Genomic DNA, 54157 nt, shown 5'->3' with positions numbered 1-54157 from the left:
CAGCCCGGCTGCCGTAACGTGCGACGGCCGGCAGCCTGGGCTGCCGGCCGGGTCAGGCATCCATGCCCGAAAGGCGCGTCTTACAGATCGGACGTCTGCAGCTGGGCGCGATCGGCGACCTTCTCACGGGTCTGCTCGCGCTCGGCCTCCGGCAGCGGGATCAGGCCGATGTCCGCCAGGTAGCCCCCCTCGCCGATCATGGTCTCGGAGACGAACATGTCGACGTACTCATACAGCGGCGGCACGTCCTCGGCGTGCTGGTTCTTGACGTAGAAGAACAGCGAGCGGGCGATCGGGTAGTCGCCGGCGCTGATGGCCTCGGCTTCGGGCTCGACGCCGCCGATGCTGGAGGCGACCAACGAATCCGGATTTTCCACCAGGAAAGAGTAGCCGAAGATGCCGAAGGCGTCGGTGTCCTCGGTGAGGCGCTGGACGATCAGGTTGTCGTTCTCGCCGGCGTCGATGTAGGCGCCGTCGGCACGGATCTCGGTATAGGCCTCGCCGTAGGCGTCCAGCTCCTCGGAGGCGCTTTCCATCACCAGCTCCTCGAAGGCGTCACGGGTGCCGGAGGTGCTGGGCGGGCCGTAGATGGAGATCTCGCGATCCGGCAGCGCGGAATCGATGTCGCTCCAGTTGGTGTAGGGGTTGTCGACCAGCTCGCCGTCCACCGGCACCTGGGCGGCCACGGCCAGGAACAGCTGCTCGAGGGTCAGGTCCAGGGCCTCGTTCTGGCTGGACTGGGCGAAGACGATGCCGTCGGAGCCGATCTTGACCTCGGTGACGTCGGTCACGCCGTTCTCTTCGCAGCGCTCCAGTTCGGAGGCCTTGATGCGACGCGAGGCGTTGGAGATGTCGGGCGTGCCCTCACCCACGCCGTTGCAGAACAGGCGGATGCCGCCGCCGGAACCGGTGGACTCGATGACCGGGGTCGGGTACTCGGTCACCGCACCGAACTCCTCGGTCACGTAGCTGGCGAACGGATAGACGGTGCTGGAACCCACGATGCGGATCTGGTCGCGCGCCTGGGCAACGCCGGCGACGCCCATCACGGCGGCGGCGATCACGGTGGTCTTGAAAGCGCGGCTCTTGAGGATGCGATTCATGGAGCGATCTCCTGTTGAGGACAGTGTGCAACCTTCGCGAGTCACACCTTGCCCCAGGGAGATGACAGCTTCGTGACAACCATGACGCCCGAGCGCATCGGCGTCTCAGGCCGGCGCCACCCGGCCCGCCAGCACGCGGATGCCCAGGTTGGCCAGCAGCGAGGCACCGAGCATGGTGCCAACCATGGGCCAGGCGCTGTCCACCTCGAAGGCCCCCACCAGCACCCCGGCCAGCGCCCCACAGGAGAACTGCACGCTGCCCTGCAGCGCCGCGGCGGTGGCGCTCATGTGATGGAAGCGGTCGAGCAGCGAGGTGATGGCGTTGGGGGCGATCAGCCCGATGGTGCCGGCGAAGGCCATGATCAGCGGCACCATGGTGGCGAGCGATTCCAGCCCGGTGACCACCATCAGCCCCAGGCCCACCGCCGCGGCCAGCTGGATGGCCAGTCCCAGACGCAGGTTCTGCTGGGGGCTGCGCCATCTCAGCAGGCGGATGTTGAGGCGGTTGGAGGCCACCATGGTCAGGACGTTGACCCCGAACACCAGCGGATACAGCGACGGGGTCAGGCCGAAGTGCTCCAGGTAGAGAAACGGCGAGGCGGTGACGAAGGCGAACAGGCCGGCGAAGGACATGGCGGCGGCCGAGACGTAACCCATGGCCTGGCGGTCGCCCAGCACGGAGGCGTAGTTCGCCAATACCTGGCGCAGCGTGGTCGCCGACTCGCCGGGTGCCCGGGTCTCCGGCAAGCGGGTGCCCATCAGCCAGATCAGGAAGGCGGCATAGGTGGCCAGGAAGACGAAGATCAGCCACCAGTCGGCCAGGTAGAGCAATCCACTGCCCACCACCGGCGCTACCAGCGGCGCCATCAGCATGATGATTGCCATGGTCGACATCACCCTGGCCGCCTCACGCCCGTGGAAGCAGTCGCGCACGATGGCCGCCGAGTTGACCACCGTGGCGCCGCCGCCCAGCGCCTGGACGAAGCGCCAGCCCAGCAGTTCGGGAAGCGAGTCCACGCCGGTGATCACCAGGCTGGCCAGCAGGAAGACCACCAGGCCGCCGAGCAGCACCGGCTTGCGCCCCACCCGGTCGGAGACCGGGCCGAACACCAGCTGGCCCAGGGCGAAGCCGGCCAGGAAGCTGGAGAGCGACAGCTCGGTGTGGTGAATGCTGGCGCCGACGGCATCCGCCAGGGCGGCCATGGCCGGCAGGTAGGCGTCGATGGCGAAGGGGGCCAGGGCGGTGTTGGCGGCGACCAGCAGGGCCAGGCGACGGGCGTCGAGAGTCAAGGCGGCTCCCCGGTTGAGGTGGATGACGAATTGAATAGGACGCTAATTATACCCCAGGATCGCCGCGCCTGCCGGCGCCTGTTCGCTATCGGGCAGGCTTGCTAGAGTGGAGGGCTCGATACACGAGGAGCCCAGATCCATGCCCGACGACCTGCTTTCGCAACTCAAGGCGATGACCACGGTGGTCGCCGATACCGGCGACATCGAGGCGATCCGCCGCTTCCAGCCCACCGACGCCACCACCAATCCCTCGCTGATCCTGCAGGCCGCCCAGCAGGAGGCGCGGCGCGACCGCCTGGCCGAACTCGCCCGTCGGGCCATCGACATGGACGACGCCCTGGATGCCGTGGCGGTGGAGATCGGCAGCGAGATCAGCGAACTGGTGCCTGGCTACGTCTCCACCGAGGTCAGCGCCCGGCTCTCCTTCGACACCGAGGCCACCCTGGCCCGCGCCCGCTCGCTGATCGAGCGCTACGGTCGGCACGGCGTCGGCCCCGAGCGCATCCTGATCAAGGTGGCCTCCACCTGGGAAGGCATTTGCGCCGCCCGCCAGCTGGAACGCGAAGGCATCCATACCAACCTCACCCTGCTGTTCAGCTTCGCCCAGGCCCAGGCCTGCGCCGACGCCGGCGTCACCCTGGTCTCGCCCTTCGTGGGCCGCATCCTCGACTGGCACAAGGCCCAGGAACCCGACGCCGACTTCGACGGCGATCGCGACCCGGGCGTGCAGTCGGTGAAGCGGATCTACGACCACTACAAGGGGCATGGCTACCACACCGTGGTGATGGGCGCCAGCTTCCGCAACAGCGGCGAGATCCTCTCCCTGGCCGGCTGCGACCGGCTGACCATCTCGCCGAAGCTGCTCGAGGAACTGGCCGAGACCCGGGGCAGCCTGACGCCTCGCCTCACCCCCCAGGACGCCGAAACCCACCCGCCGGAGCCGCTGGACGAGGCGGAGTTCCGCTGGGCGCTCAACGAGGACGCCATGGCCACCGAGAAGCTGGCCGAGGGGATCCGGAAGTTCATGGCCGACCAGCGCAAGCTGGAAAGCCTGCTGGCCGAGCTGAGGAAGGGCTGAGCCAAGAGATCAGGTTCTTGGCGCTTTGGCGTGGTACCGCCCGGTAGGAGGCCAATTCATTGGGCGATGGAGGCCGAAGGCCTCCCCGGCGGTAGCCACCCCAACGATACCGACACCACCGGGGCGCCTGACGGCGCCAGTCGCGATGCATAGCCGGAACGCCGGACCGTTCCCTCCTACAGGCATGTATCAGGCCAACGCGCGATAGCCCTTTCCATCCGGCGGCTCAGTGATGGTGCGAGGTGGCCTCCTGGGCCTCGAGCATCTCCACCAGGGGCTGGAACTCCTCGCGGTTGTGCTCGTTCATGCGCATCAGGATGCGGTGTGCCTCGAGGATCCGCTGGCGGGTCTCCTCAACGTCGCAGGGGACCTCGGGCAGCTCATGGAGCTCACGGGTCTCGGTGATGGGGGCATCCATCAAGGTGAAGTAGCCGGAGAAGCCCATGACATCCAGCATGCGCCGGATATCGGGATTGTCGGCGACGATGGTGGGACGTTCGGCGAGGCGCCCCTGCACCGCCATGGCCACCTTGGCCAGGAAACCCAGCGCGGTGGAGTCGATGTTGGTGGCGTCTCGCAGGTCGACGATCAACGTCTCCAGCCCAGGCGTCTCGGCGAGTTGCCGGGCCTGACGGTCCAGGGTGGCACACAGGGTCAGGCGAACATCGCCACAGAGCTTCAGCACGAAGACTCCGGCGTCGAATGCCGCCTTGATGCGTCCTTCATGAGTCAACATTGGCCAAATCCGCTCAACATCATGATCGTCAGGTCATCGGGCAGCGCTTCGTGCTCCTCGTCGCCATCGGCGGCATCGCCGTCCGGCAAGCCGAGGGCCAGGCTACCCCGCAGGTCCTCCAGTGTGGCGCTGGCCAGGACCCGCCGCTCAAGCTCCCTGAGCCGCATGTCGAGCGTATCGCCCGGCAGGCACTCCAATACTCCATCCGAACACAGGCATAAGCGGAAGTTCTCCGGTAGCTCGTAGCCGAGCACCGGGTAATCCGCCCCGGGAAACAGCCCCACCGGCATGCCCTCGCCGGCCAGCGGATGGACTTCGCCGTCGGCCACCAGCAGCGGCATGGGGAGCTGTGCGCCCAGCGAATAGTGAAGATAGCGACGCTCCAGGTCAATGATACCGACGAACAAAGTGGCGTGCTTGCCGATGCCGGTATCCAGCAGTTCGCGGTTGAGGTCGGCCAGCCAGCGCGGTGGCACGCCCTCGGGATTCGTCCCATCCCATTCCGCCTGCCAGCGATTGGCCAGGTACTTGAGCAGCACGGTGACGAAGGCCGAGGAGGCGCCGTGGCCGGAGACGTCGGCGAAGTAGAACAGCAGGTGACGCTCGTCGAGGCGCTGGAAGTCGAGGAAGTCGCCGGAGAGGTAGAGCGAGGGAGCGAACCAATAATCGCAGGTGACGCCGCCCAGCGTCTGGGGGCGGGCCGGCAGCATCTTGCGCTGGATCTGCCCTCCCGCCTGCTGGTCGAGGCGCAGCATGGCCAGGTGGGTTTCCAGCGTCTCGTTGAGCTCCTCCAGTTGGGCCTGGTCGCGGCGCCGGGCATCCTCCAGGTCGCGCAGCTCGATCACCTTGCGGATCATGCGGCGCAGCAGCTGGCCGTGTCGCCGAGGCTCGACGATGTAGTCCACCAGGCCGGCATCCACGGCGGTGAGCAGTTCCGGGGCCTGTCGGCTGTCGCTGACCACCAGGGTGGGCAACCGTTCGCTCAAGGCAGACCAGGCGGCGGGCGGTACCGCCCGGACATGGGCTACCACCAGCGACACCTCGGGTGGCAGTTCCTCGGGGCTGTCCACGGCCATCACCGCCAGGCCGTCGCGGGCGATGGTCTCGGCGAGGTCGTCCCGGGCCTGGCCCGGGAAGTCGATCACGCCGATCAGCTGCTTAAGACGATCCATGCCAGGGCCTCAGTCGGAAAAGGCGTCATCGAAATCGGCGTCGTCGAACTCGAACTCGTCGCTGGCGAAGGGGTCGTCGCCGAGTTCGCCGTCGCTGACCTCATAGCGGCGCTGCTGCAGCCAGGCGTCGCGGATGAAGCTGTAGCGATCGCCGCGAATCAGTTCCTCCCGGTCCAGCAGGCCGGCCCGGATATCCACCACCCGCAGCGCCGTGAGGCCGAGGCGCACGGCGTCGTCTTCCACGTAGGTGGTGGGATAGGTGTACCCGTCCACCGGCAGGCCGCCGGTGTCGCGCACCGTACTCGGCCCCAGCAACGGCAGCACCAGGTAGGGCCCTTCGCCGACCCCCCAGGCCCCCAGGGTCTGGCCGAAGTCCTCCTCGCGACCGGTGATCTCCATGTGGGTGGCGAAGTCCCACAGGCCGCCGATGCCCACCGTGGTGTTGATCAGGAAGCGCGCCGTGGCGACGCCGGCGTTGCCCGGCTTGCCCTGCAACAGGCTGTTAAGCGCGGTGCGCGGCTCGCCCAGATTGGCGAAGAAGTTTCCCACCCCAGTCTGCACCGGATCCGGGGTGACGAAGCGATAGCCGCGTGCCACCGGCTTGAGGGCGTAACGATCGACCACCTCGTTGAAGGCGAACACCTTGCGGTTGAAGTCCTCCCAGGGATCGTCGGGGTGGCGCTCCTCCGGCGTGCCGGTGCTGGCACAGCCGCCCAGCAGCACCACCGCCATCAACGCCACCATGACTACGCCGGCGCGCCCGCCGTCCCTGTCTCCTTGCCTCATGCCTGCCTCCCTGTGGTTGTCCATGTCATCCCGCCGCACCGACCCGTGCACGCCGCACCACCACGCTGCCGGCGCTGTAGCCGGCGCCGAAGGAGCAGATGACGCCGAGCTCGCCGTCCTCGAGGTCGGCGTGATGCAGGTGGAAGGCAATGATCGAGCCCGCCGAGCTGGTGTTGGCGTAGCGGTCGAGGATCACCGGTGCCTCGCGCTCCTCGGGGTCGCGACCCAGCACCCGGCGGGCGATCAGGTCGTTCATGTGGCAGTTGGCCTGGTGCAGCCAGAGCCGCGCCAGGTCGCCGCCCGACAGCGACAGGCTCGCCAGGTGCTCGCCGATCAGCGCCGCCACCAGGGGGCACACCTCCTTGAAGACACGACGCCCCTCCTGGACGAACAGCTTGTCCAGGGCCTGGGGGTCGCTGTCGGTGACCCGATTGAGGAAGCCGGCGTTGTTGCGGATGGCGTTGGAGAAGCGGGTGACGAGCCGGGTGCCGAGGACCTCGAAGCGCACCTCGGCGACGGCCAGGTCGTCGCGCTCCAGCACGATGGCGGTGCAGGCGTCGCCGAAGATGAAGTGGCTGTCGCGGTCTCGAAAGTTGAGGTGCGCCGAGCAGATCTCGGGGTTGACCACCAGGGCGCGTCCGGCGCTGCCGGCGCGGATGGCGTTGGCCGCGGTCTCGATGGCGAAGGTGGCCGAGCTGCAGGCCACGTTCATGTCGAAGGCGTAGCCGCCGGCGCCGAGGGCGGCCTGGAGTTCCACGGCCACCGCCGGGTAGGGCCGCTCCAGGTTGGAGCAACCGACGATCACCAGGTCGATATCGGCGGCTGCCACCCCCGCCCCGTCGAGGGCCTCGCGCGCCGCGGAGAGTCCCATCTCGCACTGGATGGAGGGCTCGTCGTCGCTGCGCTCGCGCAGGCGCGGGCGCATGCGCCCGGGATCGAGGATGCCCTCGGCGTCCAGCACGTAGCGGCTATGGATGCCCGAGGCCTTGACGATGAAATCGCTGCTGGAAGGCTCCAGGCGTTCCTCGACGCCCGCCTCGGCTCGCCGCGCATTCTCGGCATCCACCCAGGCATTGAAGGTGGCCACCAGGGCGTCGTTGTCGATGGCGTGCGCCGGCGTGAAGAGTCCCGTACCGGTGATCACCACTTGGGTCATGCTGTTCTCCCTTGCTGCGGCCCCTGGGCCGCGCCTCAGCCGCGTCCGGTGATCTCCGCCCAGCGCTTCTCGAGGCGCTTCGCGGAGACCGGGAATCGGGTGCCCAGCTGCTGGGCGAAGAGCGACACGCGCAACTCCTCGATCCACCAGCCGAACTCGACGAGTGCCGGGTCCTCGACCCCGCCGCGCCGTTCGCTCTCGCGTCGGGCGGCCAGCCGGGACTCGAACTCCTGCACTTCCTGCATATGCATCTGGTCACGCATGCGCTCCCTGGGTGCCTTCTCCAGGCGGATCCGGGCGGCCTCCATGTAGCGAGGATATTCCGCCAGCCATTGCCCCGCCTCGGCGACGAATCCCGGATGCACCAACCGCGCCATCTGGGCCTTGAGGTCACTGTAGACCAGCGCCAGGGCCAGATTGAGGTTGCCTTTCAGCGCCTTGGTCACGGCCAGGTGACCCTCCAGGGCGTTCTTCAGGGTGGCCACCAGGTTCTCGGCATGGGGCACCAGGTCGGCCCGGGTCACGGCGAGCCGCGCCTCCAGCTCGGCCGCCGAACGTGGCAGCGGGTCCACGGCAATCACTTGCTGGAAGACCGCCGTCACCACGTCGTCGACCAGTTGTCGCTTGCTGCCCACCTTGGCGAACAGCAGCGCACAGGTGTCGAGTCCCTCGAGCCGTTCGATCGCACGCACCGGGTCGGGCAGGCGCCTCCTGGCCAGGCGTACCACGCCGTCGCGATGGGCCTCACGCGCCTTGTCGACGTGATCGAAGAGCTCCACCCGGAAGGCCTCGCCGTCGGCGACCAGGGCCGGATAGGCCTCGACCCGGATACCGGCCTGGGTGGTCACCCGCGACTCGGGCAGCGCCTGCTCGGGCAGCCCCTCCACCGGGGCCTCGAGGCTGGCCTCGGCGGTCAGGGCGCGGGCCCCCTGCCCCGCCGCCTCCTCGAAGCGCCGCTCCAGCTCGCGGGCGTCACGCCCCTGCCCCAGCACCCGGCCGTCGTGGTCGACCACGCGCAGGTTCATCACCAGGTGGGGCTCCAACTGGTCGAGATGCCAGTCGTCGGGATGGACGCGTACCCCGGTCTTGCGGCGCAGGAACTCGCCCAGCGCCTCGCTGAGCGGCACGTCGTCCGGCGCCATGGCCTCCAGGGCGGCATCCACCCAGTCGGGAATCGGCACCACCTGGCGGCGGATCGCCTTGGGCAGCGACTTCATCAGGGCGATGCACTTCTCGCGCAGCAGCCCCGGCACCAGCCACTCCAGGCGCGCCAGGGGGAGCTGCGGCAGCATGGCCGCCGGCACGGTCAGGGTCACGCCGTCGTCGGGCGCCCCGGGTTCGAAATGATAGGCGAGCGGATAGCGCACCCCGTTCAGCACGAGCTCGTCCGGGTAGTCCGCCTGGGTGACCTCGCTGGCCTCGCGGGCCAGCAGCGCTGAGCGGTCGAACTTGAGGATGTCGGGATCGTCGGCCTCGGCCTTCCGGCGCCACGCCTCGAAGCCCTTGCCGTTGACGATATCCGCGGGAATGCGCTCGTCGTAGAAGGCGAACAGCGTCTCCTCGTCCACCAGGATGTCACGCTTGCGGGCGCGGTCCTCCAGGTCCTCGACCTCCTCGACCAGCGCCCGGTTGTGGGCGAAGAACTCGCCGCGGGTCCTGAACTCGCCTTCCACCAGGGCGCGACGGATGAACAGCTCCCGGGACTCCTGTGGGGCAATGGGGCCATAGTGCACCTTGCGGCCGCTGACGATGGGCAGGCCGAACAGGGTCACCTGCTCCTTCGCCACCACCTGGGCGCGCTTCATCTCCCAGTGGGGTTCCGCGTAGCTGCGCTTGACCAGGTGCCCGGCCAGCGGCTCGATCCACTGCGGATCGATCTTCGCCACGGTGCGCGCGAAGAGCCGCGAGGTCTCCACCAGCTCGAAGGCCATCAGCCACTTGGGCGACTTCTTCGCCAGCCCCGAACCGGGGTGGATGACGAACTTGCGGTTACGGGCACCGAGGTACTCGCGGTTCTCGTTGAGCAGGCCCAGGTGCGAGAGCAGCCCGGGCAGCAGCGCCTGGTGCAGGGCCACGGCGGCGCGGCGGCGTGCCTGGGCGCGGACCTCGTCGCGCTCCTCTCTTCCTGCTGGGGGTTCGGGCAGCGGCGCGGGCGGCGGCACCTCGATCTCCATGTCGCGCAGCAGCTGGCGCAGCTGGCGGAAGGTGTCGTGCCACTCGCGCATCCGCAGGTAGTTGATGTAGTGCTCCTTGCACCAGCGCCGCAGCTGGTTGCCGGAGAGCGCCTCGCGGGCCGCCTCGAAACCGTGCCAGAGGTTGAGCAGGGCCACGAAGTCGGAGTCCGGGTCCTGCCAGCGGCGGTGGGCCTGGTCGGCGGCCTCGCGCTTCTCCGCCGGGCGGTCGCGGGGGTCCTGCACGGCCAGGCCGGCGACCACGATCAGCACCTCGCGCAGGCAGCCCTGCTCGGCCCCGGCCAGCACCATGCGCGCCAGGCGCGGGTCGATGGGCAGCCGGGCCAGCTTGCGCCCGATGGGCGACAGACGCTTGGCGTCGTCCACCGCGCCCAGCTCGAAGAGCAGCCGGAAGCCGTCGTTGACGAAGCGCGAGTCGGGCGGGTCGACGAAGGGGAAGGCCTCGATGTCATCGGGTTTCAATGACAGCAGCGACAGCATCGACAGGATCACCGAGGCCAGGTTGGTGCGGCGGATCTCGGGGTCGGTGAACTCGGGCCGGGAGAGGAAGTCCTCTTCGTCGTAGAGGCGGATGCACACGCCTTCGGCGATCCGGCCACAGCGCCCCTTGCGCTGGTCGGCGCTGGCCTGGCTGACCGGTTCCACCGGCAGGCGCTGAATCTTGGCGCGATAGCTGTAGCGACTGATGCGGACCAGCCCCGGGTCGATGACGTAGCGGATGCCCGGCACGGTGAGCGAGGTTTCCGCCACGTTGGTGGCCAGCACGATGCGCCGCCCGGCGTGGGGCGCGAAGACGCGGTTCTGCTCGGCGTTGGAGAGCCGCGCATAGAGCGGCAGGATCTCGGTGCCGCGCAGGTCGGCGCGGCGCAGGGTATCGGCGGTCTCGCGGATCTCGCGCTCGCCGGGCAGGAACACCAGGATGTCGCGGGGGCCGTGGAACCAGCGCTTGTCGCGCTCGATCCCCTCGATCTCCTCCACGGCCTGCAGGATGCCCTCCTGCAGGGTGCGATCGGCCTCGTCGTCGGCCTCGCGCACCAGCGGACGGTAGCGCACCTCCACCGGATAGGTGCGTCCGGAGACCTCCACCACCGGGGCCGGGCGCCCCGGCTCGCCGAAGTGCTCGGCGAAGCGCTCCACGTCGATGGTCGCCGAGGTGATGATCACCTTGAGGTCGGGGCGCCGGGCGGTGAGCCGCTTGAGGTAGCCGAGCAGGAAGTCGATGTTGAGGCTGCGTTCGTGGGCCTCGTCGATGATGATCGCCTCGTAGCGGCGCAGGTCGGGGTCGTGGCGGGTCTCGGCCAGCAGGATGCCGTCGGTCATCAGCTTGACCTGGGTGTCGTCGCCGCTCTGGTCGGTGAAGCGCACCTGATAGCCCACCTGCTCGCCCAGCGGGGTCTCGAGCTCCTCGGCCAGGCGCGCCGCCACCGAGCGGGCGGCCAGGCGCCGCGGCTGGGTGTGGCCGACCAGGCCGCGCCGCCCCAGCCCCAGTTCCAGGCACAGCTTGGGCAGCTGGGTGGTCTTGCCGGAACCGGTCTCGCCGGCCACCACCACCACCTGGTGGTCGGAAAGCGCACGGAGGATCTCCTCACGGCGCTCGGCCACCGGCAGTGCGGGGGGATAGTTCAGGGTCACCGGCCGTGCGCTGCGCCGCGCCACCCGCGCCCGGGACGCCTCGACCGCCTCGGCTACCCGGGGCAGGCCGCGATCCACCGGCTTGCCCTCCTCGAGCCGGCGCGCCAGGCCGCCCAGGCGCTTCTCCAGGGCCGGCCGGTCGCGCAGCATGACGTCGTCCAGCCGACGGCGCAGGTCACGCAGCCGGTCGGCGTCCGAGATGGCGTCTGAAGGGGGAGAAACGGCGGTGGTCACGTCGGACACGGCGACTCCGGTGGCAGGCTGACGGGAAACCGCCCGCAGCGGCAAAGCGCTACGGGCGATTCATTGTAACGCCGCGAGCCTGGCGGCGCCTAATCGCGACCATTGCCGCTGTCTATCGCGGCCCAAGGGCCCGGCTATCGATCGGGGTGGGGCTATTCGCCGGCCTGGGTCTTGCCTTGCTCCTCGTCGCGTAGCTGGCGGCGCAGGACCTTGCCCACGTTGGTTTTCGGCAGCTCGTCGCGCAGTTCGATGGTCTTGGGCACCTTGTAGGCGGTCAGCTCCTTCTTGCACCAGGCGCGCAACTCCTCGGGGTCGAGGCCGTCGCCGCGGGGCACCACGAACAGCTTGATCGCCTCGCCGCTGGCCTCGTCCGGCACCCCCACGGCGGCGGACTCCAGCACGTCGGGATGGGTGGCGACCACGTCCTCCACCTCGTTGGGATAGACGTTGAAGCCGGAGACCAGGATCATGTCCTTCTTGCGGTCGACGATACGAATGTAGCCGTCCTCCTGGAGCACGGCGATGTCGCCGGTGTGGAACCAGCCGCCGGCATCGATCGCCCCGGCGGTCTCGTCGTCACGGTTCCAGTAGCCCTTCATCACCTGGGGCCCCTGCACGCAGAGTTCGCCGGGCTCGCCGAACGGCAGGTCGTTGCCGTCGGCATCCACCACCTTGACCCGGGTGCCGGCCACCGGCTTGCCGATGGTGCCGAGCTGGATGGCGTCCACCGGGTTGAAGCTGACCACCGGGGAGGTCTCGGTGAGCCCGTAGCCCTCGGCGATGTCGCAGCCGGTCACCGCCTTCCAGCGCTCGGCCACGGCGCGGGTCAGCGCCATGCCGCCCGAGATGGTCAGGTGCAGCCCCGAGAAGTCCAGCGCACGGAAGTCCTCGCGGTTGCACAGGGCGTTGAACAGGGTGTTGAGGCCGATGAAGGCGGTGAAGCGCCGCTTCTGCAGTTCCTTGACGAAGGCCGGCAGGTCGCGGGGATTGGTGATCAGCACGGAGTGGTTGCCGGTCTCCATCAGGAACAGGCAGTTCACCGTGAAGGTGTAGATGTGGTAGACCGGCAGCGGCGCGATCACCTCCTCCTCGCCATTGTGCAGTCCCGGGCCGATGGCCTGCCCGGCCTGGAGCATGTTGGCCACCAGGTTGCGATGGGTGAGCATGGTGCCCTTGGCCAGGCCGGTGGTGCCGCCGGTGTACTGCAGCGCCGCGATGTCGTCGAGCTCCCGCTGGACCTCGCGGTGCTCCCGCGAGGCGCCCTGCTTCAGGGCCTGCCGGAAGGCCACGGCACCGGGCAGCGAGTACCTCGGCACCAGCTTCTTGACGTGCCTGACCACGGCGTTGATCAGCTGCCGCCTGGGGAAGCCGTGGAGGTCGGCCAGCTCGGTGACCACCACGTGCCGGATATCGGTGCGCTCGAGGATCCGCTCCAGCTTGTCGGCCATGTTGGCCAGGATGACGATCGCCCTGGCGCCGGAATCCTTGAACTGGTGGGCCATCTCGCGCTCGGTGTAGAGCGGGTTGGTGTTGACCACCACCAGGCCGGCGCGCATGGCGCCGAACACCGTCACCGGGAACTGCAGCAGGTTGGGCAGCTGGATGGCGATGCGATCGCCCGGCTCCAGGTCGGTCTCATGCTGCAGCCAGGCGGCGAAGTCGCCGGACAGGCGCTCCAGCTCGGCAAAGCTCAGCGTCTGGCCCATGCAGGAGAAGGCCGGCTTGTCGGCGTAGTTGCCCACCGCGGCGTGGAAGACGTCGGTGACCGAGCGATAGTCATCCACCCCCTGGAGTTCGGGGCCGGTCAGGATGGGGGCGTTGGCATGCTCACTCATGGGCGTAGTCTCCGCGATATCGCCGATGACAGGGGCACATCGGCCTTGTTGTTTTCCCGGGGCCTACCTTATACCGGGCGGGATGCACTGTAAAACAGCCAATTGAAACAGTTGTTTCTATTCGTCGGGCCGTGTCGCCCGCGCCTCACCCACGGCATCCGAGGACGCAGGACGCCGGCCATAACTCGCCTGGATGATGCCGTCCCGCCACACCAGCAGCTCGCCGGGGGACATGCGCTCCCAGTCCTCGTTGTCGGTGAGCGGCTCGGTGGCGATCACCGAGACGATATCGTCCGGCGTGGTGTGCTCGGCGAAGTTCACGGCGAGTTCGGCATCCGAGAGGCTTGCCTTGCCGAAGGGCGCCCGGCGGGTGATATGGGCCAGCTTGGTGGAACAGAAGGTATAGAGGTAGTCGCCGTCGGCGAGCAGCAGGTTGAAGACGCCGAGGCCGCGCAGGCGCTCGCAGAGCTGGTGCAGCAGGCGCCACAGCTGCTCCCGTTCGGCCGGCGCCTCGGGCCGTTCGGGGAAGCGCCGGCGCAGCTCGCCCAGCAGCCAGCAGAAGGCGTGCTCGCTGTCGGTATCGCCCACCGGCCGATAGAAGGAGAGCGGCAGCGACGACCAGCCGGTGAGCTGGCCGTTGTGGGCATAGCACCAGGGCTGGCCCCACATCTCGCGAACGAAGGGATGGGTGTTGGCCAGCCGCACCTGCCCCACGTTGGCCTGGCGGATATGGCTGATGACGATGTTCGACTTGATGGGATAGTCGCAGATCAGCCGGGCGATGGGCGAGCGCACCGAGGGATGGGGGTCGCGGAAGTCGCGGTAGCCGCCCTCCTCGTAGAAGGCGATGCCCCAGCCGTCGCGGTGGGGCCCGGTGCCGCCGCCGCGATGCAGGAAGCCGGTGAAGCTGAAGCAGATGTCGGTGGGAACGTTGGCACTCATGCCCAGCAGCTCACACATGGGGCTCCTCCCGATGCGGGATGCGACGGTGGCGGCGGCGCCGGCGGCGCAGCGCCGCCAGCAGGACCAGGACGGCGAAGATGGCGAGGCCGGCCAGCGCCCAGGCACGCGGGTCTTCGCGGTAGGCCTCGAGACGCCGCCGCGTCTCGGGCCAGCTCGACCGCCAGAGTGTCACGCCACGCGCGACCAGGTCGTTGACGGCGGTAACGAAGCGCTCCACCGCCCCTTCCGGCGCCTCGCCACCCGGCCGGCCGGTGCTCAGGTCCTCGTGGAAGCGGTCGCCGGAGAGGCGTCCGCCCTCCCCGGCCAGGTCGAGGCCGGTGGCCGCCTGGTCGAAGAGCAGCAGGCGCGGCAGGCGCAGCTCGCGCTCCTCGCCGTCCAGGCGGACCCGTGCGCGGAGCAGCAGCGGCCGGCTGACGCTGTCGTCGAGTTCCGGCAGGGGGATCTGCCAGCGCCGCGCGTCGATGGCCTCGGCCTCGAGACGCTCGCCGCCCAGTTCCCCCCAGGGAAAGGCGTTGTCGCGATCCAGCTCGGGATGCACCGCCTCCAGCACCACGCGCTGGCGCTCCGGCTCGTGGCGTCCGCGGATGGCCGGCAGCACATTGACCGCCTGGAGTCGCTGGCGCACCAGACCCTCGGCCTCGGCGCGCACCCGCAATCGGGCGCTGCCGGCCAGCGCCGGTGCCGGCAGCTCGCCGCGGAAGCGTTCGCCATCGCGCTCGAGGCGCAGGGCGGCCTGGACCTCGTCGTCGGCGTCGAGCAGCTCGACCCGCACGCTCAGGCCCTCCAGTGCCTCCCCGTAGGGGCGGCCGTTGCGCTCCAGCCAGGCCTCCACCGGCACCGGGAAGCCCAGGTAGAGGGTGGCCGGCAGCTCGCCGGTGCGCAGCGACAGGGTCGAGGTCACCCCGATACGGCTGTCGTCCTCGATCTCCCCCTCCAGGCGCCACTCGCCGGGCATGGGATCGGGTACCCGGATAAGGTCGAAGCGCGGCTCCACCTGCCAGCGCCCCCCGGGCGGCGGCGATTCGGCACGATAGACGCTGCCGTCGGGGGCCACCAGGCCCAGGGGCTCGGCATCGGGGGCGTGGAAGAGCAGTGCCGAGAAGGCCTCGACGCCGGGCTCGATGGCGAAGCGCCCCTCGCGCAGGGGAATCTGGTCGGCGGGGAAGATGCGCTCGACGATGTCCAGAAAGGCGCCGAGCAGGCTCTCGGGGGACTCCACCAGGGCCGGCAGACCGCCGGTGCGCCGCGCCAGGCGCTCCACCAGCGCCATGTCGGCCTGATCGGAGAAGGCGATGGCATGCACCACCGTGCCCTGCTCGGCCAGGTGCGGGGCCAGTTCCTCGAGCAGTGCCCGTCGCGAGGCCTCGTCCACCGCCGGCTTGTCGCCGCGGGTCGGTGACAGGTCGATCACGCCGTCGGTGAGCAGCACCAGGTGGCGCGGACCATTGGCCTCGGCATCGGCCGCCCGGCGCACCGCGGCCTCGATGTCGGTGAAGGGCTGGACGCCTTCGAACTCGGGCCGGAGCTCGCGGGCCCGGGTCCGCCACTGTGCATCCACCTCGCTGAGCGGCAGGGGATTGTCGACCCGCTCGCCGAAGGTCCAGACCCCGGCGGAGGTGCCCTCGGGCAGCAGTGATACCAGCAGCTCCAGGGCGCTGGCGCTGAGCCGCTCCGGGTCGTTGTCGCGCATGCTGCCCGAGACGTCGATGATCACGCGCACGTCCGGGCGCCCCTCGACCGGCTGGGCCGACACGGTTGCCACACTCGGCCAGGCCAGGGCGATCAGCAGAAGGCCCCCGCCGATGCCGCGACATCCGGCCTTGACCACACGCCACCAGGCCATCCCGGGCTCCTTAGCCGATCATCGGCTCCCGACGCTGCGCACCGCCACGGCGTGGGGTGGCCGGCGTCTCATCCTCGTCGTCGTCCCTGTCGACGTAGTCGCCACGATGCCGGCCGCGCCACCACAGCAGCAGACCGAAGGCGGCACCCAGCGCCGCCCCCAGCACCGTCAGCACCAGGGCAAACGTCATCACCCCCGCGTTGCGCTCCAGGAAGGCCACCACGGCCACCACCACGGCCGGGGCGAAGCCGGTATAGAATTCCCCCTCCTCGAGCAACGGCAGCCGGAAGCGAGCCGGCATCCACATCACGCCGGCCACCAGCCAGGTGATCGGCAGCCGCAGCAGTCGCGGCAGGAAAGCCAGGCCCAGGTAGCCGGTCAGCAGCACCACCAGCGACAAGAGGCCATAGCTCAGCCATAGTAGGGTCATCGAATCGGTAATCGGCATTGCCACCTCGCTTTTTCACAATCCTGAGTATGGTACATCCCACGCCATGAAAGCACAGCCGCCCCATCATCCGGTGCCGGCCGACACGGCAGCGCCGGTCGTCCGTTTCCGTCGCCCCGCCGACCCCGCCTGGCACTGGCTCGAGAATCGCGACGACCCCGAGGTCACCGCCTTCCTGGAGGCGGCCAACGCCGAGTCCGACGCGTGGTTCGCGCCGTTCGAGGCACTCGTCGAGCGCCTCTACCATGGCCACCTGGCGCGCCGGGAGCTCGCCGTGCACGGCCTGCGCACCCCGCTGGACCACTATACCTACTGGAGCGAGACGGCCGCCGACGCCGACTACCCGGTGTGGTGGCGCCACCCCAACGGCAAGCCCGACCGCGCCGTGGCCTTCCTCGACCTGGAGGCCCGCGCCGCGTCCCACGACTTCCTGGAGCTCGGCGACATGGCGCTCTCCCCGGACGAGCGCTGGCTGGCCTGGACCGAGGACACGCGCGGCGACGAGATGTTCGACCTCTTCCTCATGTGCCTACCCGACGGCACGCCGGTGCGGCTGCTGGGGGGCATCGGCCCGGAGCTGACCTGGGCCGAGGACAACGCCACCCTGCTGTTCACCCGTTACGACGCCACCCAGCGCCCCGACAGCATCTGGCGCCTGCCGCTCGCCGAGGGGCAAGCCGGCGAGCCCGTGCTGGTGCTGCGCGAGGAGGACCCGGAGTTCTGGCTGGGCCTGGGCAAGACCCGCTCCCGGGAGTGGCTGGTGCTGGAGAGCGCCTCCAAGGACACCAGCGAGTGCCACCTGGTACCCGCCCGTGAGCCGGCAACGCCACCGCACCGCTTCCGCGAACGGGAGAGCGGCGTCGAGCTCGGCCTGGACCACCGCCCCGGCCACTTCTATCTGCTGCACAACCGCCAGGCACCCCACTTCCGGCTCGACACCCTCGACGAGGCGGACCTCGACCTTGGCACCGACGCCGCCCACTGGCGGCCGCTGCTCGATCACCGCGAGCACGCCACCCTGGAAGGCGTGGACGCCTTCGCCTGGGGCCTGGTGATCACCGAGCGCGACCATCAGGAGGCCCAGGTACACCTGCGAGTGATCGAGCTCGATGCGGCACACGCCATCACCCGCGACACGCGCCTGCCGCTGCCGGAGACGCCCTGCAGCCTGGCGCTGGGCGACGCGCCCCATTTCGACAGCCGCCGGCTGCGGCTGCGCGAGGAGTCCTTCGTGATGCCGGTGAGCTGGATCGAGCACGACCTGGACAGCGGGGCACGCGCCCTGCTCAAGCGCCAGCCGATCCATGGTGACCTGCCGCCCGAGGAACTCGCCTGCGAGCGGCTCTGGGCCACTGCCCACGACGGCGAGCGGATTCCCGTCTCGGTGGTGATGCGCGCCGACCTGGCGGGCCATCCACTGCCCACCCTGCTCTACGGCTACGGCGCCTACGGCGAGGTACTCGACCCCTGGTTCTCGGTGGCGCGCCTGGAACTGCTGGCCCGCGGAGTGGCCTTCGCCGTGGCCCACGTGCGCGGCGGCGGCGACCGCGGCGAGCCCTGGTACCTGGCCGGCAAGCTGGAGCACAAGGAGAACAGCTTCCGCGACTTCCTGGCCGCCCGAGACGCCCTGGTCACGCACGGCCTCTCCGACCCCGAACGCATCGCCGCCTATGGCGCCAGCGCCGGGGGACTGCTGGTGGGCGCCAGCCTCAACCTGGCCCCCGAGGCGTTCTGCGCGGCGGTGCTCGACGTGCCCTTCGTGGACGTGTTGCGCACCATGGAGAACCCGGACCTGCCACTGACCACCGCCGAATACACCGAATGGGGCAACCCCAACGAACCGGACGCCCGCAAACGCATCCGCGCCTACTCGCCGCTGGACAACCTGGCCTCCCAGCCCTGGCCCACGGTGTTCCTGCAGGGCAGCTGGCACGACACCCGGGTGCCCTACTGGGAGCCCGCCAAGCTCTATGCGCGGCTCACCGAGCTGGGTACCGCCCACGGTTCAGCGGAACGCCGGCCCGTCCTGCTGCGCACCGCCATGGCCGCCGGCCACGGCGGCGCCTCGGGGCGCTTCAAGGCATGGCACGACAACGCCCGCCAGGACGCCTTCATCCTCTGGGCGCTGGGGGTCGAGCCGCGCTCGACTTGACCCCGGACGCTGGACGTGATCGGTCCCGGTCAGGTCGAGCCTGGCCGGGACCGATCATCATACCCGGAACGTGACGGGGCAATCAGCTGCCGCCACCCGCTCCGCCCAGGGCACCACCCCCGGTGCCGCTGCCGGTACCCCCGTCGCCGCCGCTGCCGCCATTGCTGCCGCCATTGCCACCGGCACCGGAGCCACCGCCATCGTTACCGCCGCCGGAGCCGCCACTGCCACCGCCGCCATTGCCGCTGCCGGTGCCACCGTTGCCGCCACTACCGCCGCCGGAACCGCCGTTCCCTCCGCCGGTATTACCGCCACCGGGACCGTTACCGCCACCGTCGTCGCCGCCGCCGGAACCGCCGCCATTGTCGCCGCCGCCGGAACCGCCGCCATTGTCGCCGCCGCCGGAACCACCGCCATTGTCGCCGCCGCCGGAACCGCCGCCATTATCGCCGCCACCGGAACCACCGCCATTGTCGCCGCCGCCGGAACCGCCGCCATTGTCGCCACCGGAACCACCGTCATTGCCACCGTTGTCCCCGGAGCCGTCGTCACTACCGTTATCGGCACCGTCATCGCCCGAGCCGGGAGCGACGGTATCACCCAGGGCGACGCTGGCCAGGAAGCCGCCGCCGCAGCCCCCATCGTCGGGACCGCCACCGGGGCCACAGCCGCCGCCACTACCACCGCCGCTACCACCGGCGGCCGTCGGCGGCAGGACGTCCAGCAAGTCATCTTCCGACTCGTCGGTGATGACGTCATTCATGACCTCGGAAAGCTCCTCATCGGAGAGGTCGCTGCGCCAACTGCTGTCCTGGGCCCAGGCGGGCGTGGCCAACAGAGCCGTCACTGCCAGAGTCAACACCGTGTAACGTTTCATGATCCGTTCCCCCGAAACTCCCGATGGCCGATGGCGTATCCGCCCCCATAACGGATACAAATTGTTACCATGGGTTGAGCATCGCGGTTACGCGGGAATCATGCCATCGGTCAAAAGACCGAAACTGGCGTACTAGCTGGTTGATGCCATCTCGATCATTCAGAATGAGTATTCTCACCCCTATGGGAACGGCGGCAACTCAGTCGTCGATGGGAATGACCGCGATGATATGGTCCTCGTAGGCCTCCTCGGGCACGCCCCGGCTGGAGACGGCGAAGCCGCGCACGCTGACTCCCTTGCGGTGCATGCGTCGTGAATCGCCGGAGAGCAGCGGGTGCCAGCGAGCCAGCTTGCGACCCTCCGCCACCCGCCGGTAGGCGCAGGAGTAGGGCAGCCAGCGGAACTCGTCGACCCGTTCCGGGGTGAGCCGGGTGCAGTCCGGCACCCGGTCGAAGCGGTTGGCATAGTCGCTGCAGCGGCAGCTGCCGATGTCCAGCAGCTCGCAGGCCAGGTCGAGCACCGCCAGTTCGCCGCTGTCATCGTCCTGGAACTTGAGCAGGCAGCATTGGCCGCAGCCATCGCACAACGCCTCCCACTCCTCGGCGGTCAGCTCCGCCAACGGGAAGCGCTCCCAGAACCGCTCCCTCATCAATAACGCGCCTCGGTGGGGGCCCGATAGAGGTCGAGCAGGTACTCGTCCCTGGCCGGGGGCATCTGCAGGTAGAAGCCCTGGTCGCGGATGGCGGCCATGACGTCGGCGGCCTTCGTCCGGGCCAGGGGCTTGTCGGGGGTCAGCATCAGCATCAGGGCCGGCAGTGGCTTGCCGAAGCGCTCGAGCAGCGCCTCGGGCACCCGCTCGAGTCCCTCGCGCTTGTCCACGTAGAGGTACATCTCGTCCCGGCGCGGGCTCTTGAACACCTGGCACAGCAGGCGGTCCGCGGTCTTTCTCGCGTCACTCATCGGGGCAGCTCCTCCAGGGCCTTCGCCAGGCCCGCGTTCAGTCGCTCGCCGCGCCAGCCGCCGGGCAGTGGCAGCGCCTCGCCGTCCAGCTCGGCGGTCACCAGCGCCTCCAGGTCGCGGCGGCGCATCAGCACCTCCGGCGCCAGCCCCAGCGATTCGGCCTCGGCGTTGACCACCTTCTTCAGCGCCTTGAGACACCGCTTGAAATCGGGCGCCGTGGGTGGCGGCAGGACCGGTGGCAACGCCGCCTCGTCCTGGTGACGCGCCTCGGCCACCAGGGCCAGCAGGGTATCGCCCTCGCGCTTGACCAGCCCCGGCTTGACGCCGTCGATACGCGCCAGTTCGTAGCGGTTCGCGGGCATCGCCTCGGCGATGGCATACAGCACCCGGTCGTGCACCACCCAGCCCCGCGGCAGGTCGCGGGCCCGCGCCTCACCCTCGCGCCAGGTGGTGAGCCGCCGGTAGGCCTCGACCTGGCGCGGCGCCAACCGCCACAACTGGCGCTGGCGGAGGTACCACTGGCCATCGGCTTCCTCGCTGCGCCCCGCCTGGGCGAGCAGCTCGGTGCTGTCGTCCTGCAGCCAGTCCAGGCGTCCGTGACGCTCCAGCGCCTCGCGCTGCTGGCACCACACCTCCACCAGGTAGACGACATCCAGGGCCGCATACTGCACCTGGGTCTCGCTCAGGGGGCGCGCCAGCCAGTCCGAGCGGGTCTCGTCCTTGGGCAGGGTCTCCCCGGTCCAGTATTCGACCAGCTTCTGGTAGCCCATGGCCGGGTTCTCGCCCAGCAGGCCCTGGGCCACCTGGGTATCCACCAGGGGGGCGGGGGTGACGCCGGCCCAGCGGGCGAACACCTCCAGGTCCTCGCTGGCGGCGTGCAGCAGCTTGAGCGGGCCCTCCGCGAGCAGCCGGCGGAAGGCGGGGGTGCACTCGACGACCAGGGGGTCGACCAACCAGGCCGGCCCTCCGGCGGAGAACTGGATCAGCGCCGGCACCGGGAAGAAGGTGTTTTCGCGGAAGAACTCGGTATCCAGGGCGACGACATCGGCGTCGGCCACCTCGGCGCAGGCAGCGTCGAGGGCCTCGGGGGTGTCGATCCAGTGAATCGCGGGGGTCAGGGACATGCGGGATTCCGACAGGACAGGGGTGGGACGGGGCTCACTCGCCGCGGAACGGCAGGCGGCCGTTGAAGGCGCGGCTCAGGGTGCCACCGTCGACGTACTCGAGTTCGCCGCCCATGGGTACGCCGTAGGCCAGCCGCGACAGGCGCACGCCGTGGGCGTCCAGCTGGGCGGCGATGTAGTGGGCGGTGGCCTCTCCCTCCACGGTGGGATTGGTCGCCAGGATCACCTCCTCCACGGCGCCCTCGGCGATGCGCGCCTCGAGCCGGTCGAGGCCGATGTCCTCGGGCCCGATGCCATCCAGCGGCGAGAGATGACCGTGCAGCACGAAATAGCGGCCACGGTAGCCGCCCGCCTCCTCGATGGCCAGTTGGTCGGCAGGCGACTCCACCACGCAGAGCAGGGCATCGTCGCGCCGAGGGCTCTCGCACAGCGCACAGACCTCCTCCTCGGTGAGGGTGCGGCAGCGCCGACAGTAGCCGACCCGCTCGAGCGCCACGTCGAGCACCTCGGCCAGGCGCCGGCCACCGTCGCGGTCGCGCTCCAGCAGGTGCATGGCCATGCGCTGGGCGGTCTTGGGGCCGACGCCGGGCAGCACCCGTAGCGACTCCATCAACCGCTCCACCAGGGGAGAAAAGCTCATAGAGATTCAGGGTTCTCCGCAGATCGGCGTGAAACTGTTGCCGGTGGCATACTTCACGGCAAGGGGCGATGAACCGGATCTAGAACGGCATCTTGAAGCCGGGGGGCAGGTTCAGCCCCTCGGTGGCTTCCTCCATCCGGGCCTTGGAGTTGGCCTCCACCTTGCGCACGGCATCGTTCACCGCGGCGGCCAGCAGATCCTCCAGGAGCTCCTTGTCTTCCTCCATGACGCTCGGGTCGATGTCGACCTTGCTGACGTCGTGGCGGCCGTTCATGGTGACCCTGACCATGCCCGCGCCCGCTTCGCCCAGCACCTCGGCCTTGGCGATCTCCTCCTGGACGCGCTGCATCTTCTCCTGCATCTCCTGGGCCTGCTTCATGATGTTGCCCATTCCACCCTTCATCATGGGGATTCCTCTCTGTCTGAACACTAGGGTTGTGACCGGGATGGCGTCCCGCCGTTCAGCCGCGCGCCGCGGCGTCGACGGGCTTCACCGTGGATTCTATCAGCCGGGCGCCGAAGGCCTGCTGCAGCTTCTGTATATGGGGGTCGCGGCTGAGCGCCTCCACCGCCTCGGCATGGCGCTGGGCCGCCAGGCGTTCGGCCTGCTGGCGCGGCGTCTCGACGCCCTCGGGCAGCGGCCCCTCCTCCACCACCAGGCGGCGGGGGACGCCATGCTCGGCCAGCGCCTGCTGCATGCGCTGCACATGGACCTCGGCCTGCATGGCCGAGAGCGACGGGTCGAGGCGTAGCCGCAGGCACTCACCGTCGTCGGCCTCGACCACGCAGTTGGCGGCCAGGTTACGGGTCAGCCCGCCCAGCCCCAGGGATTCGAAGCCGGCCAGCCAGTCGGCGTGACCGAAGCGGTCGCGCCCGCCCGCGCCCTCGGCCGGGGCAAGCTGCGACGCCTCCCGCGGTGCCGGCTCGGTATCGGCGGCGGGCGGTTCCGGAGCGGGCGGCGGTGCGTCGGCCGCGCCCGGCACGGGGGGAGCGCTGGTGCTCGCGGTACCGGTCGTGGCGCTTGGCGCCGCCTCCTGCGTTGCCACGGGCTCGGGGGCCTCGACCCAGGGCGGCGGTGGAGCCGGCGCTGGCTCGGGCTCGGCAGGAGCCTCGCTGGCCGAGACCGCCTCGGGAGCCGGCACCTCCTGGGCCTCGCTGGCAGGCCGCTGCGGGGCGGAGGGAGCCTCGGCCAGCGTCGGGCCGCCGGACGCCGCCGGCGCGGCGTCCGCCTGGCTCGCGACGGCCCCGCCGCTCGGCCCCTCGGCGCCGTCGTCCGGCGTCTGGCCGCGCAACGGCAGCGGCGTCTTCGCCGGCCTGGGTACCCCCTGGGGGCGGAAGGCGAGCATGCGCAGCAGGGTCATCTCCAGCGCCATGCGCAGGTCCGGGGCATGCTCCATGTCGCCACGCCCCTGGATGCCGATCTGGTAGTAGAGTTGCACGTCCTCGGCGGTGAAGCGCGAGGCCAGCTGCAACAGCGCCTCGCGGTCGCCCTGGCCGTTGTCCAGGGCCTCGGGCACCATCTGGGCGATGGCCAGGCGGTGCAGCAGCCCGGTGAGCTCGTCGAGCACGCCGGCGAAGTCCGGGCCGCGCTCGGCCAGCGCCGCCACCTCGGCGAGCAGCCGAGCGGCATCCACCTCGGCCAGGGCCTCGACCAGCGTCAGCACGTGGCGTTGATCCAGGGTACCCAGCATGGCGGCCACGTCGGCATGCTCGACGCGTCCCTGGCCGAAGGCGATGGCCTGGTCGGTGAGGCTCATGGCGTCGCGCATGGAGCCCTCGGCGGCACGGCCCAACAGCCACAGGGCGCTTGCCTCGAAGGGCACCGCCTCGGCCTCGAGCACCCGGCCGAGGTGCTCGACGATGCGCTCCGGCGGCATGTGCTTGAGGGTGAACTGCAGGCAGCGCGACAGCACCGTGGCGGGCAGCTTCTGCGGATCGGTGGTAGCGAGCAGGAACTTCACGTGGGGCGGCGGCTCTTCCAGGGTCTTGAGCAGCGCATTGAAGCTGCTGGTGGAGAGCATGTGCACCTCGTCGATCAGGTACACCTTGTAGCGCCCCTGGGTCGGCGCGTACTGGACGTTGTCGAGCAGCTCGCGGGTGTCCTCGACCTTGGTGCGCGAGGCGGCGTCCACCTCGATGAGGTCGACGAAGCGCCCCTCGTCGATGGCGTGGCAGCTGTCGCACTCCCCGCAGGGGGTCGAGGTGATGCCCTCGTCGCCGCGGCCGCCGGCGGTGCAGTTCAGGCACTTGGCCAGGATCCGCGCCAGGGTCGTCTTGCCCACCCCGCGGGTGCCGGTGAACAGGTAGGCGTGGTGCAGCCGGCCCTGGTCCAGGGCATTGACCAGCGCGCGCTGGACGTGCTCCTGGCCGACCAGTTCATGGAAGGTACGCGGTCGCCACTTGCGGGCCAGAACCTGATAGCTCATGCAGCGCGGTGTCCTTGCGTGGAAGCGGGGGCCGGGCGAGCCGGCATGAATCGTTCATTCTAGCGTCCGGGGCCAGCCGCGGAAAGCGACGCCGCCGAGCGGGACGCTCGGCCTCAGCCCCGGCAGACGCGGTTGCGCCCCGCCGCCTTGGCCCGGTACAGGGCGCGGTCGGCCCGCGCCCAGAGGTGATGAAGGCGCTCGTCGGTCTCGATCGCCTCGGTTACCCCGGCGCTCAGGGTCACCCGGAAGGGCCCCTTCTCCTCGCTGCAGAACGGCTCGTCGACCATCACCGCACAGAGGTCCTCGGCGATCCGTTCGCCTCCCGACGCCTCGGTCCCCGGCAGCAACAGCAGGAACTCCTCGCCGCCGGTGCGGCCGGCGATATCGGTCTCACGCAGGCGTTCCTCCAGGATGGCGGCGAGACGTTTCAGTACCGCGTCGCCGGCGGCATGACCATGCCGGTCGTTGATTCTCTTGAAGTTATCGAGGTCGAACATCACCACCGAGAAGGGCGTGCCGTAACGGCGGAAGCGCGACATCTCCTCCTCCATGCAGGCCAGCAGGTGACGACGGTTGTAGAGCCCGGTGAGGGCGTCGGTCACCGAGAGGTGACGCAGCCGCGCCTCGAGTTCCTTGCGCTGGTCGATCAGGAAGATCAGGCCGTGCCAGATGGTACTGCCATCCGGCTGGCGCTCGGGGCTCGACCGTCCCTCCACCCAGTGCCAGTCTTCACCGGCCCGGGCCCGGTACTCGCACTGCCAGTCCTCCAGGGTGCGGGCCGAGAGTTCGATGCTCTCCATGACCCGCGACAGGTCCTCGGGATGGATGGCGTCGAAGACCAGGGAGGGGTCGCGCTGCACCTGCTCGGGTGTCACGCCATAGAAGTCCTTGACCCGATCGCTGGTGTAGGGAAAGGAGGGACGCCCCTCGGCATCGAGCACGAAGGTGTAGATCACGCCGGGTATGCTGCGCGCCAGACGCACCCAGCGCCGCCGTTCCTCCTGGCGTTGGGTGACGTCCTCCAGCACTCCGACCAGGCGGACGGGACGGCCCCCGGCATCGTGATAGAACACGCCGCTGCGATCGTGGACCCAGATCCAGTGGCCGTCCCCACGGCGCAAACGGTAGACGGCGTCGAAACCGGCGCCCCGCTCCGCCCTGGCGGCCTCGGCATCGAAACGCGGCCGATCCTCGTCATGCACGCGCTCCGCCCAGCGCTCGATGGAGAGCCGCCGCCACTCCGCGTCGGGCAGCGCCAGTATCGCCTCCAGACGCGCATCGCCACCTATCCAGCCATCGATGAGGTCCCACTCCCAGAGCCCCACACCGGTCAGCGCCAGCACCGACTCGAGGGTCCGGTGGGCCTGTTCCCGGGTGGCCAGTCGCATCCTGTCCATCCGCTCACTCCCCGCCTGGGGACATGGTTTCCGGATAGTGTGGCCCGTCGGCGACCGGGCTCCAAGGAAACCGCTTTCCACGCAAGGCGAGCGGCCGGGCCCGGTCGCCGGCCGACCGGATCAGGTGGCGCACGCGCGCTCGAAACCGCTCAGGACATTGGCCACGTTGACGCCGATCTCCTCCACGGCGTAGCCGCCCTCCATGAGGAAGACGGCCGGCAGGCCCACCCCGGCCAGGCGCTCGCCTACCTCGAGGAAGTCCTCGCTGGCCAGGCGGAAGGCGCTGATCGGATCGCCCGCGAAGGTGTCCACACCCAGCGAGACGATGAGCAGCTCGCAGTCCGTCTCGGCGATGCGCGCCTTGGCGGCCTCCAGCACGTTCAGCCACACCTCCGGCCCCGTCCCCGGCGGCAGCGGGTAGTTGACGTTGTAGCCGGCCCCGTCGCCCTCGCCCACCTCATCGGCATGGCCCAGGAAGTACGGGAAACACTCCAGGGGATCGCCGTGGATCGACAGGAAGAGCACGTCGTCGCAGGAGTAGAAGATCTGCTGGGTGCCGTTGCCGTGATGGAAGTCGATATCGAGGATCGCCACCCGCCGCTTGCCGGCCTCCAGCGCACGCCGGGCGGCGATGGCGGCGTTATTGAAGAAGCAGTAGCCGCCGAACTGGTCGACCGCGGCGTGATGGCCCGGCGGCCGGCACAGGCCGAAGGCCGGCCCGCCGTCGGCCAGCACGTGCTCCAGCGCCGACAGCGCCACGTCCTTGCTGGCCATGGCCGCCTCGAAGGTGCCCGCGCAGATGGAGGTATCAGCGCCTAACGCGTAGTGCCCCAGCCGGCCATCGACGCAGCGCGGAATGCGCCGCGCCGGCATGGTACGGGTGGGCCAGATCCAGGCGATCGCCTCGCCCTTGCGGCCCAGCGCGCGCCAGTCGTCCCAGCAGGTCGCCAGGAAGTCGACGTAGTCGGCGTCGTGCACCGCCAGCACCGGCTCGAGTCCGTGCTCCCGAGGCGCCTGCACGTCATCGAGGCCGGCCGATCTCAGCCCCTCCAGGATCATATCGACCCGCTCGGGACACTCCCAGGGGGGCACCAACTGCCCGCCGTCGAGTTCCGTTTTCGCGCGGCGCGCCTTGGTGGTCTCGGAATGGACGATGATCATGGCGCTATCTCCTGTGCGGCTCTCCCGTACGACCAGGCCATGACCATGCCATGGTCGAGGGAACGCGGCCAGCAGCAGCAGATGATTCGGAGCGGGTGACAGAAAACCGGGGGGAGGGGCACAAATGGAGGCGGCCCCGACAGCCGCATCCCGGCACACGCGGCCACCGCTACCGTTGCTCCCTTCCGGGCCTGGCGGGGTTCGCGGCTTGGCGTTGCGGGAGGACCGACGGGGCCACCACAGCGCGGCATCCACTGACGATGCCGAAGGCCACTCGGCAGCGCTTGGCGTTGTCGATCAACGCCTTGCCGAGTGCGGGCGCACTATATCAGCGTGCCGGCGGGCGAGCAAGGGCAGCCGTGTGACGCGGCGATAAATGTGAAGCCTGGTGGAAGATGATATAGGATGAGGACAATCCCATTCACCAAGCGTTTCTCCTCCCCGCACGTCATGCGCAGGGAGCATCTACCCACCGCCGACATCTGGAGGCGCCCCATGAAGAAGGATCCGAACAAGGGCTACATCGCCCTGCTGGGCTGGAGCCTGAATGCCATCGAAGCCGCCGAGAACTTCGATCGACGCTACGTGGTGGTCGCCCCGGACTGGGCGGAGGAATACTGCCAGAAGCACGACATCCCCTACGTCTCCTGGAACTTCGAGCGGCTCAATGACCGCTCCATGGAGATCGCCGAGACCCTGCAGGAGATGGGCGTCAATGTGGCGATCCCGCTGTTCGAGGAGACCGTGGAGTGGGCCGGGGCCATCAACTCGGTACTGCTCGACAGTCCACGCCTCTACGGCCAGTCGCTGCTGCTGCGTGACAAGGCACTGATGAAGCGCCGCGCCCAGTTGGGCGGCATCCGCGTGGGCATCTTCGAGGAGGCCCACGACAAGGAGGACGTCGTGCGCTTCCTCAAGCGGGTCAACCAGACCTTGCTCAAGCTCGACGGCGACCCCAACGATCCCATCCACCTCAAGGCCTTCGACAAGGCCGGCTGCCTGGGCCATCGGGTGATCCGCACCCCGGACGAGGTCGATACCATTCCCGAGGAGGAGTTCCCGGTGCTGATGGAGTCGCACCTGGATGGCTGGGAATTCGCCGTGGAGGCCTGGATCCACGACGGCAAGATCGCCTTCCTCAACATCTCGGAATACGTGACCCTGGGCTATTCGGTGTTCGTGCCGGCCTCACCGGAGCTGGAACACTACCGGGCCCAAATCACCACCCAGATCGAGAAGTTGATCAAGGCCTTCGACATCGAGTTCGGCCTGATCCACCCCGAGTACTTCGTCACCAGCGACGGCGAGATGTACTTCGGCGAGGTCGCCTACCGGCCGCCGGGCTTCAAGGTCTTCGAACTGCTCGAGCGGGTCTACGGCTTCAACGCCTACCAGGCCAGCATGCTGGTCTTCGACCCCAAGTCCACGCCAGAAGAAGTCAGCGCCTTCTTCCCGAAAGAAGTGGTCGATGCCGACGGCTACGCCGGCTGCTTCGGCGTCTATCCGCGCCGCCGGGTGGTCAGCCGCCTGGAGATTCCCGAGGAGGTCGAGGACGACCCCTACTTCGAGTCCCACGAGCTGACCCCGCCCATGGAGGAGACGGTCACCAAGCGCACCGCCTTCGGCACCCACTGGGGCCTGGTCTACTTCAAAGGCGACGAGGCCGCGCGCATGAAGGAGCTGCTCAAGCATATGGAAGAGCTTGATTTCTATGTCTGATCAAGGCGTCATGGGGACATGACAGCCTGACGACAAGGAGTCGGCGTGACGACGCATGATGAGATGAACCCGGGTGGTGACGCGCCTGCCGACGATGCCAAGCTGCGCGGCCTGCTCGAGAAGCTCGACGAGTCGATCGCCCTGCTGGCTCAGGCCCGCGAGTTCGCCAAGCCCGGCAAGCTGCCCCGTGTGCTGGATACCGCCCGACGGGTGATGTTGCAGGAGGGAGGCTGTGCCGCGGTCGAACGGCGGGCCCAGGCCCTCGAGGAGGCCGGGGTCTTCCTCGGCTCCGACTGGGAGACGCCCCAGTACCTGGTCCCCACCCTGACCACTCCTGCGCTGAAGAGCCCCGACCCCAACAGCGTGGTGATCGAGGCGCTCAGCGAGCTGCGCCTGCTGGCGGTGGCCAAGGGGGACTACCTGCACCCCCAGGTCTCGGAGGAGCAGGCGCATCACTACCTGACCCAGACCATGGCCATCAACCTCTGGCTGCTGTTCGGCGCACCCACCGAGGCCGAACGCGAGACCCAGGGGCGGCTGGCCCAGTTGCCGCGCAACCTCTTCCGCCACCTGGCCGAGCGCATCGGCTACGAGCACGTGATCGACCAGTTGATCGAGGAGATCTGGCGGATCCTCGAGCAACGGCCGATCCAGGTGGAGCCGGTCAAGCAGATGATCACCCAGATCGCCATCTGCCAGGCCAACCCCGAGATCGACCTGGGCGCCAGCGGCCAGGGTGCCGACCGCCTGGTGAGCTCACTGTTCGGCCCCACCCGGGCCTGCCGCGAGGACCCGGGCCTGGAGGTCTACCGCGAGCGCCTGTCCAGCATGGACGCCGCCGCCCTGCAGGGGGAAGCCACCGGCTTCGCCCGCGCCATGCACGACACCGGCCTGGTCTCCGCCTACCATCCGGTACTGTTGCGCCACCTGCTGGACCACAGTGATCACCTGCTGTCCGAGGCGCTGGGGCTCTCCTCCACCGGCCGCGACTGCCTGATGTGCTACCGCGAGCTGGTCCACGCGCTGATACGCAGCGGCGTGCACCCGGCCACGCCCCAGGCGGTCTACGGCCTGGCACTGATGCTCGAGCGCGGCATCCTCTACCAGCCGCCGGTGGCCCCGGCCATGTGGCGCCAGCTGGGCTTGACCCTCTCGGAGTGGTCGCAGGCCAGGCTCAACCTGGCCTTCGGCGATGGCATCTCGCCCCGCGCCCGCCTGCTGGAGGGGGTGCTATGCATGCTGGGACTGCCGCTGGGCGTCGGCCAGGGCAACAACCCCACCTGCCAGTCGGCCCGGGCGCTCTCCATGTGGGCCTACAACGACCCGGACTACCTGCTGCAGATGGTCGCCTGGGCGGCGCGTGACGACGAGATCATCATGCACTTCGAGGGCATGCCGCTCTCCTCCATGGCCAGCCTGTCCGGCGTCGCCCAGACCCTGCCCATGGACCTCGACTCGGTCTCGCTGATCGTGGTCCCGCACCTGGATCGCATCTACGCCGAGATGGGACGACGCTGCATCGGCCGCGAAGGCGACCCTCACCGCTGGGTCAATCCGGAGTTCCACGGCTGGTGGGCCGGTCGTGGCTTTCGCATCAACGTCGACGTGGCCACCGGCCAGCTGGAGGACCTGGACACCTTCCTGCGCCACTTCTATGCCAGCTACCACCCCTACTACAACGGCAACCAGCCGCTGATCCATCCCCAGCCGGCGGGCATCGCCGTCACCGACAACGCGTCCCGCTTCATCGGCTGGCATGCCATCACGCTGCTGCGGGTCAACCTCGACCCCCACGACGTGATGCGGGTCTACTTCTTCAACCCCAACAACGACAGCGGCCAGGACTGGGGAGACGGCATCAAGGTCAGCACCTCCGACCACGGTGAACGTTTCGGCGAATCCTCGCTGCCCTTCGAGCAGCTCGCCTCACGGCTCTACATCTTCCATTACGACCCCCTGGAGCGTGGCGAACTGGCCCAGGTCACCCAGGAGGAGCTGGACCGCGTGATCGGCTACATCCACCGCAGCTGGGGCGCCGACAGGCTTCCCCCCGCCGGCCTGCAGGCCGACGGGGGGCCCGGTGCGCACTGAGGTGCCATCGGGCCTCGCGTCAGGAGGTCTTCCGCCCCAGCCAGCGGGCCCAGAACGGCGCCACCAGCATCAGGGCCACCATGCGCAGCAGGTGGTGGAAGGCCACGAACACCGGGTCCAGGTCCAGCGCCACGGCGAGGATCGCCATCTCGCCGATGCCGCCCGGCGCCAGTGCCAGCAGGGCCACGTCCCGTGGCACCCCGACCCAGCGGTGGATCAGTTCGGCGAAGGCGGCCAGCACCGCCAGGGCCAGCAGGGTGGCCACGGCAGCCTCGGCCAGGTAGCGCCCCAGCTTCGCCGAGGAGAGCCCCCGGAAGCGTGCCCCGATGGCGCTGCCCAGCACCCAGAGCATCAGCGCCATCCCCCAGTCGGGCAGCTGCAGGCGGGTGACGCCGAAGCCGGAGAGCAGCGCGGCGCACAGCAAGGGAGTCAGCAGCGCCGGGGTGGGCAGGCGCACCCAGCGCCCCAGCGGGATCACCAGCGGCAGCAGTAGCAGCAGCCCGAGCCCGCCGACGGCCGGGGAAGCCGCCTCCGCGGCGGACGCCGGCTCCTCCAGGGCCCAGAACAGCGGCGGCAGGAAGAGCACCACCAGCACCACGCGCAGCGACTGGGCGATGGCGATGCGTCGCGGGTCGCCGCCACACTGCTCGCCCATCAGGATCATCGCCGTCATCGCCCCCGGCGCCGAGGCGAACCAGGCACTCACCGAGTCGAAGCCGCAATGCCGGTACCAGGCCGCCGCCGCCGCGGTGGAGGCCGCCACCCCGACCAGCAGCAGCGCCATGGAGAGCGGCCACTCCAGCACCCGCGAGGCCAGCTCCGGGGTCACCTGGCTGCCCAGCACCAGTCCCAGCACGCCGAGGAAGGCCTCGCGCAGGCGCTCCGGTACCCGCACGTCGGCGCCGCGCGCCGAGGCGATCAGGTTGGCGCTGAGCGGCCCCAGCATCCAGGCCAGGGGCAAGCCGATGAAATGGAACACCACCCCGCCCAGGACGCCGATGCCCAGGGCGCGTGCCAATGCCTTGCCTGCCGCCTGATCCACTCCGGCTCCTTGTTATCCGGCTAACGAGTTGCCCATTATCGCACGCCCCGGCCGGGCGGCTATAATGCTGGCCCACTGCCCACGCTCCGGTGTTGCCCATGCCGCGTCTCGACCAGCTCCTCGTCACCCAGGGCCTGGCCCGCTCCCGCACCCGTGCCCAGCGGCTGATCCGCCACGGCCGGGTGCGCCTGGCCGACTCCGGCCGGGTGCTCGCCAAGCCGGGAGAGAAACTGGCCGACGCGACGCGCCTGAGGGTGGAGGACGACCCAGAGGAGCGCTACGTCTCGCGGGCCGGGCTCAAGCTGGAGGCGCTGATCGAGGCCCTGGGCCTGGATCTCACCGGCCGGCTGGTGCTGGACGTGGGCCAGTCCAGCGGCGGCTTCACCGACTGCGCCCTGCGCGCCGGCGCCCGCCACGTGATCGGCGTGGAGGTGGGCCACGACCAGCTCGACCCGACACTGCGCCATGACCCGCGGGTGACCTGCCTGGAGGGGCTCAACGCCCGGGCCATGGCCGGCGAGGCACGACTACGCGCGGCCCTGGCCGCCCAGGGAGCCGGCGGCGGCCCGGAACTCGCCGTGATGGACGTCTCCTTCATCTCCCAGACGCTGATCCTGCCCGAACTGGCCGCCCTGCTGGCGCCAGGCGCCGAGCTGGCCAGCCTGGTCAAGCCGCAGTTCGAGGTGGGGCCGGGCGGGGTCAACGCCCGGGGCCTGGTGACCGATCCGGCCCGCTACGCCGAGGTGAAGGCGCGAATCCGCACCTGCTGCGCCGGCCTGGGCCTGCGCATCCTGCACTGGCAGGCAAGCCCGCTGCTGGGTGGCGACGGCAACCGCGAGTTCCTGCTCCACGCCGTGCGCGAAGACGGCTGAGCGGCGCCTCAGCGCCCGTCGCCACCGTCGCCCTCATGGAAGTCGCCCGGGTCGCCACGGCTGCCCGGCGGCGGGAAGGCCGGGTCGGTCACCCGGCCGGGCGTAGCGCTCTGCACCTGCTTCCTGACCCCGTCGGATCGATGCAGCCAGACATCGAGCTGGTTGAAGGCGATATCGACCTCGTGCTCGGCGAACAGCTCGCCCACCCGGCAGTTGATCTCGTCGGTGGCGAACAGCCGGTCGCCGAGGCTGTTGACGAAGATGCGCAGCTCGAAGTTGAGCGTGCTATCGCCGTAGGCCATGAAGAACACCTGGGGCTCGGGGTCGGCCAGGACGCGTGGGTTCTCGTCGGCGGCCTGGCGCAGCAGCCGATGCACCAGGCGATGGTCCGAGCCGTAGGCGACCCCGTAGCCGAGCACCACCCGGGTGATCGTATCCGACAACGACCAGTTGATCAGTTGGTCGGTGACGAAGGTCTTGTTGGGGATGATGATCTCCTTGCGGTCGAAGTCGGTGACCGTGGTGGCGCGGATGCGGATCTTGCTCACCGTGCCGGTCAGGTTGCCCAGGGTCACGGTGTCGCCGATGCGCACCGGCCGCTCGAAGAGGATGATCAGCCCCGAGACGAAGTTGGCGAAGATCTCCTGCAGGCCGAAGCCCAGGCCCACGCCCAGCGCCGCCACCAGCCACTGCAGCTGGCTCCAGGCCACGCCCAGGGCACCCAGTGCCGTCACCACACCGGTCCCGACGATGGTGTAGGAGAGCAGCGAGGTGATGGCATAGCTGCTGCCCTGCTTGAGCGCCAGGCGCGACAGCACCATTACCTCCAGCAGGCCCGGCAGGTTGCGGGCCATCATCAGGGTCAGGGCGACGATCAGTAGCGCCGCGAAGAAGTCCGCCACCGACAGGGCATCGGTCACCAGGTCGTCGGCGCCATCGCCCTCGCCTCCCCAGATCGCCACCTCCTCCAGGTAGCCGAGTACGGTCAGCAGGTCGGCCCACACCAGGTAGAGCAGCAGCACGAAGCCGATCAGCAGGATCAGCTTGGAGAGCCGCAGCGACTGCTGGTTGATCTGCTCCATGTCCAGCGGCGGTTCCTCGACCACCTCCAGTCCCCCCTCGGCGCTCTCCCTGGCCTCGGCACGGCGCCGCGCCAGGGCCCGTCGGAAGGCGAGCCGCCGCGCCGCCACGGCCAGGCCGCGCACCACCGTGGCCTCCACCAGGATCCACAGCCCCAGCAGGTAGAGGGTGATGGCGAAGCGCGCCACCAGGCTCAGGGCGGTGTACTCGTAGCCGGCGAGGATCAGGCCGACCAGTCCCAGGGGCACCGCCGCCATGGCCAGCCCCAGTATCAGCCGGAACAGCTTGACCCCGAAGAAGGGCGTGTGGGACAGGATCAGCCGCGCCAGGACCAGGCTCATGGCGAGCAGGCCCAGCAGCAGCAGCCCCAGCGCCAGGGGGCGATGACTGAGGCCGAACTCGGCGCCCCGCGCCAGGGTGGCGATGCCCAGCACCGGCACCAGCGCCAGCCCCAGCCCGCCCAACAGGCGACGCAGGCGGGTCGCATAGGCCGTCGGCCAGTGGAAGTGCTGGGTGGCCACGCCGTCCGCCACCAGTAGCCGTCGCGCCCAGGCGATCACCCCCCAGGCCAGCGCCAGCTGCAACCCGGCCAGGCCCACTGCCTGGCCGAGGGTCGCGGTGCCCAACAGCAGTGCCAGGCCCAGGCCGGCGAGGGTCAGGGGGCCCGGCGCCGCCAGCAGGACGTTGAGCAACACGGCCTGGGGCGTGTGCAACTGGGTGTCGCTGCGCAGCCGGCCGATCTGCTCGTGGAGCCGGGCCAGCCGCGCCTGGATGCGCCGTCGGCAGGCCAGCAGCCCCAGCGCCAGCAACAGCGCCGGCAGGCCCACCAGGGCCCTGGTGGAAGGCACCGCCCAGCCTGTCGGCAGCGCCAGGCGCCATTCGCCCTCGCGCCACTCCAGCGCCAGGTTGGCGGGCAGCTGGCGCAGCCAGGCCAGGTCCAGGGGGCGGGTGTTGGCCACCCAGAAGAGCTGCTCGTCGATGGTGGTACGCAGCTCACGCGAGGTCTCCAGCAGCTGCTGCTGGTTGAGCTGCAGCTCGATGGCCGAGCTGAGCAGGCTGCCATAGGTCTGCTCCAGGCGGTCCACCAGCTCGCGGCGCGACTGGTAGAGACGCTGCAAGGAGTCGACCAGGGCGTCGTTGGCCTCGACCCCCGCCTCGCGCAGGCGCTGGTTGGCCAGGCGCTCGCCCTCGCGCAGGCCGTCGCGCTGGCGCACCAGGTCGAACTGGCGCAGGCGCAGGTCGGCGATCTCGTCCTGCAGGTCGCGGCGCGGGGCCACCTGGGGCAGGGAGCGGCGCTGCTCGCGCAGGATCCGCGACAGCAATATGGAGCCGCGAATCGCCTCGATCTGCTCGTTGAGGCTGCGCTGCAGCTGGCGCACCTGGTCGAGCTGACTGCGCACCGAGAGGCTCTCGCGGACCAGGGCGTTGCTGCGGTCATTGGCGCGCAACAGCTCCAGGCTGAGGTCACGATTGATCTGCTGGGCCCGCTCCAGCACCGGATGGCCCGCCTCCAGCAGCGGATCGTCGCGCACGGCATCGGCGATCGCCTGCTCGGAGGCCAGGCGTCGCTTGCGCTCGATGACGCTCTGCAGCAACACCAGCTCCGATTCCTGGCGGGCCAGTTGCTGGCTCAGCAGGTCGCGGCGCTGCTGGTCCAGCTCGCGCAACCGGGTATTGGTGCCCAGTTCGCGCTGGTGGTAGAGCAGGGTCGCCTCGGCCAGGCGACGCTCCACCTGGCGTTGCCAGCGCCGGGGGTCATCGGCGGCGGCACCCTGGGTGTCGAGCTCGTCCAGCGCCCGCCGGGCCTGTTCCACCTCCTGCATGGCCTCGGCGATCGTCTGCTGGGCACGCTCCGGCAGCGTCTGGGCGGTGATCAACTGGGCATTCACCTCGGCGAGGCGATCCTGCAGGCGCTGCAGATCCACCACCGCCTCCTGCTGGCGCCCCTGCAGCTCGTCCAGGGAGAGGTCGTCCAGGTCGGTGGCCGAGAGCTCCGCGGCCGCCTCCTCCTCGGCCCTGAGCTCACGCTCCAGGCGCAGCAACTCCGTCGGCGCCTCCTCGACCCGCGTCTCCAGGGACTCCTGGCGCTCCTCCAGCTCCGCCAGCGCCTCCAGGTCGGCGAGCACCTCGGAGAGCACCTCGATGGTCTGCTGCCGCTGCTCCGAGGGTTCGCCCTCCTCCGCCTCGGCCTGCAACGATGCCAGGCGCTCCTCGACGGCCGCTCGCTCCGGCAACGACGGCCGCTCAGCCGCCTGCTCCGGCTGCTGGGCCAGCGCCGGCAACCAGGCCAGCAGCGACAGCACGGCCATGACCAGCCGGCGCCAGCGCCACCCTTCCCACCGGGGCGACTTCGTCACCACCATTCCCTTCGCCGCCATGTCCTCTCGCCCCTCGCTCTGCCATCGGTGCATCCGCCGCCGATTCTCGGTCCACGGTGTCGGCAAGGCAATCTTCCCCGCGGCGAAAAGTCGCCGGGTGTTGACTTGCCCCACGGGAGTGGTAGAACGACGGTCTGCCCTTTTCGTTCCCGGATACCCCCATGCGCCCGCCGCTGCGTTCCCTGCTCACCACCGCGACTGCCCTGATCCTGCTAGCCGGCGGAGGCGTGCTCCAGGCCCAGGAGACGACCGAGGCCGAACGCGCCGTGCTGGAATCGCGCATCGATGACCTGCGCGCCAAGCTAGAATCGCTCCAGCAACAGCTGCAGGCCCTGCCGCCTGCCGATGAGGATGCCACCCCGCACCGCCTCGAGCCCGACGAGGTCGTGGCGGTGGAGGCCGCCGAGCGTCGCCAGCTGGAACAGGAGTCCGAACGCAACCCCTTCGCCATCACCACCTACCGGCGCAACTACCTGCTGCCGGTCAGCTACAACACCAACCCCAACGGTGCCGCGGATGACGCCACCGACCTGGACAACGCCGAACTCAAGTTCCAATTCAGCGCCAAGGTGTCGCTCGCCGAGGGGCTGTTCGGCGATACCGGCGACCTCTACTTCGGCTATACCCAGCGCAGCTGGTGGCAGGCCTACAACTCCGAGGCCTCCTCACCGTTCCGCGAGACCAACTACGAACCCGAGGTCTTCGTCGACTTCGACAACGACTGGGGCTTGCTGGGCTGGACCAACGTGCTCAATCGCGTCTCGGTCAACCATCAGTCCAACGGCCGCTCCGACCCGGAGTCGCGCAGCTGGAACCGCCTCTACCTGGAGAGCGTCTTCCAGCGCGGCGACTGGGCCGTCAGCCTGGCCCCCCACTGGCGCCTGCCGGATACCACGGGGGAGGACGACAATCCCGATATCGAGCGCTACATGGGCTATGGCGACGTGACCCTGGCCAGGCGCTTCGGCGACAACGAACTGAGCCTGCTGTGGCGTGGCAACCCCTCCGCCGGCAACATGGGCACCCAGCTCGACTACTCCTGGCCGCTGTTCGACAGCAAGGTGCGCGGCCACATCCAGTACTATCACGGCTACGGCGAGAGCCTGATCGACTACGATCATCGCAGCCACCGCCTCAGCCTGGGCTTCAGCCTCAACCCGCTGTTCACCGGCGGCACCATGACACGTTGAGGCGCCCCGCCCCGGCCCCGCTGTCAGGCGGGCCGGTGACTGCTATGCTGTGCCTGTCATTCACCGTCAGAGGAAGACCCGATGGCAAACCGTGCCCCGCATACCCAGGAAACCACCCGGCAGCTCAAGGAGGACCTGCATCACCTCACCCAGACCATCGAAGAGCTGGTGAGCGCCACCGCCGACGACTCCCGCAGCAACATCAAGGAGCTGCGCGAGCGTGCCGAGCAGCGCCTCAAGGAGACCCGCGACCGCCTGGAGTCGCGTGGCGAGCGCCTCTACGGCGAGGCCCGCGAGAGCCTCGACCACCAGGTCGACGCCTGTGACCGCTACGTGCACGATAACCCCTGGACCAGCATTGGCATCGGCACCGCCGTGGGGGTCGTGGTCGGCATGCTGATCGGACGGCGCTGATGATCGACGGCCAGGGACCGGCACAACGGCTGTTCACCGCCACCCGGCGCCTGCTCGGCAGCCTGCTGGCGACCGGCGAGACGCGCCTGCGCCTCGCCGTCCTCGAGCTCGAGGAGGAGCGCGCCCGGCTGATGGGCCTGCTGCTGCTGGCCGGGCTCGCGCTGATCCTGTTGTTGCTGGGTATCGGCGTGCTCACCACCCTGGTGATCGTCGCCTTCTGGGATACCCATCGCCTCACCGCCATCGCCGCGAGCGCCGGCGTGCTGCTGGTCAGCGGCCTGCTGCTGTGCCTGTGGGTGATGCGCCTGGCCCGCCGACGCACCCTGCTGGTCAGTACCCTCAAGCACCTGGCCACCGACCGCGACCTGGCGGAGCGCGAGCGTCGGGAGGCGCGCCATGACGACTAGGTCGCCGGTATGTCGTGAAACGCCCGATCGGGCCGAACGCAAGGCCGACCTGGAAGCGCAGATCGAGCAGCAGCGCGTCGACATCCTGGTCGAGGCGAGCCGCTGGCACGAGGCCAGTCGCCCCCTCGACGACGGCTGGCGCGCCCTGATGCGCTTCCGGCTTCCCCTCGCCCTGGGCGGCGTGTTGCTGCTGCGCAACCGGCGCGCGCGTCATCTGCTGCGCTACGCCAGGCGCCTGGGCACTACCGCCCTGCTGTTCCGCCGCGTTCGCCGCCTGCTGCGCTAGCGCCACGACCCGGGGGCACCGTCCCGCGACGCCCGCCCACACCCACTTCCTGCCAGGAGCCATCGCCATGCCACTCGCCATCGCCCTGCACGTGCTCGCCGCCACCCTCTGGGTCGGCGGCATGTTCTTCGCCTGGATGGTGCTGCGTCCGGTGGCCGCCGCCCGGCTCGAACCCCCGCAGCGCCTGGCCCTGTGGCGCGGGGTGTTCGCGCGCTTCTTCCCCTGGGTGTGGGCCGCGGTGGCGGTGCTGCTGGGTACCGGCCTGTGGATGCTGTTCGCGGTGTTCGGGGGCATGGCCGGCGCCGGCTGGCACGTCCACCTGATGCTGGCGATCGGCCTGGCCATGATGGCGATCTACCTGCACCTGTGGTTCGCCCCCTGGCGCCGCCTGCAACGCGCGGTGAACGCCGAGGAATGGCCCGAAGGTGGCCGTCAGCTGGCCCGGATCCGCCGCCTGGTGGGCATCAATCTCATCCTCGGCCTGGTCACCGTGGCCATCGCCTCGGGCGGACGCTTCCTGTGACCCGCCTCACAGCCGGTGGGCGGCCGCGTCCCGGCGCGAGCGCTCGCCGCCCGGTACCCAGCGCATGCAGCGCGCTCCGCAGGCCAGGCGCTGCTCCAGGAAGCGGTGGGTACGCGCCTGGCCGTCGCTGGCATCGCCGGCCCATACCGACAGGGTCGCCAGGAAGAGCCCAGTGAGGGCGATCTCCTCGGCCCGGGCACGGCGCGTCCCGTAACGCGCCTCCAGGCGGGCCGCCTCCCGCCACCACTGCACGGTACGCGACAGGTCGAAGAGCATCGGCACCCAGGTGTGCGGGTGCGGTGGGTGCGCCTTGGTGCGCAGCATCTCCACGGTGACGCGACGATGCCCGGCCAGGGCGTCCAGCCAGGCCGCCAGGCAGTGCGCCAGGCGCCGCTCCGGCGGCCAGTGATCGAAGCCATCCGGCTTCTCCGCCAGCATCGCCTCCCAGCCGTGCCGGAACCAGGCATCGGCCACCGCGTCCAGGTCGCGGAACTCGGCCAGCACCGCCCCCATGGGCAGCTCCAGCCGGGCCGCCACCTCGCTGAGCCGCACCCCCTGCCAGCCGTGGATCTCCGCCAGGTACAGCGCCTCCCGCATCACTCGCTCGCGCAACGACATCTCGTCGCTGCCCGGTGTCTGGTGAATGGCCGTCATGCTCATCGCCCGCACTCCTCTCGCAATGCCCCTGACTGGAGGATAGCGCGTCCGCCACCGTCACCGGATTGTCATCGTTCCGTCACGCTCCCCCCGGCACCAGGCCGGGGGCACTGCCGATCGGCGGCAGGCGGCTAGAGCGTCATGAAGGGAGCGGCTTCCTGCTCCGTGAACCGGTAGACGTCCCACGCCTCCTGCTTGGGGCCGGGCATGCCGGGGGTGCCGATGGGCATGCCGGCCAGGCCGATGCCGTCGACCTCCGGACGCGACTCGAAGAGGGCCTCCAGCGCTTCCATGGGCACATGCCCCTCGATCCAGTACTCGCCCAGCTCGATGGTGTGGCAGGCACCGAGGCCGTAGGGCACCCCGGCGGCCTGCTTGACCTCGCCCAGCTCGACATCGTCGACGATGCTCACCTCGACCCCCAGTTCCTCCAGGTGGCGGGCATACTCGTCGCAGCAGCCACACTGCGGGTTCTTGTAGAGGGTCGCCGTATCCGGCAGGTCGGCATGGGCGATACCGGCACCCAGCAGCAGGACACCGGAGAGCAGCAGGGAAGTGGCTTGGCGGTTCATGAGCGATCCCCCTTGTGGGAAGTGAAGAGGTACTTGGCGAGCGAGGCGATACCCAGGCCCAGCAGCAGCAGGAAGGCCAGCGGCATCAGCCAGCCCAACCAGCCCATGGAGCCCATCAGGGCGAAGCAATCGGCGTTCATCATCGTATCACTCCTGGCGAACGAATCTTGGCAGGCGGCGCGAGGCGCACAGCCTCGGCCGCATGGGGCGGGAGGATTCGCTCAGGCTCTGGGAGGTCGACGTGGCGGCAAGGGGACATGCTCGACGGTGGCACAGTGCCCTGTTCGCGGATCTGATCATGCAGTGCCTTCCCCCGGTGTGGCATCACCCTATCCCGCCCAACGACATCCGACCTTGACCCAGGGCAGGTCTGTCGACGATCTTCCCATGTCGCGGACGGTGTAGGATAGGCGCACAACAACGGTACCATCCTACAACCCATGGGTAGCACCCAGGTCAAGCCACTCACGCCGACGCGACCGTCCCGGCCTGCAGACCCATGACATCACTGTGGAACGCGTTCAGTGTCGTTTCAGGTTCTTCGGTTATAAACGAGTCTCCCCAGACACCACTCAAGAGGTGACATGATGCGCAAGACACTGCTGGCCTTGGCCCTGGGCCTGACCACGACGACGACATTCGCCGCCGGTGAGCACGGGGGTTCCCACGGTTCCGAGAGCGAGGCCGACATCGATCGCACCATCCGCTTCGAGGCGGGTGACATGTGGTTCGACCCGGAAAGGCTCGACATCGTCCCCGGTGAAACCATCCGGTTCGAGATCGTCAACACCGGCAACCTTGAGCACGAGTTCGTCATCGGGGATGCCGCCGCCCAGGAAGAGCACCGCAAGATGATGCTGGAGATGGGGGGCAGCCATGGCGATGGTGGGCATGGCAGCCACGCTGGCCATGACATGGCTGAGGGGGAGCATGGCAGCAGCATGCCGGCGGTCACCATCGCACCGGGGGAGACTGCAGAACTCGTGTGGACCGCTCCCGAGAACGTCGACGACCTGGAATACGCCTGCAACATCCCGGGACACTATGAGGCCGGCATGTACGGTGACATTGACTTCCAGGGGTGACCCGGACGCATGAAACTGCTGCTGCTCGAGGATGATGACCTGCTCGCGGAGAGCCTGATCGAGTGCCTGGAGGACAACGGTTACCGCGTCGACCTGGCCACTTCGTTGCAGGAGGCCGGGTCACTCATGGCGACCGAGGACTATGTCCTGGCGATTCTCGACCTCGGCTTGCCGGATGGCTGCGGTCTGGAGTCGCTCTCCAGGTGGCGCAAGGAAGGACGCAGCCTCCCGGTGATGATCCTCACCGCCCGGGACACCTGGGAGGACAAGGTCATCGGCCTGGAGGGCGGTGCCGATGACTACCTCACCAAGCCATTTCATGAAGCCGAGTTGCTCGCTCGCATCAAGGCGCTGTTGCGCCGTCGCACGGGCAACGTATCGCAGGAGCTGTCGCTGAATGGTGTATCCCTGGATGAGGCCAATCAGTGTGTCAGCATCGGGGGCGGTCCCCGGCATTCGTTGACGGGTACCGAATTCCGACTGCTGCGTTACCTCATGCACCACCCCGACCGGGTCCTCTCCAAGGAGCATCTACTCGACCAGCTCTACGCCCTCGATCAGGATGCCGCGGCCCCCAATCTGGTGGAAGTCTACATCGGCCGCCTGCGACGCTATCTCGGCAAGTCGATCATTCAGACGCGGCGTGGGCAAGGATATGTCTTTGTTTCGCGTCGATAGCCGAAGCCTGCGCGTTCGCCTCCTCGCCTGGCTGTCGTGCACGGCCTTGCTGGTGACAGGCACCACCTGGCTGCTGCACGGCATCCTGCTGCAGGACCTGGCCCGGGACTTCCTCGGGGAACGCCTCGAGCGCGAGGCAGACCATGCGTTAGAACAGCTGCAGCAGGATCCCGTCACCACGCCCCCCACCCTGGACTCGGTGAGTCGGGGCTACCAGATCTTTCACCATCTTTATGTCCTTCGCCTGGGTGACGACACCAGCGCCTCGGACAATCGCTGGCGCGATGTCCTGGCACCCCTGCTCGATGAGACCGACGATGCTCTCATCGAGGTCAACGAGGATGGCCTGCATCTTCTCGTCTTCCGGCGCCACTTCTTCCTGGACGGGGAAGCCGGCGTACTGCTGGTAGGCGAGGATTTCTCCCGGGTCGAGGAGGGCCTGGCCACCCTGCACTGGTGGGTGGCCAGCATCGCCGGAGGTGTGCTCCTGTTGCTGGTGACCCTGAACCTGCTGGCGGTCAAGCGTGGCCTCGTCCCCCTCCAGGATCTGCGCAACCAGTTGAGCGAGTTGCAGTCTGGAGTACGTGAGCGCTTCTCCCTGGAGGCACCCTCGGAACTGGATGGCCTGGTCACCCAGCTCAACCATTTCATGGACGAGATCGATGGCCGCCTGAAACGTTCCCGCGACTCGGTAGCAAACCTGTCACATGCCCTCAAGACTCCCTTGGCGGCGGTAACCCAGGTCCTGCGTGGCTCGCGCCCCATCGATGATGCGCGCCGCCGCCGGCTGGTGGAGCGTCTGGAAGAGGTTCATGCCCTGTTGGATGCCGAGCTGCGACGTTCGAGAATCGCCGGTCCTCACGCCGGGCGCATGTCAGAGCTGCACCGCGACGGCTCTCGGTTGGTCGAGATGTTCCGCGTACTCCATCCCGACAAGCGTTTCCACCTGAGCCTTCCGGACCGGCAGGACCTGCGTATCCCAGTCGAGTCGCAGGACCTCGCCGAGATGCTGGGCATCGTGCTGGATAACGCCGGCAAATGGGCGGCCAGCGAGGTGATCTGCCGGATTGAGGTGGATGAAGTGCTCAGGATTACCGTCGAGGATGATGGGCCAGGTGTCGCAGAGGAAGACCTGCCTAGCCTTGGCCAACGAGGCATGCGTCTCGATGAGCGCCACCCCGGATACGGACTGGGGCTCTCCATCCTGGCGCAACTCATACCTCGGTATTCCGGACAAGTGAGGTTCGACATCAGTCCTCTCGGTGGCTTGGGGGTCGAGCTGACGATTCCCATCAAAGAATGTTTGAGGTAATCGCACTTTTTCAGCCGTGATTCAGCTTCTCCCGTCAACATAGGCTTCACCAGACATGGGCGGGAGTCACACATGGCAAGATCCAGAGTCATCACGCATCCGCTGTCACGCCGTCAGATCCTGAAAGGCGGTGCGGCACTCGGGCTGGGGTCAGCGGCAGCACTTGGCTTGCGTCCAAGCTGGGCCAATCCCTGGGGGCAGACCAATGCGTATGCCAAGGGTGTCGAGGAAGGTCCCGAGGTGGCGCTGGCCATTCGTCGTGAGTCAATCCCGATAGATGGCAAGGAAGCCCATCCGATCAGTATCAACGGCACCAGCCCGGGCCCGATGATCCGCCTCAAGGAGGGCCAGGATGCCGTCCTGCGGGTCACCAACCTGCTCGACGAGCCGACCTCCATTCACTGGCATGGCTTAATCCTTCCGCCAGGAATGGACGGGGTACCCGGGGTCAGCTTCCCCGGCATCGCGCCCGGTGAGAGCTTCACCTATCGCTTCCCGGTGCGTCAGAACGGCACCTACTGGTACCACAGCCACTCCGGCTTGCAGGAGCAGCTCGGCCATGCCGGGCCGCTGATCATCGATGCCGCCGAGCGCGAGCCCTTCCGCTACGACCGCGAGCACGTGCTGCTGCTCACCGACTGGACCTTCGAAGACCCCATGGCGGTCTTTCGCAACCTCAAGACCGCCGAGGGCTACTACAACTTCCAGGAGCGCACCGTCGCCGACTTCTTCGCCGACGTGCGCGACAAGGGCTTCGCGGCAACGGCCGAGATGCGCGGCATGTGGGCGAAGATGCGCATGAGTTCACGCGACATCGCCGACGTCACCGGTAGCACCTATACCTACCTGATCAACGGCCACTCGCCCGGGGAGAACTGGACGGCGCTGTTCAAGGCCGGCGAGCGGGTGCGCCTGCGGGTGATCAACGGCTCGGCGATGTCCTACTTCGACGTGCGCATTCCCGGGTTGAAGATGACAGTGGTGGCGGCTGACGGCCAGCCGGTGCAACCGATCCCCGTCGACGAGTTCCGCATCGCAGTGGCCGAGACCTATGACGTCCTGGTCACGCCCGAGGACGACACTGCCTATACCCTCTTCGCCGAATCCATGGATCGCAGCGGCTATGCACTCGCCACCCTGGCGCCGCGCGAAGGCATGGTCGCAGCAATCCCCGAGCGTCGCCGGATCACCGACCGCGGCATGGAGGCCATGGGGGCCCATAGCATGGGAGGGATGGATCACTCCGGCATGGCCGGGGTGGATCACTCCAACATGCCGGGCATGGATCACTCCGGCATGGCCGGGATGGATCACTCCAACATGCAGGGCATGGATCATTCCGGCATGGCCGGGATGGACCATTCCAACATGCAGGACATGTCGGATGAGCAGCGCAGAATGAATGCCACCGGCATGCTGGCGGCGGGGACGGCTCAGCCGGGCTCCCGCTACGACCAGGCCGGCATCGGCATCGATCCCGACGCGCGTCGGATGCTGGTCTACCGTGATCTCAAGGCCTTTACCCCCTGGCCGGACCGTCGTGAGCCCGGCCGCGAGCTGGAGCTGCGCCTGACCGGCAACATGGAGCGTTACATGTGGTCCTTCGACGGCAAGAAGTTCAGCGAGGTGACCGGCCCCATCCACTTCGAGAAGGACGAGCGGCTGCGCCTGATCCTGGTCAACGAGACGATGATGGAGCACCCCATCCACCTGCACGGCATGTGGATGGAGCTGGAGAACGGCCAGGGCGAGCTGATCCCCCGCAAGCACACCCTGAACGTCAAGCCCGGCGAGCGCGTCTCGGCATTGATCACCGCCGACGCCGCAGGCAGCTGGGCCTTCCACTGCCACCTGCTCTACCACATGGATGCCGGCATGTTCCGAGTCGTCAAGGTTTCCTAAGGAGAAGGCATGTCTAACCGAATTTCGATGATCGCGAGCGGTGTCCTGCTGGCCATGGCAACGCTTTCCGTGGCCCAGGCGGAGGATGGCTACGACGCACCGGACGACTGGCCTGCCCCCATGGCCGAGCACAACATGGCCATGGCGCTGTTCGATCGCCTCGAGTATGCCGTGCCTGACGAGGGTGAAGACGCCCTGGTCTGGGATTTCCAGGCCTGGTATGGCGGCGACATCAACCGCATCTACCTGAAGTCGGAGGGCGAGAACGTTCAGGGCGATGGCGAGGACGCCGAGTTCGAATCGCTGGAGCTGCTCTACAGCCGGCTCATCGCCGACTTCTGGGAACTGCAGGGCGGTGTGGGCTACCAGGGCGGCGTGTTCTCCGACGACCATGCCGAGCGCACCTATGGGGTGATTGGCCTGCAGGGAGTGATGCCCTACGGGATCGAGACCGACGTGGCGCTCCAGGTCAGCGACGAAGGCGATATCTCGGCGAGCCTCGAGGGCGAGTATGACCTGCGTATCACCCAGCGTCTCTACCTACAGCCGCGCACCGAGATCACCGTGGCCGGCAGCGAGGTCGAGGAATTCGGCGTCGGCGAGGGGCTCAATTCGGTGCGAATCGGCATGCGCCTGGGCTACGAGGTGACCCGTCGCATCGCTCCCTATGTCGGGGCCTACTGGGAAAAGCCGTACGGCGATACCGCCGATCTTGCGCGAGCCAGCGGCGATGCCACAGAAGACACCGGCGTCGTCGCCGGCGTCAGGCTGATGTTCTGAAGCACCATGGCTTCACCAACGTGCGGGTAGTAGACGAGGCAGTCACCGGCACCGACGAGCAACGTTCGATCGACTGGATGACCTTCCAATCGCTAGCCGACTTCCTCGATCCGAATGATCCGAGCAAGCCCCGCGAAGGCCATTCGGCCCCGCAACGGGCGGTGGTAATGGCCGAGAGACCGGGTGAATACGCCACAACGCAAGAGCGAAGGCCCCCACACTCAACCGACCATCGCCAGGACGATCCCTCCCGGTGACTGCCTTATAGGGTAAGCTCGGCATCCAGCTCGACACTCTCTGCGGCCAGATCCCCCAGGATCGGGCAATCGGGGCGTGCGTCCCCATGGCAGTGCTTCACCAGATGCTCCAGGGTCTCCCGCATGTCCTGCAGTTTCTTGATCTTGCCGTCCAGCTCTTCGATATGGGCCAGGGCGACAGCCTTAACGTCCGAACTGGCCCGATGGCGATCCTGCCACAGGGCGAGCAGATTGCTCATCTGCTCCACAGAGAACCCCAGGCTCCGTGCCCGGGCGATGAAGCGCAGCGCGTGGATGTCCTTCTCATGGAATGCCCGATACCCCGCCTCCGTCCGGTGGGCCGGGGGCATCAGGCCAATGCTTTCGTAATAGCGAATCATCTTTGCCGAGATGCCGGAAGCCTTCGCCGCTTGCCCGATATTCATCAGATACCTCCCGTTTTCAGACCATCGCCGCGCATGGGTACCCCATTGCTCCATGGAACCATGGGCTGCCTGCCTCACGCCCCTTGGATGACGAGGCATTTCACTTTCCAATAATAGGAAACTTCAGACCAGAAGTCCCAGCCCCTTGCCCGGCACCACCGCTGCAGGTGCGCCGGTATCCACGGCACTGCACAGGCACCATAGCCAGTGCGATGTCGCTCGTGGCAGTTGGCAAGTATATTGTCTACAGAATACTTTCTGCAACATCTCGACCCGACTGGAAGCCTGGCCGTGTCCTGCCAGTGACGGCGCGGCCCCCGTCACACTCAAGGCCGGCGACGCCGCGGTGATCCCGAAGGGGACCCCCGTACGCTGGCAGCAGCGTGGCCAGGTAAAGCGTACCTTCATGGTATTTGCCGACGAGGGGGCCGGAGGAAAACGCGCCGCGCACAGTCATCTGGATCGACACCCAGGCCGAGCTCGCGCCTTCCGCGCCACCGCTTGCGGAACTGGTCAGCAGCACCCCCGCCCCCGAGGCCTCCAATCGCAACGTCTTCCTGGCCCGCAACGGAAAGCTGCGGATCGGTCTCTGGGAATGCACGGCCTACGCCCGCACGGAAACCAAGCCCGCCTATAGCGAACTGATGCAGATACTCTCCGGGTCGGTCACCCTTTCGCAGCCCGATCATGCCTGGTGCGCCAAGGCCGGTGAGACCCTGGTAGTCCCCGCCGGCGCAGAATGCCGCTGGACCAGCAACGAGACCGTGCGCAAGATTTTCTGCATCGTCGGATGAGGCGTCTCCAGCCACCCAAGCGGGTGGCTGGAATTTTTTGATTCCCCCTTGACCTTCCAATACTGGGAAGCTTCACGCTGACAATGCCCCACCTCAAAGGAGAAGGATCATGATGAAACTCAAGGTACCCAAGATGACCTGCGGCCACTGCGCCTCGACCGTCACCACCGCGATCAAGACCGTGGATGCCGATGCCAACGTGGAGATCGATCTTGCGGAGCAGCAGGTGACGATTGAGAGTCACGCTGATGCCGACACCCTGGCCGCCGTCCTCGTGGAAGCCGGCTACCCCAACGAATCGGTATAGCGATAAGTACAGGGCCGGAGGCACGCTCGCGCCTACGGCCCTGCCTCCTCTGATCTTCCCTACCTCCGTTCATACCGGCAACGAGGGCCACCTCAGCGCCTCACCCACGGCTCAGCTCCTTCTTGACGTCGGCATCCGCATCCAAGGCGCTTGACAAGTATATTGTCTACAGTTTACCTTCTGCATAATGATGGGTATGCATGCCGCCGCCCTTCCTATCACCCAGCTTTGCTGGATCGCCCGACACTGCCAACAAAGGGCGCAACGACAATCAGGAATGGAGAAAAGAAAAATGACCGCCATCGACTTCCGCCCCAAGTACATCACCTTCGACTGCTACGGCACGCTGACCCATTTCCAGATGGGGCAGATGGCTCGTGACATGTTCGCCGACCGCATCGCCCCCGAAGCCATGAGTGCCTTCGTCAAGGATTTCGAGAACTTCCGCTTCGACGAGGTCGGCTGCTACAAGCCTTATGCCGAAGTCATCGGCAACGCCTTATCCCGTACCTGCAAGCTCTGGTCGCTGGAATACAAGGATGAGTACGGACAGCGGATGTTTGACGCAGTACCGACCTGGGGGCCCCATGCCGACGTGCCCGAGGGGCTTACCAAGGTGGCCAGGGAATACCCGCTGGTGATCCTCACCAATGCGGACGACAGCCAGATCCAGCACAACGTCGACAAGCTGGGCGCCCCCTTCCACGCGGTTTACACCGCGCAGCAGGCGCAGGCCTACAAGCCACGCTTTCAAGCCTTCGAATACATGTTCGACCAGCTCGGTTGCGGCCCGGACGACATCCTGCATGTGTCATCGAGCATGCGTTACGACCTTATGCCCGCCCATGACCTGCGTGTGAAGCACAAAGTCTACGTCAACCGGGGTTACGAACCCGCCGTCCCCTTCTACCGTTGCCACGAAATCAAGGATATCTCCGGCCTGCCGGGGCTTCTGGGCCTCTGATCCACTGCCGCGCCCACAACGATCCTCGTCCGCAACAAGGAGACATCGACATGAAGTTCATTCCCTACTGGCTGGATACAGCCCCCACCTTGCCGGATGAGCCCAACCCAAGGGTCGACGCCAAGGCGGACGTGGCGATCATCGGCGGCGGGCTGACCGGCCTTTCCGCCGCTCTGGCCCTGGCCGCGAAAGGCGCCAGCGTCACCCTGCTGGAGCAGGGCGAGGTCGGCAGCAGCGCCTCCGGCCGTAACGGCGGGATGTGCACGCCAGGTCTTGCCATCAGCTTCTCCCAGGGAGTCGCACAGTTCGGCCCCGAGCGTGCCGCCCGCTACCTGAAGGCCTACAACGATGCCATCGATACGGTGGAACGCCTGGTCAACGAGGAGGGCATCGATTGCGATTTCAAGCGTGTCGGCAAGCTCAATCTTGCCTACAAGCCATCGCATTACGAACGGCTAGCCCGCAATCACGAGCTCATGGCGAAGCACGCGGGCCAGGAAACTATCCTGGTACCCAAGGCGGAGATTCGTAACGAAGTCGGCTCCGACTACTATCATGGCGCCATGGTCGACCCGTTGGGCGCAGGCTTGCACGTCGGGCGCTTCGTGCGCGGCCTGGCGGCGAGTGCCCGCGCACGCGGTGCGCGGATACACCAGAACACGCCCGTCACCAATATCCGTCGACTGGATGGCCACAAGCATGAACTGGAGACCCCCAACGGCACGATCCGGGCGGATCAGGTGCTGCTGGCCACCGGCAGCAAGACCGGCCGGCCCTTCCCGTTCTTCCGCCAGCGAATCGTGCCGGTCGGCAGCTACATCATCGCCACCGAACCGCTGAGCGAGGAGGTCTGCAACGAGCTGATGCCGACCCGTCGCATGGCCTCGGACAGCAAGAACCTGCTGTTCTACTTCCGCATCACGCCGGATAACCGACTGCTGTTCGGTGGACGCGCCCGCTTCACGTCCGCGGACCCTCAAGCAGACCAGACCAGCGGCCGTATTCTGGAAAAGGCCATGAGGGAGGTATTCCCGCAACTGGCCAGAACCCGCATCGACTATTGCTGGGGCGGCCTGGTGGACGCCACGGCGGACAAGATGCCCCGGGCGGGGGTCCGCGAAGGCCTCTACTACACCATGGGCTACAGCGGCCACGGCGTGCAGATGTCGACCCACATGGGAGCGCAGATGGCACGCGTCATGTCGGGAGAGCACGAAGCCAACGTCTGGCATGACATGGACTGGCCCGGTATCCCGGGGCACGCCACCCTGCCTATCACGCTGCCCATCGTCGGCGCCTACTACCGCTTCAAGGACATGGTGTCGTGATGACTCGGTAAGGCCATCGATCCATGCGGGGTGCCGATGCCACCCCGCCGGCTCGAGTCTCTCGGTCGTCCACCAATCGCCCCTTGGGCCAACCGGTGACGTCTCATGCCAGTGCGCTCCCCAATAGCTGCAGCAGCGGAAAAAACATCCCTGACGCCTGGGCAATACCTGGCTATGTGCATGCCCCTGGTATTGGCGGCGTTGTCGACGCCTCTCCTGGGGGCCGTCGATACGGCGGTGGTGGGACGGCTTCCGGAACCGGTATACATCGGTGGCGTCGCTGTCGCCAGCATGACCTTCAATACCCTGTACTGGGTACTGGGGTTCCTGCGCATGAGTACATCGGGATTTAGCGCTCAGGCGTTTGGCTCCAGGGACCAGTCGGAAATGGTGATGACACTGGCCCGACCGGTTGTTCTCGCCATCCTTTTCGGCCTCCTGTTCATCGTTTTCCAAACTGCTATAAAGGAAGCCTCCCTGCAGCTTATCCAGCCGTCTGCGGCGGTGGGACAACAAGCCACGCTCTACTTCGACATACGGATATGGGGCGCCCCCTTCGTACTCGTGAATTATGCCATCCTTGGCTGGATGATCGGCTCATCCAATGTTCGAATGGCCCTGTTTCTGCAGGTTTTCATGAATCTATTGAACGTCTGCCTGAGCGTCCTTTTCGTGCTGGGCCTAGGGCTGGGAGTCCAGGGGGTGGCAGGCGCCAGCCTCATTGCTGAAATCATGACCTTGTGCCTGGGCTTGATCGTGGTCTACAGACGCCTTCCGACCTCCATCGGGCAATTAGACTGGCGACAACTCATGGATAGAACACCCATTGCAAGAATGGCAATATTGAATCGCGACTTGCTTATCCGGACTCTCTGCATACTGGCCATGTATCTCTTGTTCACAGCCTATGGAGCGAGGATGGGCGAAACGAACCTTGCCGCCAATGCCATCCTGCTGCAAATCCACTTGTTGATGGCCTGCGCTTTTGACGGAATGGGAAATGCCAACAGTGCACTGGTGGGGCGAGCCATAGGAGAGCGAAATTCGAGGCTTTATAATGACACAATCAAGTCTTCAGCCATCTTTTCCTCTGGAATTTCGGTATCCTTCGGGACACTGTTCTTCCTTTACGGCGACAACATCCTGTTCCTGTTCACGGGCCTTCCAGAAGTCATCCTCGAGGCAAGCCGATACAAGCCATGGCTCAGCCTGTTTCCAGTCATCGCATGCATTGGGTTATCCCTCAATGGCGTATTTTCGGGCGCGACGCGAGCAGGCCCACTCAGAGACTCACTGATCATTGCCTTAATTCTTTATGTGGCTGCCAATTGGATACTGATTCCCATCTGGGGGAATCACGGGCTATGGGCCTCGTTCACCCTGTTCTACCTGTTTCGCTCTCTGTACCTGCGGCTGAGTTTACCTGGCCTGAAGAAAATGATAGTTGCCGGCAGCGAGTCGCCTGCACATGCGGCGGGGTCTGCTCGGTGCGCCGCGCGATGACGCGCGTTTTGCGCGCCGGAAAGCGATAGCTCAAGGCCGCCTCCAGTACCCAGCGCACATGGGCGTTACCGGTCTTGGTGATTGCCCCCTGGGAACGGCTTGGACCGCTAGAGTGCTCACTGGGCTCAGAAAAGCGCGTGGCTGACGATGGCAAACTGGTGCATACCGGGGTCCGCTTGTGGGGCCTCGCCCCGCACCATGACGATCTGGGTATCATCGACGACCTGCGCCAGCCCCAGCTCGCTCAGCAAGGAATCCAATTCGCTCTCATCGCGCACGTCGATACGCATGAAGGAGCCAGTGCGCGCCGCAGCCAGGTGGCTGACCAGCGCCCTGGCGTGCCCTGGATCGGGAGCGACCACCGGTCCAATGGCGTCGCCGTGCCCGAAGCGGCGCAGGATGGCGAAGCCGACCGGATTGCTGTTACCGTCCTCGATGACGACACCTTCGGCGATGCGCAGCAGCTCGTCCATGACGCTCGCACGCGGCATGCCGGCGGCGCTGCTGGCCAGCTCCACCAGCGCGGTGCCATCCCTCGCCTCGATCGCTCGCAGACGCGTGCCCGGCGGCGGCACGACAGGCGCGTGGGGAGCGACCGTACCCTGATGCTTGTGCGCCTTACCGATCACCCTGAAGCCGAGCCGTTCGTAGAGCGGCTGCCCGCGCGGTGTGGCGTTGAGCAGGGTGTTGCGCTCGCCGATCTCCTCGAGCAGCCGGTTCATCAACTCGCTCCCGATGCCCCGCCCCTGGGCCTCCGGCAATACGATGACCATGCCTAGCGACGCAAGGTCGTCGCCATGAGCCCACCACAACGCGGTACCGATCACGCCGCGGTCGCACTCGGCAACGAAGCCGCGGCCGAGGCGGTACAGGAGCTCACAGTCTTCCCGCCGGTGCGGCCAGCACACCACCTGGGTAAGGAGGTGCACTGCTCGCAAGTCGCTTTCCAGCATGCGTCGATAGTGGATTTGAACTGCTGTGCTAGCGGATGACATTACGGCCTCCTTCCTACTGCGAGCATGTTGTTGCTAATTCAGTGGATCAGATCCTGAAATCGGTCATAGGCACCCACGAGCGAGAGGAGCTTTTTCCGAGCTGCCCGTTATGAGTCGGCACTACCTCCTCGCCACACTTGGCGGCGAGCTCAGCTGGCAAAGTCGATCAGCACATTCTTGAAGCGTAGATTGGCCGCGACGGCTTGCCATCCCAGATCCTTGCCGATCCCCGAGCTGTTGTAACCACTCGCCGGAACGATATGCACCGGGAACCGCTTTCTGACATGCTCCAGGATCGCGGCAACGCCCTCGAATCTGGCCGCGGGATCGAGCACACGGATGCGCTACGACTAGCCCGGATATTGCACCGGACAGAAAAAGGCGGCTGAAAATCGGTTATGATTCAAGCTCCTACACCAGAATCAACCGCCTCAGCCGCCATGACAAAATGTACCACGCCGTCCGCCTCCTTTCCACGCTGCAAAGGCCGTCAGCTCATCGCCCGCTTCGATGGCGGCGATGTCACCTCTGACGGCGGTATCCTGCTGCTGCGGCAGCTGGATCGTGAGATGGGCCTGACCCGCGCCGTCGCTCGCCGGCTGAGCGATGAACGCGACCCTCAGCGCTACCTGCACCGCACGGAAACTCTGGTTCGACAGCGCGTGTTCGGCCTGGCGCTGGGCTACGAGGATCTCAATGACCATCATGCGCTGCGTCACGACATCGCCCTGCAGACCGCGGTCGACACCGACGGCGTGTTGGCCAGCCAGTCCACCCTGTGTCGTTTCGAGCAGCAAGCCGACCGGGACTGGGCGGTCGCGATCCACGAGGAGATGATCGAGCAATTCATTCGCTCGTTCCGGCGGCCACCCAAAAAGCCGCTCTATCTCGACTTCGATGCCACCGATGACCGGGTCCATGGCCAGCAGCTCGGACGCCACTTCAACGGCTACTACGACCACTACATCTTCCTGCCACTGTTCGTGTTCTGTGGCGATCAGCTGCTGGTCAGCTACCTGCGCCCGGCCTCGCGGGATGCCGCCCACCACGCCGGCGCCATCCTCGCTCTGCTGGTCCGGCGGCTGCGCCAGGCGTGGCCTGAGGTGAAGATCGTGTTCCGGGGCGACAGCGGCTTCTGCCGCCCGCTGATCCTCAACTGGTGCGACCGCCACGGCGTCGACTACATCATCGGCCTCGCCGGCAACAAGCGGCTGGCCAAGCTGGCCCTGGACATCGACTACGAGTCGGCCATCCGCTTCGAGGCGACCTGGGAGAAGCGTAAGCGACCGGGCAACACCGCTTGTCAGTGATCAGTCGGTGTGCTGCCAGTTCTGAGGCAGGAGTTCGTGGAGCTGGCTGGCCTTCTGGGTCGGCAGTCGCTC

The 54157-nt window shown here is 67.8% G+C and carries 49 protein-coding genes, 1 other RNA gene and 1 pseudogene; 22 read left to right on the top strand and 29 right to left on the bottom strand.

The features are described from left to right. Positions 1-80: 80 nt before the first annotated feature. Both QWY80_RS03235 and QWY80_RS03230 read right to left on the bottom strand, forming a co-directional pair. Positions 81-1103, bottom strand: a complete 1023-nt coding sequence (locus tag QWY80_RS03235) for a substrate-binding domain-containing protein (RefSeq protein WP_290229254.1) — start codon at positions 1101-1103, stop codon at positions 81-83. A 105-nt stretch (positions 1104-1208) separates the two neighbouring features. Beyond that, the gene (locus QWY80_RS03230) at positions 1209-2393 is read right to left on the bottom strand and encodes a Bcr/CflA family multidrug efflux MFS transporter (protein WP_290229253.1); all 1185 of its coding nucleotides are present in this window, start codon (positions 2391-2393) and stop codon (positions 1209-1211) included. A 139-nt stretch (positions 2394-2532) separates the two neighbouring features. On the opposite strand from QWY80_RS03230, the gene tal reads away from it, so the two are divergent. Then, a complete protein-coding gene (gene tal, locus QWY80_RS03225; protein WP_290229251.1) occupies positions 2533-3471 on the top strand; it encodes a transaldolase in 939 nt (312 codons plus the stop codon). A gap of 226 nt (positions 3472-3697) precedes the next feature. Here the strand turns inward: tal and QWY80_RS03220 are convergent, their stop codons facing one another. The 9 genes from QWY80_RS03220 to QWY80_RS03180 all read right to left on the bottom strand — a co-directional run bounded on the left by QWY80_RS03220 (position 3698) and on the right by QWY80_RS03180 (position 16477). Then, on the bottom strand, positions 3698-4207 hold the full coding sequence (locus tag QWY80_RS03220; protein WP_290229250.1) for an STAS domain-containing protein: 510 nt from the start codon (positions 4205-4207) through the stop codon (positions 3698-3700). Then, complete coding sequence (locus tag QWY80_RS03215; RefSeq protein ID WP_290229249.1) at positions 4201-5379, bottom strand: PP2C family protein-serine/threonine phosphatase; 1179 nt, start codon at positions 5377-5379, stop codon at positions 4201-4203. Before QWY80_RS03215 ends, QWY80_RS03220 begins: the two co-directional genes overlap by 7 nt. A 9-nt stretch (positions 5380-5388) precedes the next feature. Further along, positions 5389-6123, bottom strand: a complete 735-nt coding sequence (locus QWY80_RS03210; RefSeq protein ID WP_435389259.1) for an MlaA family lipoprotein — start codon at positions 6121-6123, stop codon at positions 5389-5391. Between the two features lie 67 nt (positions 6124-6190). Beyond that, positions 6191-7321: a beta-ketoacyl-ACP synthase III gene (locus QWY80_RS03205; protein WP_290229246.1), complete on the bottom strand. Its 1131-nt coding sequence runs from the start codon at positions 7319-7321 to the stop codon at positions 6191-6193. A 35-nt stretch (positions 7322-7356) separates the two neighbouring features. Next, on the bottom strand, positions 7357-11379 hold the full coding sequence (gene hrpA / locus QWY80_RS03200) for an ATP-dependent RNA helicase HrpA (RefSeq protein WP_435389258.1): 4023 nt from the start codon (positions 11377-11379) through the stop codon (positions 7357-7359). 161 nt (positions 11380-11540) lie between these two features. Next, entirely contained in the window at positions 11541-13223 is a 1683-nt protein-coding gene (locus tag QWY80_RS03195) for an AMP-binding protein (RefSeq protein WP_290229245.1), read from the bottom strand. 117 nt (positions 13224-13340) lie between these two features. Next, positions 13341-14183, bottom strand: a complete 843-nt coding sequence (locus tag QWY80_RS03190; protein ID WP_290229244.1) for a class II glutamine amidotransferase — start codon at positions 14181-14183, stop codon at positions 13341-13343. Next, positions 14176-16029, bottom strand: a complete 1854-nt coding sequence (locus QWY80_RS03185; RefSeq protein WP_290229242.1) for a VWA domain-containing protein — start codon at positions 16027-16029, stop codon at positions 14176-14178. Before QWY80_RS03185 ends, QWY80_RS03190 begins: the two co-directional genes overlap by 8 nt. A gap of 10 nt (positions 16030-16039) precedes the next feature. After that, a complete protein-coding gene (locus QWY80_RS03180) occupies positions 16040-16477 on the bottom strand; it encodes a hypothetical protein (RefSeq protein WP_290229241.1) in 438 nt (145 codons plus the stop codon). 46 nt (positions 16478-16523) lie between these two features. On the opposite strand from QWY80_RS03180, the gene QWY80_RS03175 reads away from it, so the two are divergent. Further along, entirely contained in the window at positions 16524-18629 is a 2106-nt protein-coding gene (locus tag QWY80_RS03175) for a S9 family peptidase (protein WP_290229240.1), read from the top strand. A gap of 82 nt (positions 18630-18711) precedes the next feature. Here the strand turns inward: QWY80_RS03175 and QWY80_RS03170 are convergent, their stop codons facing one another. The 10 genes from QWY80_RS03170 to ffs all read right to left on the bottom strand — a co-directional run bounded on the left by QWY80_RS03170 (position 18712) and on the right by ffs (position 27445). Further along, positions 18712-19506, bottom strand: a complete 795-nt coding sequence (locus tag QWY80_RS03170; RefSeq protein WP_290229238.1) for a hypothetical protein — start codon at positions 19504-19506, stop codon at positions 18712-18714. Positions 19507-19705: 199 nt separating this feature from the next. Next, positions 19706-20155 (bottom strand): YcgN family cysteine cluster protein, encoded by a 450-nt coding sequence (locus QWY80_RS03165; RefSeq protein ID WP_290229237.1) that lies wholly within the window; start codon positions 20153-20155, stop codon positions 19706-19708. After that, a complete protein-coding gene (locus QWY80_RS03160) occupies positions 20155-20466 on the bottom strand; it encodes a YcgL domain-containing protein (protein ID WP_290229235.1) in 312 nt (103 codons plus the stop codon). Before QWY80_RS03160 ends, QWY80_RS03165 begins: the two co-directional genes overlap by 1 nt. Beyond that, complete coding sequence (gene rnd, locus QWY80_RS03155; RefSeq protein ID WP_290229234.1) at positions 20463-21590, bottom strand: ribonuclease D; 1128 nt, start codon at positions 21588-21590, stop codon at positions 20463-20465. The genes QWY80_RS03160 and rnd overlap by 4 nt, the downstream gene beginning before the upstream one ends. A gap of 34 nt (positions 21591-21624) precedes the next feature. Further along, on the bottom strand, positions 21625-22230 hold the full coding sequence (gene recR / locus QWY80_RS03150) for a recombination mediator RecR (protein ID WP_290229233.1): 606 nt from the start codon (positions 22228-22230) through the stop codon (positions 21625-21627). A 79-nt stretch (positions 22231-22309) separates the two neighbouring features. Further along, entirely contained in the window at positions 22310-22636 is a 327-nt protein-coding gene (locus tag QWY80_RS03145) for a YbaB/EbfC family nucleoid-associated protein (RefSeq protein WP_290229231.1), read from the bottom strand. A 55-nt stretch (positions 22637-22691) separates the two neighbouring features. Then, the gene (gene dnaX / locus QWY80_RS03140; RefSeq protein WP_290229230.1) at positions 22692-24656 is read right to left on the bottom strand and encodes a DNA polymerase III subunit gamma/tau; all 1965 of its coding nucleotides are present in this window, start codon (positions 24654-24656) and stop codon (positions 22692-22694) included. A 113-nt stretch (positions 24657-24769) separates the two neighbouring features. After that, positions 24770-26053: a sensor domain-containing diguanylate cyclase gene (locus tag QWY80_RS03135; protein ID WP_290229229.1), complete on the bottom strand. Its 1284-nt coding sequence runs from the start codon at positions 26051-26053 to the stop codon at positions 24770-24772. A 120-nt stretch (positions 26054-26173) separates the two neighbouring features. After that, complete coding sequence (locus QWY80_RS03130; RefSeq protein ID WP_290229228.1) at positions 26174-27214, bottom strand: histone deacetylase family protein; 1041 nt, start codon at positions 27212-27214, stop codon at positions 26174-26176. 134 nt (positions 27215-27348) lie between these two features. Further along, an RNA gene (ffs, locus tag QWY80_RS03125) (signal recognition particle sRNA small type) lies at positions 27349-27445 on the bottom strand. A 264-nt stretch (positions 27446-27709) separates the two neighbouring features. On the opposite strand from ffs, the gene QWY80_RS03120 reads away from it, so the two are divergent. Then, complete coding sequence (locus QWY80_RS03120; RefSeq protein ID WP_290229227.1) at positions 27710-28933, top strand: ATP-grasp domain-containing protein; 1224 nt, start codon at positions 27710-27712, stop codon at positions 28931-28933. A gap of 63 nt (positions 28934-28996) precedes the next feature. After that, positions 28997-31024, top strand: a complete 2028-nt coding sequence (locus QWY80_RS03115; RefSeq protein ID WP_290229458.1) for a transporter permease — start codon at positions 28997-28999, stop codon at positions 31022-31024. Positions 31025-31043: 19 nt separating this feature from the next. Here QWY80_RS03115 and QWY80_RS03110 read toward each other — a convergent pair whose 3' ends face one another. Then, positions 31044-32066, bottom strand: a complete 1023-nt coding sequence (locus tag QWY80_RS03110) for an AbrB family transcriptional regulator (RefSeq protein WP_290229225.1) — start codon at positions 32064-32066, stop codon at positions 31044-31046. Positions 32067-32164: 98 nt separating this feature from the next. On the opposite strand from QWY80_RS03110, the gene QWY80_RS03105 reads away from it, so the two are divergent. Further along, positions 32165-32938, top strand: a complete 774-nt coding sequence (locus QWY80_RS03105) for a TlyA family RNA methyltransferase (RefSeq protein ID WP_290229224.1) — start codon at positions 32165-32167, stop codon at positions 32936-32938. A gap of 8 nt (positions 32939-32946) precedes the next feature. Here the strand turns inward: QWY80_RS03105 and mscK are convergent, their stop codons facing one another. Further along, the gene (mscK, locus tag QWY80_RS03100; RefSeq protein ID WP_290229222.1) at positions 32947-36396 is read right to left on the bottom strand and encodes a mechanosensitive channel MscK; all 3450 of its coding nucleotides are present in this window, start codon (positions 36394-36396) and stop codon (positions 32947-32949) included. 161 nt (positions 36397-36557) lie between these two features. Here mscK and QWY80_RS03095 point away from each other — a divergent pair, with 161 nt between their 5' ends. From QWY80_RS03095 to QWY80_RS03075, 5 genes are all read left to right on the top strand, one after another. Continuing rightward, positions 36558-37586: a phospholipase A gene (locus QWY80_RS03095; RefSeq protein ID WP_290229220.1), complete on the top strand. Its 1029-nt coding sequence runs from the start codon at positions 36558-36560 to the stop codon at positions 37584-37586. A gap of 81 nt (positions 37587-37667) precedes the next feature. Next, a complete protein-coding gene (locus tag QWY80_RS03090) occupies positions 37668-38000 on the top strand; it encodes an ElaB/YgaM/YqjD family protein (protein WP_290229219.1) in 333 nt (110 codons plus the stop codon). Beyond that, the gene (locus QWY80_RS03085) at positions 38000-38407 is read left to right on the top strand and encodes a phage holin family protein (RefSeq protein WP_290229218.1); all 408 of its coding nucleotides are present in this window, start codon (positions 38000-38002) and stop codon (positions 38405-38407) included. The genes QWY80_RS03090 and QWY80_RS03085 overlap by 1 nt, the downstream gene beginning before the upstream one ends. Then, positions 38397-38693 (top strand): YqjK-like family protein, encoded by a 297-nt coding sequence (locus tag QWY80_RS03080; protein ID WP_290229217.1) that lies wholly within the window; start codon positions 38397-38399, stop codon positions 38691-38693. Before QWY80_RS03085 ends, QWY80_RS03080 begins: the two co-directional genes overlap by 11 nt. A gap of 67 nt (positions 38694-38760) precedes the next feature. Continuing rightward, positions 38761-39216, top strand: coding sequence for a DUF4149 domain-containing protein (locus tag QWY80_RS03075; RefSeq protein WP_290229215.1), 456 nt, complete (start codon positions 38761-38763; stop codon positions 39214-39216). Positions 39217-39222: 6 nt separating this feature from the next. Here the strand turns inward: QWY80_RS03075 and QWY80_RS03070 are convergent, their stop codons facing one another. The 3 genes from QWY80_RS03070 to QWY80_RS03060 form a co-directional block, all read right to left on the bottom strand. Continuing rightward, complete coding sequence (locus QWY80_RS03070) at positions 39223-39876, bottom strand: TetR/AcrR family transcriptional regulator (protein ID WP_290229214.1); 654 nt, start codon at positions 39874-39876, stop codon at positions 39223-39225. 128 nt (positions 39877-40004) lie between these two features. Further along, on the bottom strand, positions 40005-40445 hold the full coding sequence (locus QWY80_RS03065; protein ID WP_290229213.1) for a DUF411 domain-containing protein: 441 nt from the start codon (positions 40443-40445) through the stop codon (positions 40005-40007). Next, the gene (locus QWY80_RS03060; protein WP_290229212.1) at positions 40442-40588 is read right to left on the bottom strand and encodes a hypothetical protein; all 147 of its coding nucleotides are present in this window, start codon (positions 40586-40588) and stop codon (positions 40442-40444) included. Before QWY80_RS03060 ends, QWY80_RS03065 begins: the two co-directional genes overlap by 4 nt. A gap of 441 nt (positions 40589-41029) precedes the next feature. Between QWY80_RS03060 and QWY80_RS03055 the strand changes: the two genes are divergently transcribed. The 6 genes and pseudogenes from QWY80_RS03055 to QWY80_RS03030 all read left to right on the top strand — a co-directional run. Beyond that, a complete protein-coding gene (locus tag QWY80_RS03055; RefSeq protein WP_290229211.1) occupies positions 41030-41530 on the top strand; it encodes a cupredoxin domain-containing protein in 501 nt (166 codons plus the stop codon). 9 nt (positions 41531-41539) lie between these two features. After that, positions 41540-42208 carry a response regulator transcription factor gene (locus tag QWY80_RS03050; RefSeq protein WP_290229210.1) on the top strand — a complete coding sequence of 223 codons (669 nt, stop codon included), beginning with the start codon at positions 41540-41542 and terminating at the stop codon, positions 42206-42208. Then, entirely contained in the window at positions 42186-43520 is a 1335-nt protein-coding gene (locus tag QWY80_RS03045; protein ID WP_290229457.1) for a sensor histidine kinase, read from the top strand. The genes QWY80_RS03050 and QWY80_RS03045 overlap by 23 nt, the downstream gene beginning before the upstream one ends. A 72-nt stretch (positions 43521-43592) precedes the next feature. Beyond that, positions 43593-45422: a copper resistance system multicopper oxidase gene (locus QWY80_RS03040; RefSeq protein WP_290229209.1), complete on the top strand. Its 1830-nt coding sequence runs from the start codon at positions 43593-43595 to the stop codon at positions 45420-45422. 9 nt (positions 45423-45431) lie between these two features. Further along, the gene (locus QWY80_RS03035) at positions 45432-46202 is read left to right on the top strand and encodes a copper resistance protein B (RefSeq protein ID WP_290229208.1); all 771 of its coding nucleotides are present in this window, start codon (positions 45432-45434) and stop codon (positions 46200-46202) included. Beyond that, a pseudogene (locus tag QWY80_RS03030) lies at positions 46199-46459 on the top strand (DUF1698 domain-containing protein); the annotation flags it as partial. The gene QWY80_RS03035 and the pseudogene QWY80_RS03030, both read left to right, overlap by 4 nt. Before the next feature lie 5 nt (positions 46460-46464). On the opposite strand, the gene cueR reads toward QWY80_RS03030, so the two are convergent. Further along, positions 46465-46884: a Cu(I)-responsive transcriptional regulator gene (gene cueR, locus QWY80_RS03025; RefSeq protein ID WP_290229207.1), complete on the bottom strand. Its 420-nt coding sequence runs from the start codon at positions 46882-46884 to the stop codon at positions 46465-46467. Positions 46885-47297: 413 nt separating this feature from the next. Here cueR and QWY80_RS03020 point away from each other — a divergent pair, with 413 nt between their 5' ends. The 5 genes from QWY80_RS03020 (at position 47298) to QWY80_RS03000 (ending at position 51780) form a co-directional block, all read left to right on the top strand. After that, positions 47298-47678, top strand: coding sequence for a cupin domain-containing protein (locus tag QWY80_RS03020; RefSeq protein ID WP_290229206.1), 381 nt, complete (start codon positions 47298-47300; stop codon positions 47676-47678). Between the two features lie 109 nt (positions 47679-47787). Continuing rightward, complete coding sequence (locus tag QWY80_RS03015; RefSeq protein ID WP_290229205.1) at positions 47788-47985, top strand: heavy-metal-associated domain-containing protein; 198 nt, start codon at positions 47788-47790, stop codon at positions 47983-47985. Between the two features lie 292 nt (positions 47986-48277). Continuing rightward, the gene (locus QWY80_RS03010; RefSeq protein ID WP_290229204.1) at positions 48278-48949 is read left to right on the top strand and encodes a haloacid dehalogenase type II; all 672 of its coding nucleotides are present in this window, start codon (positions 48278-48280) and stop codon (positions 48947-48949) included. Positions 48950-48999: 50 nt separating this feature from the next. Then, positions 49000-50277, top strand: a complete 1278-nt coding sequence (locus tag QWY80_RS03005; protein WP_290229203.1) for an NAD(P)/FAD-dependent oxidoreductase — start codon at positions 49000-49002, stop codon at positions 50275-50277. A gap of 105 nt (positions 50278-50382) precedes the next feature. Beyond that, entirely contained in the window at positions 50383-51780 is a 1398-nt protein-coding gene (locus tag QWY80_RS03000) for an MATE family efflux transporter (protein WP_290229202.1), read from the top strand. A gap of 125 nt (positions 51781-51905) precedes the next feature. Here the strand turns inward: QWY80_RS03000 and QWY80_RS02990 are convergent, their stop codons facing one another. Beyond that, positions 51906-52775 (bottom strand): GNAT family N-acetyltransferase, encoded by an 870-nt coding sequence (locus QWY80_RS02990; protein WP_290229201.1) that lies wholly within the window; start codon positions 52773-52775, stop codon positions 51906-51908. Positions 52776-52924: 149 nt separating this feature from the next. Next, entirely contained in the window at positions 52925-53110 is a 186-nt protein-coding gene (locus QWY80_RS02985; protein ID WP_290229200.1) for a hypothetical protein, read from the bottom strand. 63 nt (positions 53111-53173) lie between these two features. On the opposite strand from QWY80_RS02985, the gene QWY80_RS02980 reads away from it, so the two are divergent. Further along, positions 53174-54085, top strand: a complete 912-nt coding sequence (locus QWY80_RS02980; protein ID WP_353960436.1) for an IS1380 family transposase — start codon at positions 53174-53176, stop codon at positions 54083-54085. Positions 54086-54157 lie beyond the last annotated feature (72 nt).

The sequence above is a fragment of the Halomonas ramblicola genome (assembly GCF_030409215.1).
In the GTDB taxonomy this organism is placed as follows: domain Bacteria; phylum Pseudomonadota; class Gammaproteobacteria; order Pseudomonadales; family Halomonadaceae; genus Halomonas; species Halomonas ramblicola.
This window is presented reverse-complemented; position numbering and strand designations above follow the sequence as displayed.

Excerpts from the sequence above, each read along its gene's own strand:
- tal (WP_290229251.1), top strand. The coding sequence starts at position 2,533 with ATGCCCGACGACCTGCTTTCGCAACTCAAGGCGATGACCACGGTGGTC.
- QWY80_RS03175 (WP_290229240.1), top strand. The coding sequence starts at position 16,524 with ATGAAAGCACAGCCGCCCCATCATCCGGTGCCGGCCGACACGGCAGCG.
- QWY80_RS03205 (WP_290229246.1), bottom strand. The coding sequence starts at position 7,321 with ATGACCCAAGTGGTGATCACCGGTACGGGACTCTTCACGCCGGCGCAC.
- QWY80_RS03070 (WP_290229214.1), bottom strand. The coding sequence starts at position 39,876 with ATGAGCATGACGGCCATTCACCAGACACCGGGCAGCGACGAGATGTCG.
- rnd (WP_290229234.1), bottom strand. The coding sequence starts at position 21,590 with ATGTCCCTGACCCCCGCGATTCACTGGATCGACACCCCCGAGGCCCTC.
- QWY80_RS03075 (WP_290229215.1), top strand. The coding sequence starts at position 38,761 with ATGCCACTCGCCATCGCCCTGCACGTGCTCGCCGCCACCCTCTGGGTC.
- QWY80_RS03085 (WP_290229218.1), top strand. The coding sequence starts at position 38,000 with ATGATCGACGGCCAGGGACCGGCACAACGGCTGTTCACCGCCACCCGG.
- QWY80_RS03115 (WP_290229458.1), top strand. The coding sequence starts at position 28,997 with ATGAACCCGGGTGGTGACGCGCCTGCCGACGATGCCAAGCTGCGCGGC.
- QWY80_RS03195 (WP_290229245.1), bottom strand. The coding sequence starts at position 13,223 with ATGAGTGAGCATGCCAACGCCCCCATCCTGACCGGCCCCGAACTCCAG.
- QWY80_RS03045 (WP_290229457.1), top strand. The coding sequence starts at position 42,186 with ATGTCTTTGTTTCGCGTCGATAGCCGAAGCCTGCGCGTTCGCCTCCTC.
- QWY80_RS03160 (WP_290229235.1), bottom strand. The coding sequence starts at position 20,466 with ATGAGTGACGCGAGAAAGACCGCGGACCGCCTGCTGTGCCAGGTGTTC.
- QWY80_RS03050 (WP_290229210.1), top strand. The coding sequence starts at position 41,540 with ATGAAACTGCTGCTGCTCGAGGATGATGACCTGCTCGCGGAGAGCCTG.
- QWY80_RS03035 (WP_290229208.1), top strand. The coding sequence starts at position 45,432 with ATGTCTAACCGAATTTCGATGATCGCGAGCGGTGTCCTGCTGGCCATG.
- QWY80_RS03000 (WP_290229202.1), top strand. The coding sequence starts at position 50,383 with ATGCCAGTGCGCTCCCCAATAGCTGCAGCAGCGGAAAAAACATCCCTG.
- QWY80_RS03210 (WP_435389259.1), bottom strand. The coding sequence starts at position 6,123 with ATGGTGGCGTTGATGGCGGTGGTGCTGCTGGGCGGCTGTGCCAGCACC.
- QWY80_RS03180 (WP_290229241.1), bottom strand. The coding sequence starts at position 16,477 with ATGCCGATTACCGATTCGATGACCCTACTATGGCTGAGCTATGGCCTC.
- QWY80_RS03170 (WP_290229238.1), bottom strand. The coding sequence starts at position 19,506 with ATGAAACGTTACACGGTGTTGACTCTGGCAGTGACGGCTCTGTTGGCC.
- QWY80_RS03220 (WP_290229250.1), bottom strand. The coding sequence starts at position 4,207 with ATGTTGACTCATGAAGGACGCATCAAGGCGGCATTCGACGCCGGAGTC.
- QWY80_RS03010 (WP_290229204.1), top strand. The coding sequence starts at position 48,278 with ATGACCGCCATCGACTTCCGCCCCAAGTACATCACCTTCGACTGCTAC.
- QWY80_RS03135 (WP_290229229.1), bottom strand. The coding sequence starts at position 26,053 with ATGGACAGGATGCGACTGGCCACCCGGGAACAGGCCCACCGGACCCTC.
- QWY80_RS03060 (WP_290229212.1), bottom strand. The coding sequence starts at position 40,588 with ATGATGAACGCCGATTGCTTCGCCCTGATGGGCTCCATGGGCTGGTTG.
- mscK (WP_290229222.1), bottom strand. The coding sequence starts at position 36,396 with ATGGCGGCGAAGGGAATGGTGGTGACGAAGTCGCCCCGGTGGGAAGGG.
- QWY80_RS03185 (WP_290229242.1), bottom strand. The coding sequence starts at position 16,029 with ATGGCCTGGTGGCGTGTGGTCAAGGCCGGATGTCGCGGCATCGGCGGG.
- recR (WP_290229233.1), bottom strand. The coding sequence starts at position 22,230 with ATGAGCTTTTCTCCCCTGGTGGAGCGGTTGATGGAGTCGCTACGGGTG.
- QWY80_RS03065 (WP_290229213.1), bottom strand. The coding sequence starts at position 40,445 with ATGAACCGCCAAGCCACTTCCCTGCTGCTCTCCGGTGTCCTGCTGCTG.
- QWY80_RS03015 (WP_290229205.1), top strand. The coding sequence starts at position 47,788 with ATGATGAAACTCAAGGTACCCAAGATGACCTGCGGCCACTGCGCCTCG.
- QWY80_RS03235 (WP_290229254.1), bottom strand. The coding sequence starts at position 1,103 with ATGAATCGCATCCTCAAGAGCCGCGCTTTCAAGACCACCGTGATCGCC.
- QWY80_RS03080 (WP_290229217.1), top strand. The coding sequence starts at position 38,397 with ATGACGACTAGGTCGCCGGTATGTCGTGAAACGCCCGATCGGGCCGAA.
- QWY80_RS03040 (WP_290229209.1), top strand. The coding sequence starts at position 43,593 with ATGGCAAGATCCAGAGTCATCACGCATCCGCTGTCACGCCGTCAGATC.
- QWY80_RS03215 (WP_290229249.1), bottom strand. The coding sequence starts at position 5,379 with ATGGATCGTCTTAAGCAGCTGATCGGCGTGATCGACTTCCCGGGCCAG.
- QWY80_RS03130 (WP_290229228.1), bottom strand. The coding sequence starts at position 27,214 with ATGATCATCGTCCATTCCGAGACCACCAAGGCGCGCCGCGCGAAAACG.
- dnaX (WP_290229230.1), bottom strand. The coding sequence starts at position 24,656 with ATGAGCTATCAGGTTCTGGCCCGCAAGTGGCGACCGCGTACCTTCCAT.
- QWY80_RS03055 (WP_290229211.1), top strand. The coding sequence starts at position 41,030 with ATGATGCGCAAGACACTGCTGGCCTTGGCCCTGGGCCTGACCACGACG.
- cueR (WP_290229207.1), bottom strand. The coding sequence starts at position 46,884 with ATGAATATCGGGCAAGCGGCGAAGGCTTCCGGCATCTCGGCAAAGATG.
- QWY80_RS03005 (WP_290229203.1), top strand. The coding sequence starts at position 49,000 with ATGAAGTTCATTCCCTACTGGCTGGATACAGCCCCCACCTTGCCGGAT.
- QWY80_RS03090 (WP_290229219.1), top strand. The coding sequence starts at position 37,668 with ATGGCAAACCGTGCCCCGCATACCCAGGAAACCACCCGGCAGCTCAAG.
- QWY80_RS02990 (WP_290229201.1), bottom strand. The coding sequence starts at position 52,775 with ATGTCATCCGCTAGCACAGCAGTTCAAATCCACTATCGACGCATGCTG.
- QWY80_RS02980 (WP_353960436.1), top strand. The coding sequence starts at position 53,174 with ATGATTCAAGCTCCTACACCAGAATCAACCGCCTCAGCCGCCATGACA.
- QWY80_RS03105 (WP_290229224.1), top strand. The coding sequence starts at position 32,165 with ATGCCGCGTCTCGACCAGCTCCTCGTCACCCAGGGCCTGGCCCGCTCC.
- QWY80_RS03190 (WP_290229244.1), bottom strand. The coding sequence starts at position 14,183 with ATGTGTGAGCTGCTGGGCATGAGTGCCAACGTTCCCACCGACATCTGC.
- QWY80_RS03145 (WP_290229231.1), bottom strand. The coding sequence starts at position 22,636 with ATGATGAAGGGTGGAATGGGCAACATCATGAAGCAGGCCCAGGAGATG.
- QWY80_RS03120 (WP_290229227.1), top strand. The coding sequence starts at position 27,710 with ATGAAGAAGGATCCGAACAAGGGCTACATCGCCCTGCTGGGCTGGAGC.
- QWY80_RS03165 (WP_290229237.1), bottom strand. The coding sequence starts at position 20,155 with ATGAGGGAGCGGTTCTGGGAGCGCTTCCCGTTGGCGGAGCTGACCGCC.
- QWY80_RS03095 (WP_290229220.1), top strand. The coding sequence starts at position 36,558 with ATGCGCCCGCCGCTGCGTTCCCTGCTCACCACCGCGACTGCCCTGATC.